Source organism: Microcystis flos-aquae FACHB-1344 (assembly GCF_014698375.1).
GTDB classification, from domain to species: domain Bacteria; phylum Cyanobacteriota; class Cyanobacteriia; order Cyanobacteriales; family Microcystaceae; genus Microcystis; species Microcystis aeruginosa.
Map to the genome: position 1 here is coordinate 1 of NZ_JACJSW010000123.1, position 56794 is coordinate 56794.

Genomic DNA, 56794 nt, shown 5'->3' on the forward strand with positions numbered 1-56794 from the left:
AATCTATCGGCGACTACCTCGGCCGATGGCATCAATTCTTTCACCAAATTTTTATAGGGCAACCAAAGGTCTATGCTCACTTCTTCAATTTGCTCTAACACCTCTTTTCCCCAGCCTGTAAGCGTTTCTCTCAACTCCTCTTGTGTTCGCTTCTCTAGAATAGCTATTAGTTTTCCCGTATCTAAATTTACTAAAACCGCACAGTAATTTTTTTGCCCTTTGACTAGAGCAATTTCATCAATTCCTAGTCTTTTTAATTCCGATAGGTCTGGCTCTGTAATTTCTTCGGCGATGTCCTCTATCATTCTTTGAATCTCTTCTTCCGTTACGTCATTTCTTCGGCTAACATTTAAAATATCTCCTGATTTTAATTGTTCGAGTATATTCTCGGCTAGTCTTTTCGTATAGGTTCGTTTCTTGGCGACAAAATCTAACTCTTCGCTAAAGGGTTTCTGACAATTATCGCACTTAAATTGACGACGATTAACTTGTAGGTACACTGGTTGTCCTGAGATTGGTAAATCTTTGACTAAATGTCGATGATTTTGGTGGAGTTTATCGCTCTCTAACCCACAACGAGGACAGATTGCTTTTTGATTTTTCGATTCGATTCGGAAAACTATACCGATATTTTCTAGGTGTCGATAGCCTTGAATACAGGTTTCTTGTAGGTTCAAAAATTTGTCAAGTATCATAAGTAAAATAATCTCGTTTTTGGCAATTATATCAAATCTTAACTCAATTGTCTATCTTTTGGCATTAACCTGTTTGTGCTTTAAGTCGTTCCCTGTATGGATTTCAGCTACTTTTGAGCTTAGGTACTCTCATCGAATTTTATTTTAAGTTAATTATTTGCATAACAATTCCCGAAGAGCCGAGATTTGGAAATTATTTGAAGCGAAGTAATAGGAATACCAGCTTTATCCATATCCAAAAGTTATACTAAATCCTGTTGAGAAGGTGTAGAATAGGCGTTGGGTTTCATGCTTCAATCCAACCTAAGTTCTATAAAAATTATCCGTAAACCCAAAAAAAGGAAGCTGAATCATGAAAATTACTATCGATATTCCCGATGAATTGCTTCAACATTACAACTACAATAATATTACCCGTGAAATTTTAGAGGCTTTGGTGGTGCAGGCCTACCGAGCGGAAAAAATCACCAGTGCCGAGGTCGGAAGTATTTTAGGTCTATCTTCTCGTTGGGTGGTGGATGCTTTTTTGAAAAACCATGATGCCGATTTACATTACGATGAAGTCGATCTAGACAGCGATCGCAAAACTCTTCAGCAACTTCGCAACAAACACGATCATAGTCTTTTTTGATCGTCGTTTCAATTAAATTGAAGATAGATTTCGCCTTTGATATCCCCTTAATAAGGGGGGCGCTGATCCCCCCTTGATCCCCCCTTAATAAGGGGGGCGCTGATACCCCCTTGATCCTAGGGTTGATTCATAGTAGGGTTGATTCATGAATCAACCCTACTACCCTTAATAAGGGGGGTGCTGATGATTTTTAACACCTACCTACTTAAAACTACATTCCCATAATTTCGTAACCGGAATCTACATAAATAATCTGTCCGGTAATACCACTAGCAAGATCACTGGCTAAAAAAGCGGCCGTATTTCCCACTTCAATTTGTGTCACCGTGCGATGTAAAGGAGCGATTTCTTCCACATGATGGATCATATCAAGAATTCCCCCCACGGCCGAAGATGCCAAGGTGCGAATTGGACCGGCGGAAATACCATTAACTCGGATCTTTTGGCCACCTAATTCGGCGGCTAAATAGCGAACACTCATTTCTAAACCAGCTTTTGCCACCCCCATTAAATTATAGTTAGGAATTACCTTGACACCACCGAGATAGGTAAGAGTGATAATACTTCCCCCTTCCGTCATCAAAGGTTTAGCCGATCGAGCTAGACGGGTTAGGGAAAAAGTGCTAATATCTAGGGATTTAGTGAAAGCTTCCCGAGGGATGGCGGTAAAATCGCCCGTTAAACCCTCTTTATCGGCAAAAGCGAGACAGTGAATCAAAATATCCAGTTTGCCCCATTTTTCCGCCACTGTAGCGAAAGTATCTTCTACCTGTTGGTCATTTTGGACATCGCAGGGGACATAAAAAGCGGGATTAAGTTCATCGGCCAATTCTCGCACCTTTTTCTCAAAGCGGCCTTTTTCGTCGGGGAGATAGGTGACACCGATATTCGCACCAGCTTGATGGAGTTGTTGGGCAATTCCCCAAGCGATCGAGCGATTATTGGCAATTCCTGTCACTAGGGCGTTTTTTCCCGTTAAATCTAACATAGTTCTCGTTTCTCTTACAAAAATCTCCCCAATAGCCGACCCCAGCGAGATTCGGTATAATAGGGATACAGATAACGGGGCAGCAATGATCACCCCTCCCCCATTGTCTGGCAAAAAGCGCCCAAAACTTTTCCCAGTTTAGGGAGCGGTTATGTTTAATAGAGGTGAAACTCGTTGCATAATAAAAACAATTTTCCCCTTTTTTGGATGTGAGATGGACTTATCCCTAATACAAGACAAACCCCTAGCAGATGTGTTCCGTCGAATCGGCAGCGGCAATTTCCCCCCGGTGGTGGAATTGTTCGAGCGTGGCAAAACGATCTTTTTCCCGGGAGATCCCGCCGAAAGAGTCTATTTTTTGCTGAAAGGAGCCGTTAAGTTGTCGCGAGTCTATGAAGCGGGAGAAGAAATTACCGTGGCTCTACTGCGGGAAAATAGCGTCTTTGGTGTGCTATCCTTACTCACCGGCCAGCGATCGGATCGTTTTTATCATGCCGTGGCTTTTACTCCGGTAGAATTACTCTCGGCCCCGATCGATCAGGTAGAAAGGTCCCTCCGCAATAATCCCGATTTATCAATGTTGATGCTGCAGGGGTTGTCCTCGCGCATTCTGCAAACGGAAATGATGATCGAAACCTTGGCTCACCGGGATATGGGTTCCCGTTTGGTCAGTTTTTTATTGATTCTCTGTCGTGATTTTGGGGTTCCCACCACCGATGGTATCCGGGTTGATCTAAAATTGTCTCACCAAGCGATCGCAGAGGCGATCGGTTCTACCCGCGTCACTGTCACCCGTTTATTGGGAGAGCTGCGGGATCAAGAAATGGTCTCAATTTACAAGAAGAAAATTACCGTCCATAATCCCGTCGCTCTCAGTCAACAATTTACTTAAATTCTGGATGACTAGCGCTTATATTTTGGTTTTGGCCATCGTGGTTTTAGGTGGTCTGATAGCGGTGATTGGCGATCGCATAGGGAGCCGTATCGGTAAGAAAAGGATGCGTTTATTTAATCTGCGTCCGAAACAAACCGCAACTTTAATGACGATTGTAACGGGAATTTTTATCGCCGGCTCGACTTTAATTGTCTTGTTTGCTTCTAGTAAATCCCTGCGTCAAGGGGTTTTTGAACTGGATCGTCTTTTAAATGAACGTCGTGCCGCTATTAAGGATTTGGAAAGTCAGGTAAGAAAAACCACCGAACAAAAAAATCAGGTGGAAAAGGCGTTAAAAACGGCTAAAAGTGAACAGATAGCTGTGCAGAAACGTCTAGAGGTTCTTAACAAAAATTATCAAGCTTCTCGTCAACGTTTGCGATTAGTTTCGGGACAGTTAGAAAAGTTTCGGAAGGAAGTGGCTAATTTAAATAATGAACGAGTTATTTTAACTAATCAAAAGGCACAGTTAATCAGTCAACGGGATCAATTGTTCCAACAAAAATCAATTCTTTCTAGTCAAATCAATCAACTACAAACCACCGTTCAAGTTAGAGATAAAGAGTTGGCTAATCAACAAAATTTATTAACAATCAGACAAGCGCAACTTCAACAGTTGGAAACCCAACAAAAAACCCTACAGCTAGAAATTGATCGCCGGGATCAACGCATTGGAGAACTCGATCGCTCGATTGTGGATAAAAATTTGGCTTTGGAACAGCGCGAGGGAAAATTAAAAGATTTAGAAACCCAAATGGCTTTTCTTAAGCGGGAAGTGGAAGTTTTAGAGCAATACTATCAAACCTATCAAGAATTGCGAGAAAAACAAATCGCTATTTTCCGGGGACAGGTGTTATCTTTTGGAGCTTTTCGTATTGTTGATCCCCAAGCTATTGTCACTGTTATTGATAAGTTATTGCGAGAAGCGAATATGAATGCTATCCGTGCCACCCAACCGAATCAGCCTAATTTTGACCAGCGTTTAGTTAAGATCACAAAAGCACAGGTAGAACAGTTAAGTCAACAATTACAGGACGGTAAAGAATATGTGGTGAGAATCCTTTCAGCAGGTAATTATGTCTTAGGAGAAACCGAGATTCGTGTCTTTGCTGATGTGGTTCCCAATCAAAGAGTTTTTGAGGAGAAACAGGTAATCGCTGCCGTTTCCATTGATCCCCAAAATATGACAGAAGAAGACCTACAAAAGCGGTTAGATTTACTCTTAGCTTCGGCTCAATTTCGCGCTAGAAGTGCGGGAGTTTTAGGGTCAATTCAGGTGGAAGATGGTTTATTAACTACGGTAGTTAACTTTATTGGTCAAGTCAAAAAGTCGGGTAATTCTATCGAGACACTTGAGGCGATTGCTGCTAGTAAAACTAATACGGCTGGACCTTTAACTTTGCGTTTGGTAGCGGTAAAAGATGGTAAAATTGTTTTTAGTACGTCCTCTTAAAAGATAGCTAAAGTTAGGAGTTGAGACTAAAATCAATTCCTTCGTAAATATCAGCAAGATTTAAGCTAATTCCTAAAGAATCTAGAGATATAATTCCCCTGGCTGGGGTGTATTCTTGTAATAACCAATTATTTTCTGAGGTTTTGCTATAGGATTCTATTAGTATCTCCCCTTGACTGACGAGAAGATATTGGTTTAATTGGGGTATAGAACGATAATAACGAAATTTATCACCCCGATCATAACCAGAGGTGGAAGGAGATAAAACTTCGATAATTAGGCAGGGATTTAAAATTTCATCGTTGCGATTATCACTAAATAATGGTTCCCCGGCAATAATCATTAAATCTGGGTATAAACCGCGATTATATTGGGGTATCCATAGTCGCAAATCACTGGGAAAGACTTCATAAATAGTTTTCCTTAAAGCATTGTCTAACAAGCGAATTAAATTGCGTACCAGTCGATTATGATTGATGCTTCCCCCTGTCATCTCGATAATTTCTCCGTCGTGATATTCGTGTTTAACCTCGGCTATGGTTTCTAAATTACGATATTCTTCTAAGCTGAGGGTTTTGGTAGGAGATCGAGTTAGCATTTTCTCTGTCACAGAATTTTTAATCCTCCTGATTATAACCTAGATCACATAAAAAAGGTTATGATTCATAAATTATTCCTCAATTAAAATCAATTCCTTCGTAAATATCGGCAAGATTTAAGCTAATTCCTAAAGAATCTAGAGATATAATTCCCCTGGCTGGGGTGTATTCTTGTAATAACCAACTATTTTCTGATGTTTTGCTATAGGATTCTATTAGTATCTCCCCTTGACTGACGAGAAGATATTGGTTTAATTGGGGTATAGAACGATAATAACGAAATTTATCACCCCGATCATAACCAGAGGTGGAAGGAGATAAAACTTCGATAATTAGGCAGGGATTTAAAATTTCATCGTTGCGATTATCACTAAATAATGGTTCCCCGGCAATAATCATTAAATCTGGGTATAAACCGCGATTATACTGGGGTATCCATAGACGTAGATCGCTCGATTGAAGACGATAATTAGTTCCTCTTAAAGCTAATTTTAGCAGGACAATCAGATTAATGAGAATACTATTATGATTGATGCTTCCCCCTGTCATCTCGATAATTTCCCCGTCGTGATATTCGTGTTTAACCTCGGCTATGGTTTCTAAATTACGATATTCTTCTAAGCTGATAGTTTTGGGGGGAGATGAAGTCAACATTTTTCCAGATTAGAGATTCTTTTATTTAATCATAACACAATTAATGCTACCCATTTAATTCTAATTCCCCTTGGAGAAAATCAATAAATTGTCTAGCAGTTCTTCCCGAGCGCCCATTATGTTGGGTTGCCCATTGTTTGGCACGAAATTCTAATTCTTCTAAGCTAATTTTTAATTTAGCTAAACTGGCTAAATGACGCACTATTTCCAAATATTTTTCTTGATTAGCCGGTTCAAAAGTGAGGGTTAAACCAAAGCGATCACTAAAGGATAATTTTTCTTGTACTGTGTCCCAATTATGCACTTCATCACTATCTTTTGGTCGGGGTCGATCCGCAAAAAATTCTCTGACTAAATGTCGGCGATTAGAAGTGGCATAAACTACGACATTTTTCGGTCTAGCGGTGACGCTTCCCTCTAAAACAACTTTTAAAGCTTTAAAAGCTTCATCATCTTCTTCAAAGGATAAATCATCGACAAAGATAATAAATTTTTGGGGCAAATCTCGCAAGATTTCAATAATTAATGGTAGGTCTTTTAACTGCGATTTTGCCACTTCAATTAAGCGCAATCCCTGACTATGATATTTTTGCAATAATCCCTTAACCAGAGAGGATTTTCCTGAACCACGGCAACCATAGAGTAAGACATTTAAAGCGGGATAACCTGCTAATAAAAACTCAGTGTTTTTAATCAAGGTTTTCTTAGCCATTTCATAACCGACTATGTCTTGAATCTGCACGGGATCGGGATGATTAATTCCTTGTAATCTGCCTTCTTGCCACCTTAAAGCTTGATAACGGGCAAAAATTCCTGTACCACACTCACGATAATAATCGGCTAGAGCTTCGACTAATTCCGTCCAATCTAAACTAGAATGGAGGAAACTTTCTAATTTATTGTCCACTTCCCAAGCGGGGAAAATTAGAAATTTAATTTGTTCAAAAACTGTCGAATTACTTAAGCTATAAATGCTAGAGTTATAAAGAGATTGGAGGATAGATAAATCCTGTTTAACGCCATTAATTAAAGATTCGGGTAACTCCCAAACACTTTTTTTCTGTACCTGTTGACTAAAGGGATTATCATCTAATAAAATTTGTTCGATTAGAAAATCATTCCAACTGATATTTCTGGATGCTAAAGCTTGAAACAATTGACCATAAGCTTTGAGAAAATCGGCAACATTATCCGTAGATAATAGGGTAATAAATGCCTGGCCAATAGCATTATCAAAAACCCCTTGATACAAAACTAACAAGCTGACTTTTTTGTAAATTTCAGAGTTCATTTTTAATTCTCCACTAATAACTAAGATTTCATGGCCGCCTTTTTGCAATTTCTAATCCGATTTAATAATTGCCGCCTTGTAGCCGAGGGAATGCCAATCAGTTATTATACTAGCAAGATAGGGCGATATCTGCAACATTAAGGTTAAAAAGGGAGAAATGCCTACCGACTAATTCTTAGGATTTCTTGAATTGATTCTCGATAAAATTGATAACTTATAGCAGTTATCTTCATGGTGAGGTGCAAAGTTTTCGTTTTGGGGAGACGGTCGATGATACCCTGTCAGGTTACACATCATCTTGAGGAGAAACGCTATATTTGATAAAATTTAACCAATCTTGGATTTCCTGTCCTAACCAGAGACATTCATCCTCGCGGAGATTCTGACCGATCAGATAATAATTTTTAGCCGTCCGCAGACGAATCTGATAGTTACCTTCTGTGCCATTGCTATGGAGAAAAATACCCCATAAATCTTGAGTTCTGAAGGCAAATTTTTGGTAGATAAAATTGAAAACTTTATATTTAATTAAAACTTCTTGAGGTGTAAGAATTAATTGCATCTCACGCAAACAAATAAAACCAATTAGAGCTACAATAAAGGTAAGAATCGGGGAGATAAAGACAGTGACAGTAAGGACAATCGCCAAAGACCAGAGGGTAGCTGCATCGGAAGGTAGCTTAATTTTTGGGGGTAAATTAATCTCTAAATTATCCCGGTGTTTAGCGATACGGATGGAACTGTGGGGAGGTTTTGGTAATTTCTTAGGATCGATTAAACTTGATGCTTGGCGATAGTAGGGATGTTGGAGAAATTTCAGAGCTTCTCTGGCACTTTTAAACCGCTTTTCTACCGCTACATCGGTCATAGTTTCTAACCAATCGATTAAATCATCATCAATTGTCACCCGTTGGCGAAATTGAATTTTAGAGTCGCGGTGGGGCAATTCTATCGGGACAATTCCCGTCAATAAATGAATTAAAGTCATACCTAAGGCATATAAATCAGAACTGGGAACCGCCCGGCCCCAAAATTGTTCTAGAGGTGCATAACCACTCGTTCCCACCACAGTAAAAGTAACTCCCGTCACTGCACCGCGGGACTGGACTGCCCCAAAATCTACTAAATAAACGTTATTTTCCGAGTTAATAATTAAATTACTAGGTTTAATATCTCGATGTAATACTGGGGGCGATAATTCGTGCAAATAAATGAGAATTTCGAGAACTTCTTCGGCAATAGTCCGAATTACCGTAGCGGTGAAACGTTGCCCCCTTTCTAAGCGCTCGCTTAGGGATTCTCCCGGTATATAATCTTGTACAAGCACAAACCAAGGAATCCCGTCACCTTGATTTTTATCGAGGGAAAAATAATCGCGATAGCGGGGAATACGGGGATGATGGAGAGAAGCTAAGACGGCTGCCTCCCGTTCAAATAATTTTAATTCTTCCCACTCCATCTGGGGACTAAAAGCGAGGAGTTTAATAATTACCGATTCTTGGGATAATACATCTATAGCTAACCAAGTTTGACGACCGATAGCGGTATTTCCTAGGCGTTGTTGTAGTTGGTAACGTTCAGCTAAAAGAGAATCAGAAGTAAAGGTCATAGTGGCTTTTCCCTTATTTAGGGTCTGCTGAAAAAGTTTTTCCTGGGGACAGGGGTTGGGGGGGCCACACCCCACACCCCACACCCCACCCCTATAACTGATTTAGAAAAACCAACCGTAGGAATGAAGACCTTTACCTAAAAGATTCACCCCTAAATAACATACCCAAACCACAACAAAACCACTCGCCGCTAGAATAGCTGGTTTTCTTCCCTGCCATCCCCGGGTAATGCGGGCATGGAGATAAGCGGCAAACACTAACCAAGTGATTAGCGCCCAAGTTTCTTTCGGATCCCAACTCCAATAGGAACCCCAAGCTTCATTCGCCCAAACCGCCCCGGCGATGATACCGATAGTGAGAAGGGGAAAACCGAGACCAATGACCCGATAACTGATATTATCGAGGGTTTCTGCCAAGCTGAGACGTTGGGGCGAAAGGGTCGTCATCGCTGTTAAGGTGGGAGTTAAAAGGGCGGTTGTGCCACCGTTAGCCGTTTCCATGAAAATTGGGGCGGAAAGAGTGGTAGATAACTTATTTTGCAGACGATAGGCCCCCGTACCCACGGAACTGCCTTTTAACTCGATATTTTGACCTCTAGTGACGATCAGAAAAGCGATCGCCATCAGGGAACCCACCATCAAAGCAGCATAACTTAACATCATGACGCTAACGTGCATCATCAGCCAATTCGATTTTAAAGCTGGAACCAAGGGCGCCGAAGTTTGCATTTCCCCGGGTAAAGACAAAGTGGCAAAAGCAGTAATCCCCATGGCTACAGGAGTCGTCACCACCCCCACCAGGCGACTGCGGCTATTGTACTCAGCAATTAAATGAACCGCAGTTACACCCCAAGCGAGAAAGAATAAAGATTCGTAAAGATTGCTGATGGGGAAATAACCCGCTTCTAACCAGCGCGCCCCCAATAAAGCGGCGATACAGAGGTTAGCGATGGCCACTCCCGTGCTGCCCAGGCCGGGCAACAAAGGTATGCTAGGAAAGGCTGCCCCGGCCCAATAAACCAGCATGGTTAAAAACAGGACTAAAAAAGAAGTGTTATCGAGAAAGTTCTCTAAGCTAACTAAATTCATGGGATTTCTCTCGTTTGTCGCTCGCTCGCTACCAAGTATTCCATCCTCTATCCTATCCCATCGGTAAGGCGATCGAGACAGGGAATTGTTAGTATGAACTTTGCATTTTCACTCTGACCCACCCTAAAAATTATGGCTAATCAAGAAGATAATCAATTTTCCTGGTCGCGTTTGCCTCTGTTAGGCAAAATCCTGATCATTTGTTCTGGTGTTGCCGCTTTAGGCTATTTTCTTATCCCTCGTCCCTCAGAATTATCCAATATTCCCCTCGAACCCTACAGCGAATTTATCAGTAGAGTGGAACGGGGCGACATCAGTAATGTCAAAATTGGCAATCAAGTCATCTATTATCAATTAAAAAATCCTTTAGAATCCCTGCCTATTCCGGGTAATCCCCCCGTTAATCCCCCAGAATCAAGTCATCCCTTTTACGGTGATTCTAGTTCTCTGGACAGCAAACCAAGCAGTAATCTAGTCTCCAGACGAGTCTTGGCCACGATTCCAGTCGATAACCCCCAATTACCCCAACTATTACAGCAAAAAGGCGTAATCTTCGAGGCGATTCCTGTGGCCGAAAACAGTTGGATCACCACTCTCCTCGCTTGGGTGGTTCCTCCCTTAATTTTAGTCGCCGCCATGCAGTTTCTGTTCTATCGCAACGATGACACGCGTAAATCACTGCTTTTTAATAAAAATCTCGCTAAAGTTTACGGAGACGGCGAAAAATATCCGATTACCTTCAGTGATGTGGCCGGGGCCGAGGAAGCAAAAACCGAGTTAAAGGAAATTGTCGAATTTCTCAAGGATGCCGAGCGCTTTAATAAAATTGGGGCGCGTATTCCTAAAGGTGTTCTCTTGGTCGGACCGCCGGGGACGGGAAAAACCCTCTTAGCAAAAGCGGTCGCGGGGGAAGCGGGAGTGACGTTTTTTAGCATTTCGGCCTCGGAATTCGTGGAATTATTTGTCGGGACCGGGGCAGCCCGGGTGCGGGATCTATTTGCCCAAGCGAAGAAAAATGCCCCTAGCATCATTTTTATTGATGAATTGGACGCGATCGGTAAATCGAGAAGTTCGGGATCGGGAACTAGCGGCAGCAATGATGAGCGCGAGCAGACTTTAAACCAACTTTTGACAGAAATGGACGGTTTTAGCCCCAAAGAAGCCGTCGTCATCGTTTTAGCCGCCACCAATCGCCCAGAGACTCTTGATGCCGCTTTATTGCGTCCGGGGCGCTTTGATCGCCAAGTTTTGGTGGATCGTCCCGATTTAGCGGGAAGATTGGCAATTTTGGAAATATACGCCCAACGAGTCCAGATGGGTGAAGATGTTAACCTCAAAGCGATCGCCACCCAAACCCCCGGTTTTGCCGGTGCCGATTTAGCCAACCTCGTCAATGAGGCGGCTCTTTTGGCTGCCCGCAATAATCGGGAAAAAGTCAGTCAAATTGATTTTAAAGAGGCGATAGAAAGAGTTATCGCTGGTTTAGAAAAGAAAAGTCGGGTTCTCTCCGAAAAAGAAAAGAAAATCGTCGCTTATCACGAGGTCGGTCATGCTTTAGTTGGCGCTGTCATGCCGGGAGGTGGTCGGGTGGAGAAAATTTCCATCGTTCCCCGGGGTTTATCCGCTTTGGGTTATACCCTGAAAATTCCCACGGAAGACCGTTTTTTGATGACAGAAACCGAATTTAAGGAACAAATTACTATGTTATTGGGCGGTCGGGCAGCCGAAGAATTAATCTTTGGCAGTGTCACTAATGGCGCTTCCGATGATTTACAAAGGGCGACGGATATTGCTGAAAGAATGGTGACAATGTATGGTATGAGTAAATCCCTGGGACCCCTAGCCTACGATAAAACAGGACAGGCTAATTTTTTAGGTAATAATCAGGGTAGTCCCCGCCGTTCGATCGGGGAAAATACGGCCAAAGCGATCGATGAAGAAGTTAAACAAATTATCGACGCTAGTTACCAAAAAGCCCTAGCAATTCTCAGTCACAACCGCAATTTATTAGAGTCGATTACCGCTAATCTTTTGACCACCGAAGTAATCGAAGGAGAAGAATTGCAAGAATTCTTAAATCAAGCGCAAATGGTCTGATCAATCCCCATAAATAGGGTCTGCTGAAAAAGTTTTTCGTGGGGAAGTGGGGAAGTGGGGAAGTGGGGAGAACAAAGCTGCCTTTTGCCTCTCCTCATAACTAGGGTTTGCTGAATAAATAATCGAGAATATCTAACTTAAGGAGAGGAGAGGATCAAGGCATTGGAAAACTGGTATTTCCCTGCTTTGACGGTTAATTTGCCCTTTTTCCATGGCAAAGAAACGGGAGAGTTATCTCGACTTAAACTGTTATAAAGGGCGAAATTTTTTGACCAATCGTGCTTTTGACCGTTACGAATTAAAATCGGCAGTAGATTGATTTGATTATAGGTCAATTGTAAACTCTGCCCTTGACTGCCTTTAAATAAAACCCTGCCTTGCTTAATTTGAGTTAAATTTACTTGACTTTTTTGCTTAAATATGCTCTTGAAATTCTCATAACTACCCTGGGTTGCCGCTTCCCCCACTTCCAGAGCAAAACCCGCATAATTGTTACCTGTGGGTAAAGCTTGGTAGGTATTATCATCGGGATAAGGGGAATTAGGAATCTCGATCATTTCAGGAGAAGAAAGATTTATTAATCTCAGGGCTAACCAAGTTTTTTCTAATTGAATAAACCAGATATTATCATCTTTTTCTACCTTGGCAGTTTTCGGTAATTGCCAGAAAAAAGCTTGGTCTGCTGGACGTAACCAGATTAAAAGATTACGATATTGTCCGATTTCATCCCCGGGATTTTTGCCCGGTTTTACGCCATTTTTGCCAGTGTTAGCCACAAAAAAATCCACACCTTTGTGTTGATTAAAGGCCATTAATTTAAACGGGGCCACATCGCCATCGGGGAAAGTTCCCACCAGACTACCCATTTGATAACTAGCCCCGATAAATTGAGTTTCCCAATAACCCGGACTTTGATTATTGCCCGGTTTCCAGTTTTCATACAGGGGTTTACTGGCGAGAATTTCTACCGGTTTATTAAAGTTTTTTCGGGCTAATTCCATCACTGCCAAAGGAGGACGATAACCACTGGTAATTAGATAAAGAGAGTCCAATTCCGGGCGATTATTGGGGACAGGGGTATCACCAAAGTATAGCCAAAAAGTGCGGGCTGCGTGCGATCGCATTACGCCATGGCCATCACCATAATCGCGTTTTACAGGGCCACCCCAACCACCGCGATAATATTTAACACTAGCGGCCATGGATAACCAATCTAAGGCCATTTTTGCCCATTGTTTAACTTCCGTATCTTGAGCAAAATCGTAGAGATTGAGATAGGGAGCAAAGGTGTGACCGTGATAAACTTCTGAATCCCATTCTCCCATACCGATGTTATATAAAGCTGAAACGTAACGCTTAATTTTACTTTTATAAATTTGACGAGTTGCTTCATTTCCGGTTTCTTCGGCCATCAGATAAACCGATGTTTCGCGCATCGCTCGCAGGTTATCAGTATTGCGACTATCTACCCATAAACCCCGTCTTGTTATACTCCAATCATTACCCGTTCCTTGGCCCGTACCGTGGACAGGATGGGGCCGTTGTAAAGGGTCGGTTTCTGTCCAAATTTTCGCCGCATTATACATTCTCTGACGATAAACAGGATCGAGATATTTTCCGAGCAGAAAATATTTTCTAATTTGTCCTTTCAGGGTAAAAGAAAAATAATAATCTATATAATCAGTGTGGGCCTGTTCCCGTTTTTGTGGGTCATCCTGCTGCAGGAAATCTAGGGCTTTTTGCCGGTTTCCTGCCAAGAAATCAAACATGGCCATAGGATAGGATCTTTTCTCGTTTTCTCCCCACAAATTGCCATAACTTTCTGCCTTAGCAAAATGGTTAATAACTTGCTTGGCCCTTTGTTGAAATTCTGCCTCTAATTCCGGTGTCCAATCGTTAAGATATTGGGATTTAACTTCGGCAACGGGGAAGGAAGCGATCGAGTTTTGAGAAACAGAATAGAGGGAATTAAAGCCAATAGTAAATAGGGCAATTATTACCGCTAAAATTAGATATTTAATTCTAGATCCAATCGTCATCTTCGGCAAATTCATCGATGTTTCCTTGATTTTCTGGGGACTCAGGTTTATTTTCTTTATCTAATTGTAAAGGAACTGGTTCAGGAGGGATAATTTCTGGTAATAATTCTTCGGGTTTTTGACCATCTACCTCCACCACAATCATTTCTGTGACGGGAAACCAAAGTATGCGGCCTTGATCGTCACAAACCGTCAGCGATCGAGATTTATCTGGAGTCTCGGTTGCGAAGAAATCTCCTAACATTTTGGTGGGTAAAATATTCTTACTTTCACCCCCACTAACTCCTAGGAATATATATTCGTTACCTGTGGTCAAATGTTGGACAATAATCGCCATAGTTAAAAAATTCAGTCAATGAAATGTACTTATTGATAAGCTGTTGACTCTTGAATGATAGCTTTCAGCCATGAGCTTTCCACTGATAACTGATAACTGATTACTGATTACTGATTACTGCTTAACTTGACTGCCGTGACTGCGAGGATCGGTTTGACTAGCGCCCGCAAGGATATTAAAATCAGAAGCCTGTCCCGTAGTGGTGGCATAGGGTAGGGTAGAATTGGTTAAAAGTGCTTCTAAATTAGCAGTTAAAATTGATTTTGGTTGTTCTCCGATCGCTTGGGCAACTGGTTGTCCTTGATTATTTAAAAAGACAAAATGGGGAATACCATCCACGCGATAACGGAGAATTTCCGGCAACCATTTATTATTATCAACGTTGAGCATGACAAAATTAATGGCATTACCGTATTGTTTTTTAATTTCGGCAATTTCAGCGGCCATCGCCTGACAACTGGTACACCAATTAGCATAAAATTCTGTCAGGGTGGGTTTACCATTGCTGAGGGCAAGATCGAAAGGTGTCGCTTTTTCCGCTTGCGCTTCCAAAGATACAGAACTAGCGGTGGTTTGAAACCCCAAGAAAATCGCTACACTAAGGATAACTGCCGTTACTGCCAGCAGCAGATTTCTGGTTTTGTTGGTGGGTGTGGTGGCTGTCATGGATATTTAATCAAAGTTTACTTTGTCCTATTGTAACGACTGCTGCGCTCTTTTAGTATTGGTGTCGATTGAGTTACAATTAAGTTAGAGATGGGTAATAATTATGACCGAAGAAAGACTCGATCGAATAGAGGGACAGCTAAAAAGGCTAGAAGGGTACGTTCATACAATTGAGGGGCGATTAGAAACTTTAGAAAGTAACGTTCAAAACATTGAAAAAAAGCTAGGAGACGTGATCAACCAAATTCGTGAACTTAGTCTTAGCATCGATACCTACCAAAAAGCTGATCAACAGGTAGTTAATTTGGCTGTTGGTCTGATCGTTGCCGCCACTGCTGCTATTGTAATTCCAGCCGTTTTCGGCAAATAAGCAAAAAAAGATTCTTTGATCGGAAAGGCTGCATGAAAAAACGCGTTACTCTCACTTTTCCCAAAAAAGCCGTCCATATGCCCGTTACCTATCGACTGGCGAAGGATTTTAACGTCGCCGCTAATATTATCCGCGCCCAAGTTGCCCCCAATCAAGTGGGAACATTAGTATTAGAATTATCGGGAGATATCGATGAGTTAGAAGCGGCGATCGAATGGTTACAATTACAAAATATTGGCGTTTCCCAAGTTAGTCGCGAAATCGTCATTGATGAAGAAAAATGCGTCGATTGTGGGTTATGTACGGGAGTTTGTCCCACGGAAGCTTTAACCCTTGATCCCGAAAGTTTTCGTCTCAAGTTTTTGCGTTCCCGTTGTGTGGTTTGTGAACAATGTATCCCCACTTGTCCCGTGGCGGCAATTTCCACAAACTTGTAAAGTAGCAGTTATTAAATTAATTTTTTTGCCCATTTAAATAATAGCCATCTCTGGAGATTTTAAGCCTTCATTTGTCTCCAACGCGGTTAATCGTCACAAATATCCCGTTCCCTTTCTGCCTAAAGACCCTTTCTCCGATACCATAGTTAAAAAGAGATTGCTGACTCTGGCCACATCTGTGGGGATTACATACCATTAATCATGGTTTTTTTGCAAAAAATACAAAAAACTTGACATGACTTCTGCCGTTCCTCGCCTTTCCTATCCTGATAGTCCGATTGCTGATCTTCGCGGCCTCTATAACTTTATCCTCAACCCGCAACTGTTAGCCGCAGAAAAGGGAAATCCGTCGATCGTTAGTTTTTGTCAAAAAATTTCCCCCGTTGATCCCCTAGAAATTCTCTCTCGGATTGCCTCTAGCTATGCCACCCATTGTTATTGGGAAAATCCCGAACGAGAAACCGCTTTTCTCGGCTACGGCATCGCCTTTGCTGCCACTTTCCACGGCAAACAACGTTTTTTAAAAGCTCAAAAATTTATTGAAAACTGTCAACAAAGAATTATCAAAATTGATAACTATAGCGAGATTACTCCCCGCATCTTTTGTAGTTTCACTTTTTTCGACTCGGAAAGAGCTACCCCCTTTCCCTCAGCTACCCTAACCCTGCCTAAGTTTCAAATTATCAAAAAACAGTCGGAATATTTTTTCCTTACCAATCTCCTAATCACCGGTGAAAAAGAAATAGAAAACTCCCTCGAAGAAACTATCAACAACCTCAAAATTATCCAAAATAACTCGAGCAATTGCCGACAAAATCCCCATCAGGCTCCCTGTAGTTATTATATTCATCCTACCTATAATTTTCAAGCGGCTGTTGCCGATGCCCTCCAATCTATCCAGGCTCAAAAATTTAGCAAAATTGTCCTCGCTCACGCTCTTGACGTGATTTCTCCCCGTCCTTTTCATCTGGTAAACTGTCTCGATAATTTGCGTCAGCGTCATCCCGATTGCTATACTTTTTCCCTCGGCAATGGACGGGGAGATCATTTTATCGGCGCTAGTCCCGAACGCTTGCTAACTGTCCATCAGGGGCAATTAATCACCGATGCTTTAGCGGGATCCGCTCCCCGGGGAGAAAATGCGATCGAAGATGCTCTTTTAGCCAATAAACTCCTCGCTAGTGAAAAAGAACAACGGGAACATCGGGCTGTTAGTGACTTTATTAACCAAAAACTGCGACAAATTGGCTTAAATCCGCAAAATTCTCCCTCTAGATTGTTAAAACTCTCCAATATTCAACATCTCTGGACTCCTATCCATGCCAAACTAAAACCCTCCATCCATCCCCTCGAAATTGTTGCCCAACTACACCCCACTCCTGCTGTTGCTGGGGTTCCCACGGAGATCGCTTTAGCACAAATTCGTCATTATGAAACCTTCGATCGCTCTCTTTATGCCGCTCCTTTGGGTTGGATCGATTGTCAAAATAATAGTGAGTTTATTGTTGGTATTCGTTCGGCCTTAATTAAAGGCGATCGAGCGCGATTATACGCCGGTGCGGGTATTGTTGCCGGTTCCGATCCGGAAAAAGAACTAGCAGAAATTCAGCTTAAATTTCAAGCTCTCTTAAAAGCTTTAACTTAAACTGTAGCTTGTTACCGAACTAATAACTTAAATAAGTCTAATTTACCCTTAAAAGGCGGATATTTTAAAGCGGGATTGAACCAAAGAGGTGTTTTCATAATCGCTTTTTGGTGACTAAAATTCTCAAAGGAAAAACGACCATGATAGCTACCAATACCGCTATTTCCTCGACCACCAAAGGGTAAACTAGGATTAGTAAAATGAAAACTATTGTTGTTAATACAACCTCCCCCAAACTGGACTGATTCTAGCCATTTCTTTTCGGTCTTTGCCTTGGTAGTAAACAGATAAAAAGCTAGAGGGTTAGGGTTTTTAGCAATAATTGCTAAAGCTTCCTCAAAAGTGCTAAAGGCAATGATCGGTAAAATTGGACCGAATATTTCCCCTTGCATAATAGGAGCATCGAGGGAAACATTAGTTAATAAAGTTGGTTGAATATATAAATTTTCTCGATCGGTTTTGCCTCCAAAAACAATCTCACCATCTTGGAGAAAGTCAATCAGGCGATCAAATTGTTTCTCATTAATTATCTTACCATAATCAGCACTTAATCTCGCATCTTCACCAAAAAAATTAACAATAGTATTGGCTAATTCTCTGATCAAATTCTCCTGCTGGGATTGATGTACCAAAATATAATCAGCTGCGATACACATTTGACCACAATTAGAGAATTTTGTCACGGCAATGCGACGGGTTGCCACGGAAATATTAGCATCAGCTTCGATAACACAGGGACTTTTTCCCCCTAATTCTAGAGTAACGGGAATTAACTTTGCTGCCGCTAGTTGATAAATAATTTTTCCTACCCTTGTACTGCCAGTAAAAAATATCTGATCAAAGGTAAAACTGTCTAACATATTCGGAATTACTTCCGCACCATCTCCTGGGACAATTAACACATATTCTTCGGGGAATATTTCTTCAATTATTTTAACTACTAATTTTTCCGTCGCTGAGGCAAATTCACTCGGTTTTAATACCGCACAGTTACCTGCAGCAATGGCACCGACTAAAGGCACTAATAACAATTGGAGGGGATAATTCCAAGCACCAATAATTAAAACCACTCCTAAAGGTTCCCGAATAATCTGACTGGAGGATGGGAAATTTAAGAGATTAGTTTTAACAGTTTTGGGTTGCATCCATGAGCGCAAATTTTTTAAAGCGGTATTAATTTCCACCAAAAGGAAGCCATTTTCAGTAATCCAACAATCTTCGGGACTTTTCTTTAAATCGCTATATAAAGCTCGATATATCTCTGCTTCATATTTAATGATTGCCTGTTTTAACTTCTCTAACTGCTGACGACGGAATTGATAGGAACGAGTTGCACCACTGGCAAAATACTGACGCAATTTGGCTAATTTTTCTGAGTTTGACAGCATCGAAATAATTCCTAAGTTAATAATGAAATTCTATGGCATCCACTGGGGACGAATTCCCGCTAGAGGTAATTCAATTAAATCAGATTTACTGGCTTTTACTCCATCTTGTAGGGGAGGAATTAACATCCACAAACGACCACCGATAATTGTTTCTCCCGAATCGGTAGTCAAGGGATTAGTAGGATTAGTATCATAACTGGTGCGAAGTTGATCAAAAATAATTGCTAAACTATCGGGAGATAAACTAATGTGAATATCACGATAATCAGCTAATTCCAGTAGGGGAGTCACTTGACCAGTCTTTACATCTATTTTAGCAAAATAGGGTTTTTCTTTGTACTCTTGACTATTAGTCACTAACTCAGTTAACAAACAATACAAATCACTACCAGTGGCATTAAATTGACAATCTATAATCGAACCTTGTAGATTGAGTAAGCGTTTTTGTAATCCTTGATTATTGACATAAAAAAGCGATCGAATATAACGCATTTTGGCATTATCAGTATTAAAATTTACCATTGCCGCAGCCGTACCATCAGCAGAAAAATTCAAAATTCGCCCAAATTTTGGTAAAAAATCCAGGGGTTTTGTCTCGAATTTTAAGGGCAAAAGCGCAATTCCTTCCCCCTGGGTGACAGCCAAAGTTTTACTATCAGGTGCGATCAAAAATTCCCCGCCTTGGATGTTTAATTGTTGGGGTTTTTCCCCTGATTTAACTGCCCATAAATCGAAGTTAATCGGATTGCGGCGCTCAATTCTCTGCACGACAATAGTTTCCCCATCTTTAGCTAAATCAAAGTGATTATTTTGATAATCTTTATTGTCTAGCACTAACTCAATTTTTAGAGGCGATTGACTGCTATCAACTTGGTAAAGCTGCAGTTCACGAATTCCCTCTATCCCCCGATTTTTCGCCACGGCCGAAAAGAGAATTTTTTTACCATCAGGATAGAATTCAAAAGCCATAACGGTCAAATTTGCGGGGGTTAAGAGGGTTTTCTTCTCCTCGGTCAAGTTATAAAAAATTAATCTTCCCTGTTCTTCCCCATTAGTGCCAATATAGGCAAAAGCACGATCGCGACTTTTAAATTCTCTTTCAAAAATTGCCAGGGTTTGTCCTAATCGATTACCGCTGCGAAATTGTTCCCGCGCACCTTCAATTTGCAGATGATATTTTTCTCCGTAGGGAATGGGAGAAGTGAGGGTATAAGCTAATCGTCTTCCGGCCCAACTCAACTTACCCGGCAGCGGAGGATCGATAACTAGATTTTTTTCTACACTAGCATGATCCATGGGGCGATCAAAAGTGATAATAAATGCTTGATCTTCTGAGCCAATTTCTCGATTTTCCCAGCTAAATTCCTTGACCCTTGGACCGGTTTGCAAAAGACATTGATTACCACAGCTATTACCTAACCAAATTAAGCCGCCAATTACTAAGGTTAGCGATACAATTAATGTTATCGCTAATTTATCAATCGGTTGTAGTTGTAAGGTCTTGATCATTATAGTAGATGGTTAGAAACAACTGATAACTGATAACTGATAACTGTTAATATCCGTAGGGATCCACAGGAGTGGGTATAGATTTCACGGATTTAGCCTTAATTACTAATTGTCTTCTGGTGGTTGATTTTCCCACCTCTACGGGTAAAGATTCCGTGGCCATTTCTCCGGTGATTTCTAACCAAGTGTCATTGGGATATTGACCGCGACTTCCTGATAGTTTCACCGGCAAACCCACGGGATAAGCATCCACGGCACAACAGGTAAGAATAAAGCGACTAATTAATAAATAATTATCGGGTAACTGGGGCAATTGTACCACAAAACCTGTGACTTTTACCGGTTGTCCCGTGTAAGCATCAGGTTCGGGGTAAGCATTCAAAGTTCTTACCCATTCAATTAAACTTTTTTCCTCTGGTTTAACGGTAGTGCCAAAGGATTGAGTTTGCAAGCGAGTTAGGGGTAAAGATTCACTAATTCCCCTCTGTAATGCGATTTGACTGCTGAGGGGCTGCGGGGTGATAAATAGGCCTAAAAGGGCAGTTATTACTAATAAACCTGAGCCAAAATGTTGGGGAAGAATGGTAATATGCGATCGATTATCGTTACTATCTAAATTAATCTTTTTTTGCCACTGTTTTAATAATGTCCAAAGCTTGACTATTCCCAGAACAAATAAAGCAATACTGGTGATGAGAACCAGAATAAAATAATTAGGATGTATCAGTAAATTTAAATGTCCAGTTATCCAGTATTTAAATAGTAACGAACCCCAACCGATTAGGGCAATAACATCGATAAATTGGGGGGCGATTATTTTTAGACGTGATGAATTCATGGGAAAAACTATCCGGGTACTGACCTAAAATAAATAACTGTGAGCCAAGGTGAGTAAAAAAGTCATTTGCGCTGCTAAAGCAAAGAGATAAATTAACATTCTCGGTTTAAAAATAGACAACATTAAACCAATCCCTTTCAGGTCAATCATTGGACCGAACACTAAAAAAGCCAGCAGGGAACTACTGGTAAAACTAGAGGCAAAGGAGAGAGCAAAAAAAGAATCAACCGTGGAACAAATCGAAACAATTACCGCTAACAGCATCATGGCCAAGATCGAAGTAATCGGATCCTGACCCAAATTAAGAACAAATTCCCGGGGAACAAACACCTGTAAACCGGCCGCTATAGCACTTCCTAAGATTAACACTCCTCCTAATTCCCGTAATTCCATCACCACGTTTTCCACAAAAGTTAACCAGCGCCTTTTCATCGGGATAGCTTGCACTGCTGGTAGGACAGCAGTAGCGGCAAAACTTTCATCTAAGCGCAAAGTTTGCCCAGAATTACCGATCAGAAAAGAACCGGATTGTAGTAGTAGTGGGATAGATTCTTTTTCCGGTGTTTGCGGTTGCCAATTGAGACTTTTTGCCAAAGAGGTTTGGAGGAGCGGTCGGGGATCTTTTTGGATACTAAAGATAATACCGATAACCGTAGCGATGAACAAAGAAAAGATAACTCGATAGAAAACAATTTCCGGTTGATCGCGAAAAGCTACCCAAGTGGACCAGATAACAATCGGGTTAATTGTCGGCGCTGCTAAGAGAAAACTAACCGCTACTGCATTCGGCATTCCTTGCACAAGTAAACGTCGCGCCACCGGCACATTGCCACACTCGCAGACGGGGAACAAAAACCCAATACATCCCCCCACAAATGCTCCTAAAACAGCATTTCGAGGCATCAGAGCAACTAGGCGACGTTCATCGACAAATATTAAAAGAATACTAGAGAGAATCACCCCTAGCAGTAAAAAAGGCATCGCTTCCACCAACAGGCTCAGGAATAGGGTAAAGGCATTTTGTAGTTGACTCATCTATCCTCGCCTTGGGAATTGGGGGTTTAGGGATAAAGACTTAGGAACCCCAGAAAAAGGTTCATCTATCAGTTATCAGTGACCAGTTATCAGTTATCAGTGACCAGTTATCCGTTATCCGTTATCCGTTACAGCCTTTCTCGTCAAGATGAAGTATAACTCAATTTGGTATTGACGACCAGCGACCGGCTCCCCAAAAGGAAAACTTCGTACCTCACCATTAAGATAACTGTTAGAGCAGATTTGAGTTTTCAGTCCACTGATTACTGTTTACTGATCACTGATCACTGAACTAGAGGACTCGATTAAGTTTGCCGCTTTGATAACCTTCTAGATCGAGGGTGACATAGATAAAGCCTAATTTTTGCAGATCAGCGACTAATTCGCTTAAATTTGTCCGATTAATAAAGTCGGGAATTGCTGCTGCCGGTAATTCAATCCGTGCCGTATCGCCGCTCGATCGCACCCGTAATTGACGATAACCTAATTTTCGCAGATAAATCTCCGCCCGTCCGACTCTTTGCAATTTCTCCAGGCTAATTTCCTCCCCGTAGGGAAAACGGGAACTTAAACAGGGTTGCGCCGGTTTATCCCACCAAGGTAAATTTAAGTAACGAGATAGTTGACGAACTTCGCTTTTTGTGATACCAATTTCCGCCAAAGGTGAACGAGCGCCGCGCTCCCTAGCGGCTTGAATTCCGGGACGATAATCCCTTAAATCATCAGCATTAACGCCATCGATGACGTAGGAATAACCACGAGCGAGAGCAAGGGGTTTAAGGGTGTCGTGTAGCTCACTTTTGCAGAAATAACAGCGATTAACGGGATTACTGGTGTAATTGGGGTTATTCATTTCCTCGGTTTCCACCAATTCGTGCCGAATACCGATATAATCGGCTTGGGCGATCGCTTCTTCTAATTCTTCCGGCAGTAGGGAGGGGGAAACCGCCGTAATTGCCAATGCTTGACCCCCTAGCAGATCATAGGCCACTTTTGCCACTAGGGTACTATCTACGCCCCCAGAATAGGCAATTAGAGCTTTTTCGCTGGTTTTTAAGAGGTTTTGTAATTGTCCGAGTTTATCGAGTAATTGACTGTCCATGGCGGCGATTTTGGCAACTGGTTTAGGGAGACCGTTTTTTATATAGGGTATAGACAAATAGCTTAAGCCACTTGTCCCAAGAATTTGCGGCAATGAGGTAAGTAGTAGTGCAAAATAAATTTCCTAGTCAAGATAGGCACTCATGCAAGAGGCAAGAGGTGGTTAGATATGTGTAATTAATTTTGCCTAGGTACTTAGTATAATTTAAATGTGTCTTAGCTTAACCCTCTCTACATGACAACAAATCTCACAGACTATAAACATATTTCAATTGATCATCGGGGAGTACCAATAATTGCGGGTTCTACCCTAAAAGTGATTGATCTAGTTATGGCACAAATAGCTTACGGTTGGACTCCAGCAGAAATTCACATTAACCATCGTGATTTAAGTATGAGTCAAATTCACTCAGCATTAGCTTACTATTGGGAACATAGAGATGAATTAGATCAAGCTATCCAAGCTGATTTAGAATTTGCCCAAAAAATGCGAGAAAAAGCTGGAGATTCTCCCTTTGTTACCCGACTTAAAGCACAGGGAATAAAGTAAGAATAGGCGTTTAAAATGTATCTTAGCTTATTGCTGATCCCAATTATTTTAGTAAGTATTTAGTCATAAACTTCACTTCTATGACCTACTCTAACAATAATAATTATCCTACTCTCTCGATCAAATTCATAAATAACCCGATAATCTCCTACTCTTAATTTGTAAAACCCTGACCATTCTCTCGTAAGAGGTAGGGGAGTTATCTGTTCAAAGTTGATAGCTAACCATTTAATTTTATTAAGAATCCTCAGTCTGATAAGTAGGTAGGTATTAAAAACTTTCAGATCCCCCCGCCTATCGGCACCCCCCTTATCAAGGGGGGCAGGGGGGATCGAACCTAAAATCCATTTTTAATTTAATTATAACCAGCTACTTAAAATCTGTGATCAAATCTAAATCAGTTATCGACTCTGGTTCAAAAGTAACAGAATAGCTCATTTAAGGTTCTATCCCATATCTTTTATCCACCTCAGCTGCAGGAATAGTCGCTCTTCCTTGTAGTCTTTTTTGTTGGATTTCTAATAACTTTTCTTTAAAAGATTCTTTAACTTGTTTTCCCTCATCCGGATCACCAAAGTATTCATCTAGAGTATCATCTACTGTATTACGGATTAAACTTTGTAACTCTTGGGGAGTCATGTCTTTTATCTGCATATTTTCTCTAATTAAAAAAAGGACTTTGACTCGTTGCAAGGTTTTACCTTGCAACGCAGATAAGCGAGGTTCTACCTCTACTTATTTCTTTGACTCGTTGACTCGTTGCAAAGTTAGCTCGTTGTCGGACTATTCTTCGAGTTGATAGGGACACCATTGACTTTTGGTGGCAAGTTGGGCGTTAATAAGCGTAAAAACGCGCTCTAGTTCAGAAAGTCCAGCATACTCCGCTTCTTCGTCAACAGAGAGACTGTCAGTTTTCTTCTTAGCTAATAACTGCTCAAAACGAGATTGTAGCTCTGAAGTAAACCTGAATAAATAAATGTTACCAAATTCGCGGAGTTCAACCCCTTCTCTCATTAAAGACGAAGGTTGAATCATTAATTGGGGAGTCATTGGCTCTATTGATTGTTATTCCTCTTTCACCTTATCACCTTAACAAATTGCCGAGGAAATGTAAAAGAATATTGATAATATTTAACCAATTTCGGGGCAAACCCTCTGTAGTTGCCCCTGCCAAGGATAATTTATCCCCGACGACGAAGGGAAGCGGCACCCAAGGCACCAACAGCGATTAAACTCACTATACCACTAGGTTCCGGGGTTGATACAGCACCGCCACCAGCAGGAGTGATATCCCCATTAAGAGCCACAAACCCACCCCCGGTAACATTAGTGGAGTTGTCGGCAATTAAATAGACAGACAAGCCATTAGCATTCAGTCCATAGAGACGGAACTGCACCGGTCCGGTTTGGGGTGCTAAACTGCTTAGGTCAAAGCTGTAGGTATTAAAGCTAGTTGTTAAGTTAACTTGTGTCCCTAAATTATTGGTGAACCCATCAACACTAGAGCGCAAGACTAAATCTAGCTGCGTTTCAGTTTGGGCCGCATTGAGTTGTAAGTTAGTAAAATCGACTTGAAAACCTGCACTAGGTTGTACGGCAAATTCCACATATTGGCTGGTATTAACAGTGCTACCTGTATTCCAACCGTTAGTAGTAGAACCACCCAACAGGAAGATAGGATCATTCTCCCGATTTATCCCGGCGGTGTTTAACCCAGTGCTGGTTATATTCGCACCTACAGTATTCGCCGCTTTGGGATAGGTTGCGGTACTGGCATTAAATGAATTCCAACCAGCTACTATTGCCGCTTGAGCAGGAGTAACCCCAGCTAACCCCATCAGAGTCAAGGGGGTTAAAATTGTCAGTAATTTTTTCATGGATTCGATGACAGTAATAGTAGAAAATTATGGTCATATTTAACGCTAGTTTTGCGCCAATATTCTGCAACAAAAAGTATCACAAAAAAGGGGGGGAGTCAAGGGTTATTTAATCATAATTTATTATGGTTTCTATATTTAAGATAGTTGTGGGTTATATAAATATTCTACCTTGCAACGCAGATAAGCGAGGTTCTACCTCTACTTATTTCTTTGACCCAAATTATCAAAATGAACTGCTTTGGTTTTGAAGTTAAATTTTAGGGGGATGCCATCCTGCTAAGATCCATTGTTGTCTAACTGTGGTGGCAATCAAATTATTGAGTTTTAATGCCATAACTGTTGCACGTCCACAAGGCGTTTTTCCTAAAATTTGTGTTCCCTCTTGACTCCATTGAAAATGTTCTGACCATATTTGTTTTCTTGGATTAAAAAGGGGAACAATTTGCTCAGTTTCGGGGTCTTTTGCTTCGGTTTGTCTGCCCTTATAGCCATTGCATAAACGACAAGCTAACCAGAGATTATATTCATCATCACTTCCCCCTTTAGCTTTAGGAATGATATGTTCAATCTCCAGCAATCCTAACACATATTTTTGTAAACTTAAACAATACCCACAGCGATTATTAGCTTGTTGGCGAATTTTATCTTTAATATAGTCGGGAATAGGGCTAGGATTCATGCTTATAAGGGTGAAATTAATCCTCTTTTAACCGCTTCATTTAATCCTTGAGACTTCTTTAACAAGTTTATTTGATAAATTTGCATCAATGACCAAAGTTCCCTATTTTCAAAGGTTGATAAATCTCTCTCTTGTTGTTGATTGAGCAACTCGCTTAATCTTTGATCCTGTTCTGATGCCATTTGTAATTGAGTTAATTTGATAATTTCTTCATCTGATAATGAATTTAGGGATGAGATTTTTTCGCCTTGATAATTGGGACTAATAGAAAAAGCGATCGCTTCTACTAATATATCATTAAGATCACGGTTAATTGAATGGGCTAAGGATTGAGCTAGATTAAAAATCTCATCAGGTAGGGTTAAAGTAATTGAAATAGCCATAAACTTTTTTTATGCTGGTTTATAGAGATATTATAATTATAACTCAAATTTTTGTTACCTATAGGGATAAAATGGTTCAAAAGTAACAAAATAGCTCCTTTAAGCTTCTTTTATCAACCTCAGATTTCCAAGCAAGATTTACCGATAACTTAACTCACAGCAAACCCAGTTAACCTACGAGTTTCCAGATCGTAAAAAGCTAAAACTATATCTTCTTTAGAAATACCCTCCCTTAATAATTCCGTAGCGATCCCTTCCTCAGTCCAATCCTCCTCAATATAAATCTTCTCATTTTTAATCCTAATATGGACTTGAATATTCCTGATTTTTTTCTTGCCTTCCCAACCCATAAAAAGCCAAAAATACTGATCATGTATCTCGTCAAAAACCAGACAACTTTCTTGATCTAAATTAGCAGAACCAGAAACCCATTCGTGATATTCTGTTAATACTTTTTTAATGGCATTGCGATATTTTTCTAGTCTATCCATTGTAAAATTTTCTCCTTTTCCATCTCAACAACCAGCAAAAGTAATTGATTTATTTTCACAATAGCCTGAATTGATTCTCGTTGGAAAAAATTTTCATAAATGCTGTCTTTAATGGCTAGATAAATTTGATATTCTGGTTCGGTAAGACTGATTAAATTTCGATATAAAATATATTGTCCTAAAGCTATTTCAAAATCTCTCATAGGTGAGGGACTTAAAAAGCTTTTGATTTCCACAACAATTTTACGTCCATTTCTTTCAGCAGCCAAAGGTTTTTCTGCTGCTAAATCAGCAAATATTCAACATCTTTATATTTAATTTTATCAGGATCAGCTAAAATACTCCAACCGTCTTTAATTAAGGCATTTTTCACGGCTTCATGGTAAATATCTTTTGCTGGCATGGTTCTAAAAAAGTAATTTTATTAGTTATATTTAATTTTATTAACAATCCTAAGTCTGATAAAATCGGTGATCAAATTTAAATCAGTTATTTGTTGATTCCCCCCTGGTCCAGTCATAGTAGGGTTAATTCATGAATTAACCCTACCTTGGGGGGATCTGAATTAAAACCCACTTACTTAGGGGAGAATTGTTGATTACTTCCCTCTAGTTTTTTCTGCCCAAACTTTGCTGGGTAATCCCCAAACATAGATGAAACCTTCGGCAGCTTTATGATCAAATTGATCCTCGGCTCCGTAGGTAGCTAAATCGGGAGAATAGATAGAATTGACTGACTGACGACCGACCACTTTAGCGTTACCTTTAAACAGTTTCACTCGCACCGATCCCGTTACCTGTTCTTGGGTTTTGAGGATAAAAGCATCGATCGCTTCCTTTAAGGGACTGTACCACAATCCTTTATAAATTAACTGTCCGTAGGTATCTTCAATTCCCCGTTTATATTGGGTAACATCTCCAGTTAAAGTCAAACTTTCTAGGTCCCGGTGAGCGTCAATTAAAACTAATAAAGCCGGGGCCTCGTAAATTTCTCGGGATTTAATTCCCACTACCCGGTTTTCGATCATATCTAACCGACCAACACCGTGTTTACCCACTAGGTCATTTAATTGACTAATTAGCGTGACGGGAGCGAGATTTTCTCCGTTTAAACTGACGGGAATTCCCTGATTAAAACCAATATCGACGTATTCCGGCTCGTTGGGAGTATCGGCGATCGCTTTGGTCATTAAATAGATTTCTTCCGGGGGTTCCGTCATCGGATCTTCCAAGGGACCGGCTTCAATACTGCGCCCCAAGAGGTTGCGATCGATACTAAAGGGTGAGGATTTTTTCACGGGAGACTCAATCCCGAATTTTTCCCCGTAGGCGATGGTTTCTTCCCGGCTCATGCCCCATTCCCTGGCGGGAGCGAGAACTTTTAAACTAGGATTGAGGGCCATAATGCCCACATCAAAACGCACCTGATCGTTACCTTTGCCGGTGCAGCCGTGAGAGACGGCATCGGCCCCGTATTTCTCGGCGGCCTCTACTAATAATTTAGCGATTAAAGGACGAGCCAGGGCGGTAGAAAGGGGATAACGATTTTCGTACAGGGCATTAGCTTGAATTGAGGGAAAAGCGTATTCTTTGACGAATTCTTCCTGAGCATTGACGACTAAGGATTCGATCGCTCCGCAGCGCAGAGCCTTTTCTTGAATTGGTCCCAATTCGTCTCCCTGTCCTAAATCGGCGGCTAGGGTAATCACTTCTTCTACTCCCCATTCCTGTTTGAGATAGGGAATACAGACGGAAGTATCGACTCCTCCGGAATAAGCTAAAACCACTCTCTTGGCGCGTCCCATAATTTTTTCACCTAAAAACGACTAATTGATTACTCTTTTAATTTTATTATATATCTTGGGGATTTGATGCTTCTTTTTTAATGCTTTTTTGTTTAGTTTTTGATGAAGAAAAGGAATAGGAAGTCACGAGCAAAGAGCAAAAACTAAACGGGCAACCGGCCGCTATTTACGTTTACTGGCAGGACGACGGGAGGATTTTTTCGGAGCGGTATTTTTGGGATTATCGTTAGTTTTATCTTTAAATATTGGAATAGTAAAATGAAACTGACTGCCGTTATTTTTGCCCTGGGATTCTGCCCAAATTTCGCCGCCCCAACCATTAACGATCTGACGACAGATAGCCAGTCCTAAACCGGTTCCCCCGGCACTGCGTCGCAGGGCCCCCTCCTCTTGGTAAAAGCGATCAAAAACCTGTTCTAAACGATTGGGTTCGATCCCGCGTCCAGTGTCAGAAATGGTTACTTCTAGAGTTTTTGGCTTTCCCGAAGCGACTTCGATCGAGACATTTCCCTCGCGACCGGTAAACTTACAGGCATTATCGAGAAGTTTGGAGAGTAATTCCACTAACCACTCGCCATCGGCTAAAACAAAGGGCAGATTAGGGGGGACAAGATTGCTAATTTTTGGATTTTCGTTGTCGAGATTGCGGGAGTGAACGTGACTGATGGCTAATTCCACACATTCCGATAAGGATAAAGCTTCGGGATTCCAATTAACCCGGCCACTTTCTAACCTGGAAAGAGTTAAAAAATCTTGGATTAATTTACGCATTCGTTCCGCATCTTTCAGGGCAGTATCAAGCATAATTTGGCGCATTTCTGCCGGCATATCCGGTTCCGAGGCCAAACTTTCTAGACAGACTTGAATGGTGGAGAGGGGGGTGCGTAATTCGTGGCCGGTTATGGCGACTAAATTAGAACGAGTGCGATCAAGAGCGGCTAATTGTTCATTTAAATCCTGTAAATTAGCGTAGGCTTCTGCTTGAATGAGGGCGACTCCGATTTGAGTGGCCACCGCATCCACAAGGGCAACATCCTCGCTTTTCCAAGTGGTGGTATAGGGTCCACAGTGATGCAGTTCCAACATTCCCAAGAGACGACTTTGGTAAAAAATCGGCACTAATAACCAAGAATAGATGGAACATTCCCGCACGAGATTTTGAATGGAATCGCCGGGGAGACGGGGATCGTGAATAGCGTCTTCGATTTTCAGGGATTCTCTCAATTCCAGCACTTCCTGAAAAAGAGGATTATTTTTCAGTGGCCATTTTTGTCCTTTGATGGAACTAATGCCGGAGTTTAAAAATTCGTGTTCGATGGTGGCGTTAATGTCGGCTTCCTTACAACGATAGACCACGCAGCGACAGACTCCCAATCCCTGCCCCAATTTCTGCACTGCCACCTGTAGGATAGCTTCCGGATCGAGGGAACGACGGATCGAGGCTGTCACCGAGTTGATCAGTCTTTCCTTGTGTTCTTTCGATGCCAAGGAACGATTGGCTTTCAGCAGTTTATACTGTCCCGCTTGCAAATAAGTGACCAATCGCTGGACAAAGGGATCTGGTTCCTCTTGATGATCCCTGTCCGTCAGTTCACAGATCAGGTATTCTTCTTGAGCGCGCCTAATTTTCTCCGCTAGTTCGGGACGATAATCGAGAATATGATTTAAAAGAATTTGGGCGGCCTGTTGACTTACATGGCGATCGCTCGTCCAAATCCCCTCAAAACGGCGATTATTATCCATAGCTGCCCCATTTTCCCCCTCTGCTGTCAGATGGGTTCGTTCCCGACAGATTAAACAACTAGCATAATGGCCACCGATAACCACTAGATGCCATTCTTGGGCTAAACTGTCCTCTGGTTGAAAAGCGATCGTCTCGTAAATGTCGGAACTATGCTTAAAATCGGTTTCTGGGGCCGACAAAACATAAACTTGCCCGCTTTTGTGGGCAATGCGTCGATAGCGATGGGCCTCTTGACGATAAAAGCGCTCACGCTGAAAACTGGCAATCACTAACGGTTGATCGTCTTCCGCTAAAACCTGATCCTCCATGGCGTGGGATAGCGCGGTCAGGGATGCTTTGAAGTACATCTGCGATCGCCATTGGGGGAGTAACTGCAACAGTTCTGTTAAAACAGAAGTTGATCTGCTCATCGATGATCTGTTTCGAGTCGGGTGTAACTAGCAAGCGCGATAGAGGGAACTAGCAATTTCTCCCTTGACCCTATCCTACAGGCTCAAGGGGACAAGAGGTGAGATCGTGATGGCAAGAAATTTAAACCGAGTGATGCCAAAAGTGAGCGAAATTATTCTAGCTAACTAGATGTAGGCGACTTTCATTGCCCAAAGGATCAGAGCAATAATACTACCGATAACGATAATGGACGATATCGCCACTACTGCCGGTTTATCGGCCCCCTCGAATTTCATGATGCCACGATTTAAGTCTGACATTGCCCTTAACTCCTTTTCATGAGATGGATGTAGAAAGTATGAGACACTTTAGGATCATAAATTAGCGAACTCTCATCTATCCGTGTTATTAGAAATTGGTATCATTCGGCTGTCTTTAATCATTCTAGGCGTTCTTTTCGCCCTTGCCCTTTTCCTTGAGGCTATTTTAAGAATTGTCTTCGGGTTCGGTAATCCGCTTATTTACAAAGCTGATGCCGAAATTGGCTATCTTTTGGCTCCTAATCAACAAACGCGCCGGTTTTCCAATTTTATCGCCGTTAATCAGTATTCGATGCGGAGCGATCCGATTACAACCCAACGGCCCCCGGAGACGACGAGAATCATGTTAATCGGTGATTCGATCGCTAATGGCTCCTGGTGGACAGATCAAAAAGAGACCATTGCTGCTTTAATCGCCAAAAATTTAGGCCAGAATCTGACGGGTTCAGTGGAAGTTCTCAATGCTTCGGCCAATTCTTGGGGACCGCGCAATCAATCGGCCTATCTGCGACGTTTCGGCACCTTTGAATCCCAGGTGATTGTGTTATTAATGAACACCGATGATCTGTTCGCTTTAGCTCCTAGTTCGGCGGTGGTGGGACGAGAAATTAATTATCCCGCTCGCCGGCAGGCTTTAGCTTTAATCGAGTTGTACGATCGATATTTTAAGCGTTATCCTCCCCTGCCACCGGTGCAAGAAGGAGGCGATCGAGTGGGCAATAATTTAACCGCTCTTGCCCAAATTCAAGCCCTTGCTCAGGCTAATCAAGCCCGTTTAATTATCGCTATTACCCCCCTCATTCGCGAAGCTCAAAAACAGGGGCGAGATTATGAATTAAAAGCCCGTCAAAGACTAGCGGATTTCACCAGCAACCAGCAGATTTTTTATCTAGATTTTCTGCCCATTTTTCAAGCCCATCCCAATCCCGATTCCCTCTATATCGATAATATTCATCTTAGTCGAGACGGTAACGAGTTAATTAGTCAAAAACTGACCGAGGCCATCAAAAATGTCTTTTAATTAGGATTTACTGAAAAAGTTTCTTGCTGGGAGCAGGATTCAGGGTTCAGGAGTCAGGGTGATAGGGATTTAGGGGTTTAGGGGTTTAGGGAAATTTCAGCCAAATGCTCCACTTCCCCACTTCCCCACTTCCCCACTTCCCCACTTCCCCACACCCCCACTTCCCTAACAACCATACCAAAGCTTTTCTATCTGCTTTGCCAGATCCGATAACTTGGAGCGATCGCTTGTATCCCTTAACAGGGTGACATGGCCTAATTTTCGACCGGGACGGGATTTTTTACCGTACCAAAAAACGTGAGCGCCGGGGATTGCCGCTAAAACTGCTCTTTTTTCGGCATAATCACCGTCACTATCCTCAAAACCTAATAAATTAACCATGACTGCCCCAGCAGATTTTAAGTCCGTGGCTCCGAGGGGCAAATTAGCCACTGCTTGCAGTTGTAGGGCAAATTGGGAAGTAAGACAGGCAGAGAGGCTGTAATGACCAGAATTATGGGTACGGGGAGCGATTTCATTAATCAATACCTCTCCCTGGGGAGTGACAAATAACTCCATCCCGAAAACACCCACCGCCGACAAACTACTTAACAGATGATGGGCGATAGGTTCGGTTTGAGCCTGTAATGATTGGTTAAGAGCGGCGGGAGCGATTACCCAGTGACAGACTTGCTCCTCTTGATGGGTTTCCACCACGGGATAGGTGACGATTTCCCCAGTTAATCCCCTAGCGGCAACGATGGCTAATTCCCGCTCGTAGGGAATATAAGCTTCTAACATCAAGTCAAGACGCTCTAATTGCGGCTTTTTGGCCTTTAATTCTTCAGGCGTGCGGATAATAAAGGTTCCTTGACCATCATAACCGTGTCGTCGCGCTTTCAGCACTAGCGGAAAAGGATAATTTTCTAATTGGTACAAATTATCTATCGCCCAAAAATCAGGCACAGGCAACCCTAGGGAGCGTAAATAACATCTTTGCTCGTATTTATCCAATAGGGGGCGCAGATTTGCCAAACTAGGATAGAATTTAACTCCTGTGGCCGCTAATTCTTCTAGGGCATCTAAATTAACAAACTCATTTTCAAAAGTGATCAGATCACAATGTTGAGCTAGTTTTTTTGTGCCTTCCACGTCGGCTATTTCCGCAAAAACAACCCCGTCAGCTAAAGCAACGGCGGGATCGTCGGGGTGTGGTGTTTGTACAATTAGAGAAATGCCTAATTTCTTGGCTTCCTGTGCCATCATCCCAGCTAATTGTCCACCACCAATAACACCAACCCTTCTTTGCATCATTGATCACATCCTAAAGATTCCGGGGTAGAGACGCCGGTTTTTGAGTTGACACCCTCGGCTCTTTCGCAGAGATTTTTGATTTGTTGAGCGTCAAGCACTGCCAAACTAAAATCAGCACCGTTGATGTTTACTCCCTCGAAAATGGTGCGCAGCATAATTGCTTCGGCAAAAATGGCATCGCTTAAATCGGAATTTTTAAAGGTACTCAGATAGGCTAACCCATTGGTTAAGTCCGCTCCATGAAAGTTGCCTTCGATGATAGAGGCTCCGTTAAACACTGCCCCGCGCAAATCGGCAGAGCTAAAGTTAGAATCTTGCAGATTAACGTTAGTAAATTGGGCAGATTGCAAATTTTGTCCCGAAAAATCCTTTCCTGTCAGATTCTGGTTTTCATAACTGGCATTGGCTCCTGTGACAGCAGCAGAACTGGCTGCTAAGGCATTGACAGGAGATAGGATAAATAGTAAGGCAAAAAAAGCGATCGCTAATCGAAAGATAGTCTTCATTGGCGGAAAATTCCATCAGTGGGCATTCTTGATTTTATAGCAGTAAGTCATCGGCCGTCAGCTTTCCGCCAGCCGCTAGAAATTGCTGGCACACAAACCTTTATAATGGCTGTCTAGGCTTATACTGCCATGCAATTTGGTCTAAACAAAAATATTTAAGCCACGGGCCCCCAGTTTTCAGCTAAATAAAGTAAAAGACAAAAGTTAATTCATTTTCTCTCTCCTGACTTCTATTTCTAAGGACAATTTCTGATTTATACAAGAGGTTTGATGGATACACCGCAACTTTTATTCAATGGTTTAGCCGTCGGCAGTATTATTGCTCTGGCTGCTGTTGGGTTAACCCTTACCTGTGGCATTTTGCGTCTGTCTAATTTTGCCCACGGCGATTTTATGACTTTGGGTGCTTACATAACTTGGGTGGTAAATGCTCAAGGGATTAATCTCTGGTTAGCGATGCTGGTGGGGGCAGCAGTGACAGCTATTGCCATGCTCATTGCCGAGAGATTATTATGGAAACCTATGCGCGATCGACGGGCTGATTCTACCACTTTAATTATTATTTCGATCGGTTTGGCTTTATTTCTTCGCAATGGTATTTTAATGATCTGGGGCGGTAGTAATCAACGCTACGATCTCCCTGTGATGACCGCTACAGAAATTTTTGGGATTAAAGTAGCTTTCGATCGATTGTTAGTCATTGGTTTGGCAATTATAGTTATTATTGCCCTCCATTTGTTATTGCAAAAAACTAAGATCGGTAAGGCGATGCGCGCCGTAGCTGACAGCACCGATTTAGCTAGAGTAACCGGAATTAACGTCGAATGGGTTGTTTTCTGGACATGGATAATCACGGGAGTTTTAACTGCTTTCGCCGGAGCGATGTTCGGGTTAATTACTGGAGGAGTACGTCCCAATATGGGCTGGTTTTTAATCTTACCAATGTTTGCCGCCGTGATTTTAGGTGGTATCGGTAATCCCTACGGAGCGATTGCCGGTGCTTTAATTATTGGTGTTGCCCAAGAAATTAGTGTTCCCTTAATTGGTTCTGATTATAAATTAGCCGTGGCTTTATTAATTATGATCTTGCTGTTATTATTCCGTCCCCAAGGTTTATTTAAAGGCACGGTTTAACAGTTAACAGTTATCAGTTATCAGTTATCAGATGTAAGTTTTAAGTTTGAAGTTTTAAGTTATTTATAGGGCTTTTCACGTTACTGAGGTATCGACAAGTTTTGCCAACAAAGGACTTAAGCCCCTTGCCCATGCCTCATTCTGATGAAAACTGCTATATTTACTGATTACTATTTACTGTTTACTGATTACTGTTTACTGATTACTGAAAAGCCCAATCTTTAATCCTGAATATATTCTTCCCCGGTGATTAAAGCGTATTCAGCGCGGGTGAATTCTCGACCTAAATAAGCAGCATGATCGAACATAGTAATCGGACAAGGGTGGGTTTCTTCGATCACTTTTACGGCTAATTCTTTGGCGGTTCTTGCGGTGTAAATAGTCTCAGGATTGCGATCAAGTTTTTGCCTAACACCGATAACTTTTCCCGTTTCTGGATCGACGGCTAAACCTTTTTCATTGATAATATTGCTGTAATGTTTGGCACAGATTAACCCGGCTTCTCGGTCTAGATAAATAATAAAATATCCTGCGGGATCGAGAGTGATCGGACGTTTGGAAAGTTGATGATCAATAGCCGTGATTTGGGATTTTAATTCGCTCATTTTCTTGACAAAATTACTTAAATATGTAGTTGAAAGCAAGAGCAAATTATATCACATACCATCATCCTTTTTCTAGAGTATTTTGTCGAGATAACCCCTATTTTCTGTGAGCAAATCTGACCTACTGAGCAATAATACTAAATCCTGTTTAAAAAGTATAGGAAAGTGGGGAGCGGGGGCAAGAGGAAAGAGGCAAAAGGGGCAATAGATAATCAGTTTTTAATAACCAGATTTAGTATCACACCAGCTGCCATCTGGGGGCGCGAGCTTTGCGCCCCTAATCTAAGGTCGAAAAATAACAGGCTGATGGCTGAGAGCTTAATGCTATAAATCTTCTTCTACCAAAGCCTCAACCCGTCCTGTTTTGACCGCTTCCACCAAAGCGGCGTGATCTTGTTCTGTCTGCTCGGCATAAGCGATCGCAAATTCACCCATCGCTAGATCGAACTGATCTCCTTTCCCCAAATAACCGCTAATGGTGGCCGCATCTCCAGATTTAGCGTGGGCGCGGGCTAAGGTCCAGCCACAGAACTCGGCGTAGCGTTGCAGTTGGGCGGCCGACACTCCCTCAATGGGTAGGGAAAACTTCATATCCCGCAGTTGCCGTAAATAGAAGTTATTGCCCCGTCTTCCCTGGGTCCAGCCTAAAAATATGTCGCTAGAGGATTGCATCAATCTCTGGCCTGTAACCACCCGTTGTCCCTGATTTTCGTACTGGCTCTTGGCGGTATAGGGTTCAAGAACTGAAGGGCAAGCCTCCTTAACTTGTAGGATGAGGGGATGGTTATCTTCCGAGAAAAATAGGGCGATATAACATCTGGTGCCGACACTGCCAATGCCTACCACTTTCAGGGCAAAGTCCTCTAACCGGTAGCGATCAAACAGGACCCGGCGTTCCTCTGGCAGGGATTGGCGATAGTCTTCCAGACCCTCACGCACGAGAGTCTCCCAATCCGGTTCGTTGACATGGTAGAGAATGGGCGGCTGATCGACAAAGCGATTGCGTCCCGCGGTTTGGGTGACGATCTTGGGGTAGAGATGTTCGATGATGCGCTCGCGGGCTTTTGTCATCATCTGTTCCCGCAACTTCCGCGTCTTTTCGTCGGGAGCCATCTCGATCACCTGTTCTACTCCTATGCGCGTGTACCATACCTCTAAGGGACTGAGGCGAGAATATTCCCGCAGGTGTTCCCGATAGGAACGAGCGCAATCGATCGCCGCTGCCTTCGATTCTCGATCGGATAGATCGCTATCCCTGCCGGCGATGACAAAGCTGACCACTAGACGCTTGAGATCCCATTCCCAAGGTGCGGGTAGGGTTTCGTCGAAATCGTTAATATCGAAGACTAAATTGCGTTCGGGGGTGGCAAAAAATCCGAAGTTCAAGAGGTGGCAATCCCCGCAGGCCTGCACGATAATGTCGGTTTTGGGAGTGGTGGCCAGATCGTAGGCCATCAAAGCAGCGGAACCGCGCAGGAAGGTAAAGGGACTCCGCAACATCCGTCCGTAGCGGATAGGAATCAATTCCTGTAATCGCCCTCGATTTGATGCTTCGATGATCTCGATCGGCTCTCGACCAGCTGCGGGGGGTTGCCAGATAGCGTGGCGAGAACGCGGCAATCGCTCCCGCAGGGATTTACCGATCTGGATGCGTTCCTCCCGTGAACGGAATCGAGCTTGAGAGGGTGACCGGATCGGGGTTTCTATTTGGTGGTTCATAGCGACTTTTTCCCCTGAATGAGATTACATCCCTTGCTGTTAGTTGACATCCTCGCCGCCCTAAAAGTGCGGCGATTCCTAAACCTCACGATTTAAGTTTCTGCTTCCACCACCGTCGCATACCACAGTTAAAAAACCATGTACTGTCTTACACAGAGTCCACAGACTTTCGCCCCATTTCAGAAGCCCGATTCCGTGTGTCCCACGGTACGTTGACCGCCTATAGCTTCTTGTACTTGTTGCGCGCGACTTTTTACCCGGCCAAGCTTTTCTGGTCGGAACCCCCTAAGCCGAGTTTTCAAGGTGCTGCGCCGTCCACTTGGTTTTCGAGACTGGCCTTTTAATTCTAACGTAAAGCCAACCTAGAACGGCGGGGTTTCAGACCCAAAATTTCCGATGATGAAACGCCTCGATCGCTTCCTCTAGGGTTGGATAAATACGTTCGGTCGAGATCGTCTCGGATAGGTCTCCTTTTTTTAATTGCTGATATAAATCTTGCTTCACCCGCGCCATGGCGAAAGTAATACCACTACCGATTAATTCTCGATGTAATTCTTTCAACATATCGACCGCCGTAATATCGATATCTAGAATCGCTTCGGCGTTGAGAACGAACCACTCGACGGGGACTTCCTCCGCCTCGATCGCCGCTATTGCCCGTTTGCGAAAATTCTCGGCGTTGGCGAAACAGAGGGGTGCGTCGTAACGGTAGAGAACCAATCCGGGGATCGTCGTCGCGCCCTGCCAATCCTCGATGTCGTGCAGGCCCGCCAGATTCGGCACTTCCCCCAAAACCGCATCGTGTGGTCGCATCAGCCGTGCGAACAGATCGACCACCGATAACCCCACGGCAACGCCCACCCCGACGAGGATATCGGTGGCCAGGACACCGAACATGGTGACGAGCGCCAATCGGAACTCGCTGGTTTTGAAACAACGCAGACGGTTGAACTCCGAGATCTCGATCAGACGGAGCGCGGCGTAAATCACGATCGCCCCCAGGGCCGCTTTCGGAAACAGGGATAGCAGCGGGCGCAAGAACAAGAGTACCAAAATCACGATCAGAAAAGCCACGAGGGAAAACAGTTGCGATCGACTGCCCAGAGAATCGCCGATCGCCGTGCGACTGCCGCTACTGCTGACGGGAAAGCCTTGCATGATGCCGTTACCGATATTCACCGCTCCCAGGGCGAGTAATTCCTGATTGCCATCGATGCGATAGTTGTTTTTCGCCCCGAAGGCGCGGGCGGTCAAGACGTTATCGGAATAGCCAACGAGGGCGATACCGATGGCCGAGGAGAGTAAATAGACGAGCTGCTGGGAAGAAAAACCTCTCGGTACTTTCAAACTCGGTAAACCGGCGGGAATTTCCCCGATCACGGCGATGCCTCGCTCGTTCAGATCGAACAAATATACTGCCGATGTGGCCAGTAGAACTGCGAGTAAAGGACCGGGGGCATTGGGAAAGCGACGTTGTACCACTAGCAGGAAAATTAGAACAGCGGCGGCGAGAATCAGAGTTGGTGGGTGAATCTCGGATAAATGTCCCGAAAATTCCCCGATCTGTCCGAAAAGCGATTCCGCTTTCAGTGACATCCCGCTAATTTTTCCCAACTGACCGACGATCATGATCACCGCTACTCCGGCCATGTAGCCGACGAGGATCGGTTTGGAGAGGAGATCGGCGAGAAACCCCAACCGGGCGAAAGCGGCGACGCAGCAGACGCTCCCCACGAGTAGGGCCAATAGACTGCACAGACTGGCGTAGTTGCTCCTATCCCCGGCGACGAGGGGCATGATAGCGGCGGCGGTCATTACTGCCGTCGTCGATTCCGGCCCGACGGAGAGTTGTGGTGAGGAACCGAGCAGGGCATAGATGAGCAGCGGCGGTAGGATCGCCCATAATCCGGCGATCGGTTGTACTCCGGCCAGTTCCGCATAGGCCAGACATTGGGGAACGAGATAGGCTGCCACGGTGATCCCCGCGATGACATCTCCCCGCAACCAGGCCGAGCGATAGGATCGCAGGCGCTTTAACCCGGGTAGGGAAAACCGCTCCCTAGAAAAATTTAATCGAGTAGGCATCCTCATCTCTTCTCCTGTCATCGAAGTTCGGCGTTGTGGGAATATTGGTGGCAAGAAAGCGTTAAATATCCGTGAGTGGGAATGTCTTTTTTGCGGGACTTTCCCTTCAAAAGCGACCTCGACCTTTAGCCCTGGCGGAAAACTTTCCTGTCGGCGAGCGATCGCGTTTTTCCTCGCCTCTCCAGAGGGTTATCAATAAAAGCGATCGCTATTTACAGGCCATTACCGCGATCGTGTAGGCGTTATTATTCATGCCGTTAATATTAAAATTAATCTGATAGGGCTGTCTACCCGTGGGTGATTGGAAGGGTAAAGAATAGGTTTCGCCCCGTTTCATTTCGACATTTTTCTGGAAGGCGCTATTGACTGAATTATCGGGATATTTGAGATTGATCGTCACTCCGTATTTGCCATCGTTTTCGGGAACCATTACCCCCTTAAAAGAGGCGAATTTCACCCCGGAGGGAACGGCGAAATCGGTGTTAAAGTTATTCTTTCCTATGGCATCGATCTGTTTGCGGATATGGGTCTGATTAGTGGCTACTTCCTTGAGGTACTGACAGTTTTTCGGAAGTTCGGTAGCCTGATCTTTGGTACTGGCGACAACGGCCATCGAGGTCAGTCCGAGGATTAAACCAGCCCAGAGAAAGCTGAAAGTTTTTGTCAACATGATAGTTTTTCCCGTTAAGTTTTTCTAAAATTGGCTCTTCGGGGACGATTAAAGATAATTAAGCCTTAATTGTCCCGCCTTGACTTTTTCCGTGACCAAAGTTCTCACTAATTCTAATTTTTGGCGCGGGACTTGGTCATTATCGCTCGCAGTGGAGCGAGTTCTCCTGTTTCTTCTGGGGTTAATTTTTGTGCGTCAACCCGTGAGATGTTCAGAGAATTGCTCCTCGTTTTTACTCTCCGAACCAAGCACAAACCCCGCTCACATACCCAAGAAAGCTAGGATTCAATATTTACCTTAAATGTCGGTTTGAAGGAACTCTCGGTTTCACCGACGAGATGAAAAACCGACCAGTTTGACATACTCACCGCCGTAAACGAGCGGTGATTCCTCACCACGCCACCTTTTTAGGATGGTCGTTGAATGGGGTTGACGCTTCACAGGATACTGCTACCTTAGCGGTAGTCTTATGCCTTCCGACCCGTCCATTTAAAGTCGAACGTATGTCCTCCGGCGACCAATACTTTTTTGGGTTTGTACATACCGACCTAGGTTACGTTTTGCCTCTAGCATGGGGTTTCCAGCGGCCGTCAGCTTCCCCTTACTCATCCTCAACCCGTTGCAGGACTTTCAACCTAGTATGTTTATTGGAGGAGTATCTATGATAGGGCGGGTTTTTTAGACCACTAGAATCCTAACACAAAGCCGTCCTAAAAGGACGGGGTTTTCAACCCAAATTTTCGATAAAACAGCACTTCGACACATTTCGACACATTTCGACAGGCTCAATGTAAAGGCTCAATGTAAAGGCTCAGTGAGACGAAGCACAGCTAATATTCAGGGGAATCCTGATTCTCTACATATTTCTTAAGTTGGTCTATTGTGACACCGCCACAACTAGCCACAAAATATGCCCCCGTCCACAAAATTCTCTTATCTTGACCATATATCTCTTTCAAGTGGTCTGAAAAGTTATCCCACATCAGCTGGCAAGAAGTTGATTTTAAGTTGGCTATTAATCCACTTAACAGCTTATGGGGTGGGTAAGTCAGAAGGATATGGATATGGTCTGATTCTCCGTTAATCTCTATTACCTTCGCCTCCCATTTCTCAGCTATGTTTTGAAAAACTATTCTCAAAAACTCTAAATGCTTTTTCTGGAATACTTTCCGATGATATTTTGTCACAAGAACTATATGTACGGTGAGTTTAAAAGTGGCTCTACGAGTCTTAAAATAATTAGCCTTCATGCTATTGACACTTTTTACAATGAATTACTATACTCATAATATAAGTGGGTGGGTGGAATTAAATATAAGATGAACGTAGGTTGGGTTGAAGCATGAAACCCAACGCCTGCTCATGTTACGCTACCGCTAACCCATCCTACAAATAATTGTGCCTCCCTACTTAACACATTGAGAGGTCGAATCGATGCGAGTCATAGAGTTTAAGTTAAAAACCAATTCACACCAGAAAATAGCCATTCAAGAGGCGATCAGGGTGGGACAGTTTATTCGGAATAAGTGTCTAAGATTTTGGATGGACTCTACCAAAGAAGACAAAGTTAACTATGGTACTTTGTGTAGGCTAACTACCGAATTATCTAATAGTCCTGAGTTCTCTTTTGTTGGTAAACTCAACTCTATGGCTCGTCAAGCAAGTGCCGAAAGAGCTTGGTTTTCTATATCCCGTTTCTACGACAATTGTCAAAGGGGTTTGGCAAAAAAAGGCTATCCTAAATTCAAAAAGTTTTCAAGGTCTGTCGAGTACAAAACTTCTGGTTGGAAACTAACAGAAGACAAAAAGTTTATCCACATCACGGATAAAACAGGGATAGGAAAATTAAAGTTAATCGGCACTTTTAACCGTGAGATTCTCGATAAATCTACTATCAAAAGAGTCAGGCTTATTAAACGAGCCGATGGCTTTTATTGTCAATTTGTCTTAGACATTGAGAGAGTAGAAACCTTTGACTCTACAGGAAAAGAAGTAGGGATTGATTTAGGTTTAAACCATTTCTTAACTGACTCTCATGGGGATAAAATTGATAACCCACGATTTCTTCGTCAAGCGGAGAAACGCTTAAAAAAAGCACAGCGTAAACTCTCAAAAAAGAAAAAGGGAAGTCAAAAAAGGTTAAAACAGAAATCTAAAGTAGCTCGCCTTCATCTAAAAGTTTCTAGACAACGCCCAGATTTTGCCGTTAAGACAGCAAAAGCGTTAATCCAATCTAACGATTTGGTAGTCTATGAGGACTTGAAGGTATCTAATATGGTGAAAAATCCCAAGCTTGCTAAATCTATTTCAGATGCGAGTTGGTCAATGTTCACCGATTGGTTAGACTATTTTGGGAAAATACACGGGAAGTTTGTGGTAGCGGTGAACCCACAATACACTAGCCAACAATGTTCTAGTTGTGGTAATATCGTCAAGAAAACATTATCTGTAAGAACTCATGTTTGTTCTTGTGGGTGTGTCTTGGATAGAGACGAAAACGCCGCTATAAACATTCTCGCACGGGCAAATACTGTCGGGCGGACAGAAATTCAAGCCCTCAGACAGACTACCCACTGTCTATTAAGTGAAAGCTTAGTAGATAAGGTAACTGGATGAACAGGGAATCCCCAAGCGCTTGAGTGCGATGGGAGCGTCAATTAGGCAAGAAAATTTAGAAAGAAGATAGGAGATAAATAGCCTTAAAATTAATTAGCAGGAGGAAATATTACCAATTAAAGGTTCGCTGCTATGAAATTCCGTCAATTGATGCGGGCAACAGAAAATAAATACAATCGGCTGCTGGCAAATCTAGTCTTGCTCTACATTATTTACCCATTTTTAGTATATCTACCCCTCGGAGATTTGCTAGTTTTCTTTTTCTTCTCCCTCTCTGTGATCATCGCCGTCTATCAGATCGATCGCAGTAAATTGGCTTTAAGATGTAATATCGGTCTGTTTCTAATTGCCCTCATCCTGCGAGTATTCGGCACGATTATCCCTATTTATAGGGATTTAACCGGTTGGTTCGATCTGTCTAGTACATTAATTTCTCTAGCTTTTATTAGTTTATGCGTGTACTCGATTTTACAAGAATTAATTCTCGCCGAACAGGTAACATCCGATATCATCAAAGGGGGAATTTGTGTCTATTTTCTCCTAGGATTTTTCTGGGCATCCGCTTATAGTATCGTCCAGATTTTTGAACCCGATTCCTTTAGCTCCGCCGCTAAAACCGTCAACCAGGCGGATCTACTTCATTTCAGCTTTACTACCCTGGCCACGGTTGGTTACGGTGATATAGTTCCTACCAGTAAAGTCGCTAGAGTTCTAGCCAATTTAGAAGGAATGACTGGAGTTCTCTATCCCGCCGTTTTTATCGCTCGTTTAGTCAGTTTACACAATGGTCGTTAACCAAAACAATCCAGCGCCTTGGAGAATATTAGATGATTATGCGTCGCTTTATGCCGATTCTTTCTTTACTTTTGCCTTGGGTCACTGCCGCAGGAGTCTTGGCGGAAATACCGACTCTATCCCAGGAAATCCGCCCAAAAACGGCGGAACAGGTGATCGAGCAACTCTGTGCTAATTTAACCAAACAGCGATCGTTCACCGTCAATATGGATGTCACCTATGACGATGTACTCGAATCCGGGGCGAAAGTTCAGTACAGTGCCTATCAAAACATCTGGGTAGAGAAACCCGATCGCCTGCGCTCGGACTACACTGGGGATGAACGAGTTACCCGCTTTTTTTACGACGGTAAAACCTTCACCCTCGCGGATCTGGAACGGGATCTATACGTCACCAAACCAGCACCAAATACTCTAGATGAAGCCTTAGACCAAGTAGAGCAAAGGTACGGGATCAGCATTCCCATGTCAAATCTGGCAGCGAACGATCCCTGTGCAGAGCTAATGGCCGATGTCAAGCAAATTATTTTTATCGGCAACGACATGGTCAACCGCGAACCGATGTATCATCTGCTGCTGATCGGTAGCGATCGCGATTATCAAATCTGGGTCACGCAGGATGCCACCCCCCTACTGAGGAAAGCGATTATCACCTATAAAACTCTACCCGGTTCACCCCAGTACACGGCAATATTATCCGACTGGAATTTTAATCCCAGTACCTCCGCCGATACTTTCACTTTCCAACCGGGATCAGAGTCGATCCCTATCGAACTTTTACCCCCTAGGGATAATCAATCCCAGCAGTAAACCCTGTTCATAAAATGCGATCGCTTGTCGGTATTCCCCTAAATCAGCGTTTTGATATACTTTGAATATCTAACGAATTCGAGGTGGGATAATGAAGTCGCAGATTGGACGCTGGGGTAATTCTTTAGCGATTCGGATTCCCAAGTATGCGGTGGAAGCACTAAACCTCAATCCCAATGACGTTGTTGAATGTTCTGTGGAAAACGGAAAGCTAGTAATTGAGCTAATTCAAGCCTTGCCTGAGTTAAGCCTAGAAGAACTACTGGCTGAGGTTGTTGAATCACCGGAGCCGGAAGTGGATTGGGGACGGCCAATGGGAGAGGAGGTTTGGTGACATACATTCTAAGGCGTTGCTGATTTGAGATATGAATCTTCTTTTCTGGTATTTTTAAAACCTAGAGCCAAACTAACTTTTGCATCTGATGCAAAGTTGGCATTCATACCTTGATTCAGCAACGCCCGTTTTTTTGCACCAGAAACCGTCGAACGCTTGCAGAAAATAATCTGGGAAGATAAAAAAATCAAGGAGTCCGGGCCATGAAAAGATCTTTACGTCAAAACTTATGTGTTCTTGCCGCCCTCCTCTTGGGTACAAGTTTACTGGTAACGGATTATGTGGACGCTCGCGGTGGCGGTGGTGGTGGTAGTCGTGGGGGTGGTGGAGCTTCCCCACGGGTCAACCGCAGTAGTGATCTGCAAAACCGAGGGAATTTTAGTAATCGTTCCCAACCCTCTAGAGATTTTTCTGGAAGACAGGGGGAAAGACAAACTAATCAACAAAACCGTCAAGGGGAACGCACGGAAAGACAGGGTGAACGGCAAACCGGTCAACAAAACCGGCAGGGTGAACGCAGCGAAAGAACCGATACCCGTCAAGGGGAACGCAGCGAAAGACAGGGTGAACGGCAAACCGGTCAACAAAACCGGCAGGGTGAACGCAGCGAAAGAACCGATACCCGTCAAGGGGAACGCAGCGAAAGACAGGGGGAACGGCAGCAGCAGGTTAGCGATCGCCAACAGAACCGTCAGAACTTTATTGACGATAATCGCAACGGTTACTGGCGTGGTGGCGGTTGGTACGGTGGCGGTTATTACGTCCCCCCGGGTTGGGGTTGGGTGGGTTTGACCACCGGCTTAGTCATCGGTTCAGCGATCGCCACTCTCCCCCCCTACTACAATACCGTCTATGTGGGTTCCACTTCCTACATTTACTCGGACGGCATCTATCTTCAGCCTAGCGGTAGTTCCTACACGGTGGTGGCCCCGCCAATCGGCGCAATTGTCACCTATATCCCAGACGGCTGCACCACAATTACGGCTGACAATACGCTTTATTACAATTGTAGCGGTATCTATTATCAGCCTCTGTTTGAGAATGGTTCCACGGTTTATCAGGTGGTTCGCTTCTAATCGGTTTCTTCTTCATCAATAATTGCCGATCGATCTAATAATAATAAATCTCGCAGGCGATCGGTATCTAATTCGGTTAACCAATTTTCCCCGGCATCTACGGTTTGTTCCGCTAATTGTTTTTTGCTTTCGATCATCTCATTAATGCGTTCCTCTAGGGTTCCCGTACAGATGAATTTATGTACCTGAACATTGCGTTTTTGTCCGATGCGGAAAGCGCGATCAGTGGCCTGGTTTTCTACGGCTGGATTCCACCAACGATCGATATGAAAAACGTGATTAGCGCGGGTTAAATTTAATCCTGTTCCCCCCGCTTTCAGGGAGAGAATAAAAATCTTTGGTCCTTGGGGATCATTTTGAAAGCGCTCGATCATTTCTACCCGATCTTTTGCTTTGGTAGAACCGGAGAGAAATAATATTTCCTCGGCTAATTTTTTCTGGAGATGGGTTTGTAGGAGTTTTCCCCACTCGGCAAATTGTGTAAAAATTAAAGCTCGATCGCCTTCTGCTATCACTTCCTCTACCATGGCTTCTAAACGTAATAATTTCCCCGATCTTTGACTGGTTTCTAAACTATTTTCTTTCAAAAAATGGGCGGGATGATTACAAATTTGTTTTAGTTGCATTAGCAAGGTTAAAATTAATCCATGTTTCTGAATTCCTTGAATTTCTTCAATTTTCTGGAGCGTTGTCTCGACTAATTGTTGATAAAGTTGTCCCTGTTCTTTCGATAAACCACAAAAAATATTCATTTCCTGTTTTTCTGGTAAATCTTCAATAATATTTTTATCGGTTTTTAATCTCCGTAAAATAAAGGGACGGACAAGGGAACGTAAATTATGCAGGGATTCTTGATCGCCGTATTTTTCAATGGGAAGGGCAAAACGGCGCTGAAAAAAGGCTTGAGTTCCTAAAAAATTGGGATTGAGAAAATCCAAAATTGACCACAATTCCGTCAGGCGATTTTCTACGGGAGTTCCCGTTAAGGCAATCCGAAATCCTGCGGGTATTTTTCGCACTGCTTGGGATTGTTTAGCCGTAGAGTTTTTAATATTTTGAGCTTCATCTAAAACTAAACCTTGCCATTGTACTGCTTCTAAAGTGGAGAGATCGCGATAGATTAAAGGATAACTGGTAATAACAACCGATTGATTTTTTACCGCTTGAGCAAAAGCTTTACCTTTTAATCTTTTTTCGCCATGATGCACAAAAACAGCTAGGGTGGGAGCGAATTTTCTTAATTCATGTTCCCAGTTATTGACCACAGAAGTGGGAGCCACCACTAACACGGGATTAACTAACATATCCTGTTCTTTTAATGCTAGTAAAAAAGCGATTAATTGCGGGGTTTTTCCTAAACCCATATCATCGGCTAAACAAGCACCTAAACCCCACTTTTCTAGGAAAGCTAACCAACTAACTCCCTTGATTTGATAGGGACGTAATTCCCCCCGAAATTCCCGCGGTGGGTTGATTAATTGAATCCCTTGATTGTTATTTAAATTATCAATTAATTCCTTTAATGCTCCCTCCGCTTGGAAATTAACTACCGGCAGTTTAGCAATTAGATTATTATCTCCTGAACTCAAGCGCAGAGCATCTTCCACCGAGAGATTCAGGGGAGCGATGGTATTATTTAAAATTGCCTGAGCTGCTTTGACATCCGTAGGTTGTAGGATTAACCATTTGCCTCCCACTTCCACCACTGGCGATTTTTTCTCTAATAACTTATCAAAATCTTTTTTCGATATTTCCTGTTCCCCTACCACTAATTTAAGCTGAAAGTTTAATAAACTGGTTAAACTTAATCTTTCTCCTTTTTTGGGAGTTACACTGGCAGCAATCTTAATTCCTAATCTTTGTTCATTACTACCGGCAGTTAAACCCGTTGGCAAAATTACCCCTAATCCCTGCTCTTGCAATTGCCAAGCGATCGAGCGAATAAACTGATAAACTTCGATCGAATCAAGAGAACATTCCTCCGGGTGTCTCTGCTCTAAACTAATTCTAATCGGTTCGTACAATCGCGCCGCTAATCCCAATCCTTTTAAGAGAATTTCCTGGGGATTATTGACAACTCTTTGATAACTATGATAACTTTCTTTGCCCTCTAACCAAATCAACTTGGCACTAATGAGAAATTCGGGATCATCTAACGCTTGTAAATAATAGGTGAGTTTCCACGCTGTCCCTAGACTGGGAGGTTGTAAAGATAAACAGACACGGTATTGATTCTCGATTAATTGGCGATTATTGCCATTAACTAAACTTTCTTGGATAGGAAACACCCAGTTATTATAAGCATTTTCTAGACGCTGTAAATTCTTGGCTTCTAAGGCAATGTCATGATGATCACCGCTTAAAGATTGTAGCCAGGGTTTCACCATCAATGAGGGGGAAATATTAACACTACTATCTATCTTTTGTCGCAAACGAGCATCGACAATATTTTTTAAGCAATCGAGAATAATTGTTTGTGGTTCGCTATTTTCTTGATAGGCAAGACAAACCGGGGGGATGGTTTGGATAAACTTAGCTAAACGAGTGCGATCGATGGTACTATCTAGCAGGGGATACCAGCAACTTTTACCTTGATTTATTCCTGCTAAAAATTTCCCCCTTGCTAATAAATCTAAACTCCAACGGTGCAAATACAGCCAAAATCGTAGATCATTGCCGATAAATTCGGCCTTAGCTAGGGGTAATTTCTCCCATAACCGCACTATCATCCCCGCAGAAAAAGTTAATCCCGATACCTGCCATGGTTGCCAAGACAAGGATTTAGCTGTGGGTTCGAGAATTTGCCCCGACAGCAGCGGTAAAAAATATTTTTTCCTTGGGGGAGAATAACTAGGTAAACTGAGCTTGATTGATTCTGGAGAATAGCGGTCAAGCTGAGGAGAAAATTTCTCGATAAATTGGGCTAATGCCCCAGATTCTAGACAAAAAGGATGATTTTCCTTTGTTTCACTTAATTCCTTCCCTTGCCACTGTTCACCCCAAAGAAAAAAAACACTATCTTGCGAACGAATCAGCCAATTACCGTGTAGAGTAGTCATTATGAAATAGGGAAATTCCTCTAAAAAACCTGCTGTTGAAAAGGCAAAAAATCTCGATTTTGTCGCTTCTTCTGACCTTAAGAGCCTCTAATCTTCTATTTTAGTGGACAAGGGCTGATTTCTCAAGCAGAATCTAGTTAAGCGATTAGCCCCGATCGCATGGTTATTATCAATAAGAATAAATAGAGTTCTTTTTAAACTATGTACAAATCGATCGCCCTCACCCTCGTCCTCAGTCTTCCCCTTAACTTCTCCCTAGTTGGTCAGACGGAAGATCTAAACCACCTACAGCAATTATTATCCACCCGAAAATGTCCCCAATGCGATCTGAGCGGTTCGGGGTTAGTGCAATCGAATCTAGTCGGGGCAAAATTAAATGGGGCCAATCTCGTCGGGGCCAATCTTAGTCAAGCTAATTTAAGTGGGGCGGATCTGAGTGGCGCAAATTTAACTGGAGCCTCTCTTTTTGGTGCTAATCTGACTGGAGCGAACTTAACCGGGGCAATCTTGACGGGTGCGGATTTAAGAGGCACTTATCTCAATAATGCTAACCTCGACAACACCAAACTAGACACTGCATACGTGCAGGGTGCGGTGGGAATTCCCAGTAGTGCCGGTACTCCTGAACTATTCTATGGTCTAGGGATGGTGGAAGGAAAACAGGGACGCACCAGCACCGCTATAGAAAATTTTAATAAGGCCTTGACAATTAACTCAGAATATGCTCCAGCTTATCTGGCCCGGGCCATGGCTCACTATCGTCTGGGACAAAATGCTCTAGCGGCCCAGGACGCTCAAATGGCTTCGACTCTCTTTGAACGACAAGGTAATACCCCCGGTTACGAAGCGGCAGAGAATTTTATTAAAGGCATGGAAATCGCCCTAAAACCGCGAGAACAAGGTGGTGGCAACGCTCAATTAGACCAAATGGTGCAGGGGATTGGTTCTCTGCTCTTACAGTTTGTTTTACCCGCTTTGGGACTGTTTTAATCCTCGTCCGCTGGCTCTTCTAAATGTTCCGAGACCGCGTAATAAAGGTCAAGAACATGATGATCGGCAAGACGATAAAAGACTCTCCGTCCCTGTTTTTGGTATTTAACTAATCTTAAGGCTCTTAGGGTTCTTAACTGGTGGGATACGGCCGATTCACTCATCCCTAAGTCGTCGGCTAAGTCACAAACACATAATTCTTGTTTGGCTAAAAGCGATAAAATTCTGAGACGGTTGGCATCCCCCAAAAGGCTGAAAAATTCGGCCATTTTTTGGGCTTTTTCTAGTTCTAATCCCTGCAAGTTCTGGAATTTCGCCCCTTGGTGATGGGATTCCCCACAAACCGGTGCTATTTTTTCTATGGCCATGTTTTTTCCTGATCGGTTATTAAGGGAAAGTTGAGAAAGGGAGGTATCGATCGAATCTTCAATCCCGATACTTGTCCCCTTCTCCCCAATAACTAAATTTAAACGCAACCACAGCCCTGGTGTCCACAGCCTTTCTCGTTCTCGTTAACGTGACCATTGGCACAAGCTTGGGAACAGTAGTATTGATCGTTTTCTTTGATGGCATCGGCGATCGATACTACACACAAACAGGATTTACAAGCACATTTCATCATGGTGACAGCGATCATGGTTACTACCTCGGAACTTCTTTACTGACTTTAGTATAACATCTGAACAGATGTTCATGGATTGAATAAAGTTAAATTTTTCTAAAACTCAGACGGGTGGGAAGTTCTCCTTGATCAGTGATCAGATTTGAGTTTTCAGTTTGCATATAGAGCTTTTCACGTTACTGAGGTATCGACAAGTTTTGCCAACAAAGAGTTTAAGCCCCTTGCCCATGCCTCATTCTGATGAAAACGGCTATATAATATAATCTAAGGTAGAAAAAAGTTAAATACTGACTAAACCGCCCAATTATAACAACTGAGCCGACAAATTCTGATGTTATTAGCATTAAAACAACTAACTGTTACTCCAGGCGACCACCTGTTGTTAACTTCACTCACTTGGCAAGATTATGAAACAATTCTTGACGAATTGGGAGATCGACGGTCAATTCGTCTATCTTATAGTCAGGGAACTTTAGAAGCAATGACTCCTCTTTTTATTCATGAAAATACCAAAGTTTTAATCGGGGATTTGGTTAAAGTTCTCCTAGATGAATTAGGGTTAGACTATGAACCCGCCGGATCAACAACCTTTAAAAATCAACAAATGGATCAAGGAATAGAACCAGATGAGTCTTTTTATATCGAAAATTGTGCTGCTGTCAGGGGAAAAAAGCGCCTTGATTTGGCTATTGATCCCCCTCCCGATTTAGCAATTGAAATTGATATTACTAAGCGAACCCGATTTAATAATTATGAGCGATTGGGTGTTCCTGAATTGTGGCGATATAATGGAGAGAGACTGGAAATCAGTGTTTTGCAAGGATCAGAATATGTTGAATCTTCCCAAAGCCGAATATTTTCTCAATTTAATCTAATAGAAAAAATTCCAGAAACGCTACAAAATAGTCAAAAAATCGGTAGTGCCATGGCATTAAAACAATTCCGAATTTGGGTCAAGCAAACGCTTAATCCTTGACCTCAAATCAAGAACGAAGTCAGGGAACTGAGGTTTCCTACTGTCTTTTTACTGCTCACTGATTACTGCTCACTGATTGCTGTTTTTAGATGCAGAACGGCCTACCAGCGATCGCCAGCATCGTAAATTGTTAAACGTCCGACTCCTAGAGCTAATCCGGGAGAATTGTCCCCGGGGGGATAAGCAGTGATTCCAAACTGATAGATACCACCATAATCGGGATTGTGTACTGGTTTCAGACCGATGGAAACGGTATTACCGGGGGGGACAGGAGGATCAAAAATGACCGTAATCGTCTGAGTATTGGGGTCAAAAGTAGTGGATTTTAGGGTTAATTTTTCGCCTCGCTGATTGCGATCGCCAAGAAAAGCAAAGGTTTGATCGAGAAGAAAAGCAATAGTTTGAATATTAGGCTGCTGTTGTATGGTTACTTTACCCAAGGACGCCCCGAGAGACGGCGGTAGAGCGATGGTAAGATAGTATTTTGCCCCCCAAGTACGCACGGATTGGAAAGTAGCGGAGAAATTAACCAGAGTGGGAGAACTCTCAAAAAATACTCTGCCATCGGGAAATTGTCCTGCGAGAGACACAGAAGCATCAAAAGCGAGTATAGCAATCAAAGCGAGTTTAGATAGACTTTCAGTCTGTTTTAAAGGCAAAAAAGGAATTTTCAAGGTAAAAGCTACTATAAAATATTGATTGTCAAGGGCAATTATACCAAATTCACTTAACCCTAAACCGCTGCCATTATCAGTGATCAGTTATCAGTTGTTTTCTCCCCACTCCCCCACACCCCACACCCCACTTCTCACTTCCCCAACCCCCAACAGCTAACCCCCAACTTGCAATGTATCTCGAACACCTACATCTTCACAGTTTTAGAAATTATGCCGAACAGTTGCTAAAATTCGAGTCCAAAAAAACAATATTATTGGGCAATAATGCTCAGGGAAAATCCAATTTACTAGAAGCGATCGAACTTTTGTCCACTCTCAAGAGCCATCGAGTCAGCAAGGATCGGGATCTGGTGCTAGAATCGGACTCGGAGGCGAGAATTTTTGCTAGGGTTAATCGTCTTTATGGAGCATCAGAATTAAGTTTAATTCTCCGTTCTTCCGGTCGTCGCACCGTGATCCGCGACCGTCAACCCCTGCGCCGTCATCTCGATTTTTTGGGCGTGATTAATGCGGTACAATTTTCTAGTCTCGATCTGGATTTAGTGCGCGGTGGTCCGGAAGCTCGCCGAGATTGGTTAGATACTTTATTAATTCAATTAGAACCCCTATACGTTCATATTTTACAGCAATATAATCAGGTTTTACGACAAAGAAATGCTCTCTTAAAAGAGATTCGTAAACAGGAATTAGAGGGAAAAGTTTATGGGGATTTATCCCAGCTAAAACTCTGGGATTTACAACTAGCAGAAACCGGTTCAAGAGTAACGAGAAGAAGGGCGCGAGTCCTGCAAAGATTAATTCCTTTAGCCCAAAAATGGCACGAAAGTATTAGCGGAAAAACCGAACTTTTAGAATTACAATATATTCCCAATGTGCCTTGGGTAGAAGATGATGTCAATGGGGTACAAAGGGCTTTTTTAGATAAGATTGAAACCCGTCGTTTGGCAGAGAAACAACTAGGGACATCGGTAGTCGGTCCCCACCGGGATGAAGTGGATTTTTTAATTAACCAAAACCCCGCTAAATCCTACGGTTCCCAAGGACAACAAAGAACCTTAGTTTTAGCCTTAAAATTAGCGGAATTACAGTTATTAGAGCAGATTATCGGGGAACCTCCCCTACTACTCCTCGATGATGTTTTAGCGGAATTAGATATCGAACGACAAAATCAATTATTAGATGCGATCGAAGACCGTTTTCAAACTTTAATTACCACCACTCATCTCAGTTCTTTTGAGTCCCGTTGGTTGCAATCTTCCCAAGTATTTTCTGTCAAAAAGGGACATATTTTTTATTAGCCTATAGCCACCAGCCTTCAGCCATATTCAGTTATCAGTTATCAGGTTTTTCTCCCTATCTTTCCACTCTCTAGTCACCTCAGCAGTTTAACCCTAAACTAAAGCTACTCATTCAGTAAATAGCTGCGATATCTCGGTAGTTTGCTCTAGAAAATTTCTCATATATTCTGGTTTAATTGTTTGGTTTAATTGATAAATTACTAACCATTCACCACCAGCTTCCAAGTACCAACCATGGTTCTGCCCAAAAAATTGTAAGGTGTCAAAATTCAAGATTTCTCGGATAGTAGATTCTTACCATAATACGATCTCAAGCTTATGAACCTTTATTTACAGACCATTGCTGTCAATCGCGGTCATCCTGATTGCTGGCTAAATTGTTGCTGTTAGAAAGTCCGTATAGCTCCTTAACCGATTGGCGGGAAAGGACGATAATTGTGAAGACTCCGAGAATTGTACCCAACGGGGTGAACAAGCAGAGGATGCAAGCTATCACAAAAGAAAACCAGTATTTCTTGTGACGGCTGAGAAATCGACCCGAAAAAATCGCAGAAATCGCTAAAGCTTCTCCTAGCAGTACTGTTGTTGCACCTAGAGCGGCGAATAGATATCCAAATGCTTTGGGGGGTAACTCTCCCGACGGCTCCATCGGGAATGATTCAGGGGAGGTAATCATGCTTATTCCTATAAAAAAATGACCCAAGAAAATAAGAGAGAAAAAAGCAATTACTCCTCCCACAATGTAATGAAATATTGACAATAATCTTAGGTGTTTTCGGTCGTTATTTGTGTTCATATAGGTAACTCATAATAGAAATCTACATAATACTATATCGGGGAGCATCTCATTTATGCAAGTGAGTAATTATACTTATACCTAAAACTGTTTTCTAGCAAGGCTTTCAAAATAGCTTGACATAAAAACCTGATTTAAGGGTTACAAAGGTGAGATGCTCCCTTATATCATTATATCGAAGCTGAAAACTTTTCTAGTCAAGGGATTTACTCGAATAGAAATGATTCTAATTCTCCCATAGTTTTTCGATGAAATTGAATTAGTAACGAAAGACATACAGTTCAGCTATAGAACTATTTTTGTTAGTACAGATGGGAAAAGCAGTCCGTGATCGGGTTGTCGCTTTTGGGGATATCTCGTGTAATCATCTCGACATCACCTCCCTTGCCTAGCTTCAGGTAATTCCGATTCTGAGGGTTAACTCTCGAAGGTATTGACTTCTGGCAATAGCTAGAGATTTGTTATTAGCTAAAAGCAAATATTATTTGAGCCAAAATTGCTCGATTCCCCCTAACGATGGGTCTGGTAAAACGTCCTTGACTTTTTTCTTTGTCTGTATATACCCATAATAACAAAACAGGCCGCAGGCCTGTTTCACTATTAGATTAAGAATAATTAATCCTACCTAATCTCGCGGACTACCGGCTTACCGTCGATAATTTCACCGACGAGAATCAGATCAGCAACCCCGACAAATAAACCATTTTCTAAAACCCCCGGCATATTATTAATAGTTCTTTCCAAATCAGCCGGATCATCGATACTATCAAATTTAACATCGATAACTAAATTGCCTTGATCTGTCACCACGGGGCCAGCTTTTTTCACTCCCATGCGCAGAGAAGGTTTACCACCGAGGGCCTCTAATTTCAGCATCACCGGAGTCATGGCCATGGGTAACACTTCCACCGGCAAAAGAAAAGTCGATCCCAACTTATCCACCAGCTTATTGCCATCCACTACCACGACAAAAATATCGGCGAGACTATCGACAATTTTCTCCTGAGTATGGGCAGCACCGCCGCCTTTAATCAGGTTTTTCTGGGGATCCACCTCATCGGCCCCATCGATAGCGATATCCATCTTTGCGATGACATCGAGGGTAGTGAGGGGAATTCCGTACTTCCTAGCCAAAACTTGCGCTTGAAAAGAAGTAGGAACCCCGACAATATTGCTGATTTCCCCGCTTTGCAGTCTAGCGCCCAGATACTCGATCGCGTAGGCCGTTGTTGAACCAGTTCCCAATCCCACGACCGAATGAGATTGAACTAGATTAGCGGCGGCTTTACCGACCTCCTGTTTCATGAGAATGACCGGATCGATTGCTGTCATGATGCACATTCCTAAAAGCGATGTTTTGAACCTCTTAGTTATCGGCTATCCGTTGCCCTCTTGTCAATGCAATTAGGGATTAGTGGCCTGAGCTGCTAACATTTCCTTGAGTTTAGCCAATTCATTAGCCCAACGGGGATCTGGCTGTAAAGCGTCACCATCGCCGGTAACTTTCGGGGTACTACTGCCACCCCGTTCAGCCTTGCGTTTTTTGCCGCCGCCGCCACCACTACTGGATTTGCGCGGTGCTGCCGTCGTCGGTTTCGGAGTCGGTCTTTCGACTTTTTCCGGGGTTTCTACGCTGGCCTCCGGCCCTTCTGCTTCTTCTCCTTCTTCTTTACCTCCCTTGCTCCGGGGGAGAGCTTTCTCGATTTTGATCGGGTTTTCCATGAAGGATTGACCGTTGTATTTTTCGATAAACTGGTCAGCTAGTTCATCGCTAGGGACGGTAACGAAGGCAAAACCGCGACATTTGCCAGTTTTGCGATCTTTGATGACTTTAGTGGTAATCGTATCCCCTTCATCGGCAAAAAGCGCCTGTAATTTTTCGCGCTCGACGGATTCTTTGGGCAAATTACCAACGTATAGACGAACGGACATGATGGATTCCTCCAAGTATAGGTTGATTTGACATACTCCCACCGTCAAGCTACGCTGTGACGGGGGATTCTTTCCACATTGCTGTTAGAAATTCCTTGTTCAACGAGACAGCTTAGATTCTCAATGTCTCCATTA

Annotated in this window: 60 protein-coding genes and 1 pseudogene (1 of these 61 cut by a window edge); 19 read left to right on the forward strand and 42 right to left on the reverse strand. The window is 42.8% G+C overall.

All coding sequences use genetic code 11. The annotated features are described in order from the left end of the window. A partial coding sequence (locus H6G48_RS10255; protein ID WP_190721475.1) for an ISL3 family transposase occupies positions 1-695 on the reverse strand: 695 nt, incomplete at its 3' end. A gap of 352 nt (positions 696-1047) precedes the next feature. Here H6G48_RS10255 and H6G48_RS10260 point away from each other — a divergent pair. After that, positions 1048-1326 (forward strand): UPF0175 family protein, encoded by a 279-nt coding sequence (locus tag H6G48_RS10260; protein ID WP_190721477.1) that lies wholly within the window; start codon positions 1048-1050, stop codon positions 1324-1326. Positions 1327-1537: 211 nt separating this feature from the next. Here H6G48_RS10260 and fabI read toward each other — a convergent pair whose 3' ends face one another. Beyond that, complete coding sequence (fabI, locus tag H6G48_RS10265; RefSeq protein ID WP_002760333.1) at positions 1538-2314, reverse strand: enoyl-ACP reductase FabI; 777 nt, start codon at positions 2312-2314, stop codon at positions 1538-1540. 214 nt (positions 2315-2528) lie between these two features. On the opposite strand from fabI, the gene ntcA reads away from it, so the two are divergent. Next, positions 2529-3206 carry a global nitrogen regulator NtcA gene (ntcA, locus tag H6G48_RS10270; protein ID WP_002793163.1) on the forward strand — a complete coding sequence of 226 codons (678 nt, stop codon included), beginning with the start codon at positions 2529-2531 and terminating at the stop codon, positions 3204-3206. Positions 3207-3213: 7 nt separating this feature from the next. Beyond that, a complete protein-coding gene (locus H6G48_RS10275) occupies positions 3214-4701 on the forward strand; it encodes a DUF3084 domain-containing protein (RefSeq protein ID WP_190721479.1) in 1488 nt (495 codons plus the stop codon). A 13-nt stretch (positions 4702-4714) separates the two neighbouring features. Here H6G48_RS10275 and H6G48_RS10280 read toward each other — a convergent pair whose 3' ends face one another. The 5 genes from H6G48_RS10280 to ccsB form a co-directional block, all read right to left on the reverse strand. Then, positions 4715-5299, reverse strand: a complete 585-nt coding sequence (locus H6G48_RS10280) for a Uma2 family endonuclease (RefSeq protein ID WP_190721480.1) — start codon at positions 5297-5299, stop codon at positions 4715-4717. Between the two features lie 79 nt (positions 5300-5378). Next, entirely contained in the window at positions 5379-5954 is a 576-nt protein-coding gene (locus H6G48_RS10285; RefSeq protein WP_190721483.1) for a Uma2 family endonuclease, read from the reverse strand. A 46-nt stretch (positions 5955-6000) separates the two neighbouring features. Continuing rightward, the gene (locus H6G48_RS10290; protein WP_190721485.1) at positions 6001-7245 is read right to left on the reverse strand and encodes an ATP-binding protein; all 1245 of its coding nucleotides are present in this window, start codon (positions 7243-7245) and stop codon (positions 6001-6003) included. A 286-nt stretch (positions 7246-7531) separates the two neighbouring features. Next, positions 7532-8854: a serine/threonine protein kinase gene (locus H6G48_RS10295; RefSeq protein WP_190721486.1), complete on the reverse strand. Its 1323-nt coding sequence runs from the start codon at positions 8852-8854 to the stop codon at positions 7532-7534. A 102-nt stretch (positions 8855-8956) separates the two neighbouring features. After that, the gene (gene ccsB, locus H6G48_RS10300) at positions 8957-9943 is read right to left on the reverse strand and encodes a c-type cytochrome biogenesis protein CcsB (RefSeq protein ID WP_190721488.1); all 987 of its coding nucleotides are present in this window, start codon (positions 9941-9943) and stop codon (positions 8957-8959) included. A 132-nt stretch (positions 9944-10075) separates the two neighbouring features. Here ccsB and ftsH point away from each other — a divergent pair, with 132 nt between their 5' ends. Continuing rightward, positions 10076-12040, forward strand: coding sequence for an ATP-dependent zinc metalloprotease FtsH (gene ftsH, locus H6G48_RS10305; protein WP_190721490.1), 1965 nt, complete (start codon positions 10076-10078; stop codon positions 12038-12040). A gap of 137 nt (positions 12041-12177) precedes the next feature. On the opposite strand, the gene H6G48_RS10310 is transcribed toward ftsH, so the two are convergent. The 3 genes from H6G48_RS10310 to H6G48_RS10320 all read right to left on the reverse strand — a co-directional run bounded on the left by H6G48_RS10310 (position 12178) and on the right by H6G48_RS10320 (position 15082). Further along, on the reverse strand, positions 12178-14094 hold the full coding sequence (locus H6G48_RS10310; RefSeq protein ID WP_190721492.1) for a hypothetical protein: 1917 nt from the start codon (positions 14092-14094) through the stop codon (positions 12178-12180). Beyond that, a complete protein-coding gene (locus H6G48_RS10315) occupies positions 14063-14416 on the reverse strand; it encodes a hypothetical protein (protein WP_190721494.1) in 354 nt (117 codons plus the stop codon). Before H6G48_RS10315 ends, H6G48_RS10310 begins: the two co-directional genes overlap by 32 nt. A gap of 114 nt (positions 14417-14530) precedes the next feature. Continuing rightward, the gene (locus H6G48_RS10320) at positions 14531-15082 is read right to left on the reverse strand and encodes a thioredoxin family protein (RefSeq protein WP_079205497.1); all 552 of its coding nucleotides are present in this window, start codon (positions 15080-15082) and stop codon (positions 14531-14533) included. A gap of 103 nt (positions 15083-15185) precedes the next feature. Between H6G48_RS10320 and H6G48_RS10325 the strand changes: the two genes are divergently transcribed. The 3 genes from H6G48_RS10325 (at position 15186) to H6G48_RS10335 (ending at position 17534) form a co-directional block, all read left to right on the forward strand. Continuing rightward, entirely contained in the window at positions 15186-15452 is a 267-nt protein-coding gene (locus H6G48_RS10325; RefSeq protein WP_190721496.1) for a ssr2422 family thylakoid membrane protein, read from the forward strand. Positions 15453-15484: 32 nt separating this feature from the next. Continuing rightward, complete coding sequence (locus tag H6G48_RS10330) at positions 15485-15889, forward strand: NIL domain-containing protein (RefSeq protein ID WP_004163818.1); 405 nt, start codon at positions 15485-15487, stop codon at positions 15887-15889. A 235-nt stretch (positions 15890-16124) separates the two neighbouring features. Further along, a complete protein-coding gene (locus H6G48_RS10335) occupies positions 16125-17534 on the forward strand; it encodes an isochorismate synthase (RefSeq protein ID WP_190721497.1) in 1410 nt (469 codons plus the stop codon). Positions 17535-17545: 11 nt separating this feature from the next. Here H6G48_RS10335 and H6G48_RS10340 read toward each other — a convergent pair whose 3' ends face one another. The 5 genes from H6G48_RS10340 to larE all read right to left on the reverse strand — a co-directional run bounded on the left by H6G48_RS10340 (position 17546) and on the right by larE (position 23406). After that, complete coding sequence (locus H6G48_RS10340) at positions 17546-18922, reverse strand: aldehyde dehydrogenase (RefSeq protein WP_190721499.1); 1377 nt, start codon at positions 18920-18922, stop codon at positions 17546-17548. A gap of 30 nt (positions 18923-18952) precedes the next feature. Continuing rightward, on the reverse strand, positions 18953-20431 hold the full coding sequence (locus H6G48_RS10345; RefSeq protein ID WP_190721501.1) for an Ig-like domain-containing domain: 1479 nt from the start codon (positions 20429-20431) through the stop codon (positions 18953-18955). A gap of 46 nt (positions 20432-20477) precedes the next feature. Then, positions 20478-21269: a TIGR03943 family putative permease subunit gene (locus H6G48_RS10350; protein ID WP_190721503.1), complete on the reverse strand. Its 792-nt coding sequence runs from the start codon at positions 21267-21269 to the stop codon at positions 20478-20480. 24 nt (positions 21270-21293) lie between these two features. Further along, a complete protein-coding gene (locus H6G48_RS10355; RefSeq protein ID WP_002760364.1) occupies positions 21294-22304 on the reverse strand; it encodes a permease in 1011 nt (336 codons plus the stop codon). A 292-nt stretch (positions 22305-22596) separates the two neighbouring features. Beyond that, positions 22597-23406, reverse strand: a complete 810-nt coding sequence (larE, locus tag H6G48_RS10360) for an ATP-dependent sacrificial sulfur transferase LarE (protein WP_190721582.1) — start codon at positions 23404-23406, stop codon at positions 22597-22599. A gap of 234 nt (positions 23407-23640) precedes the next feature. Here larE and H6G48_RS10365 point away from each other — a divergent pair, with 234 nt between their 5' ends. After that, entirely contained in the window at positions 23641-23955 is a 315-nt protein-coding gene (locus H6G48_RS10365; RefSeq protein ID WP_190721506.1) for a DUF433 domain-containing protein, read from the forward strand. 59 nt (positions 23956-24014) lie between these two features. Here H6G48_RS10365 and H6G48_RS10370 read toward each other — a convergent pair whose 3' ends face one another. The 11 genes and pseudogenes from H6G48_RS10370 to H6G48_RS26830 form a co-directional block, all read right to left on the reverse strand. Continuing rightward, on the reverse strand, positions 24015-24299 hold the full coding sequence (locus H6G48_RS10370) for a type II toxin-antitoxin system RelE family toxin (protein WP_371515164.1): 285 nt from the start codon (positions 24297-24299) through the stop codon (positions 24015-24017). Between the two features lie 94 nt (positions 24300-24393). Further along, a complete protein-coding gene (locus tag H6G48_RS10375) occupies positions 24394-24663 on the reverse strand; it encodes a hypothetical protein (RefSeq protein WP_242034614.1) in 270 nt (89 codons plus the stop codon). 75 nt (positions 24664-24738) lie between these two features. Further along, positions 24739-25005 carry a hypothetical protein gene (locus H6G48_RS10380; RefSeq protein ID WP_052278253.1) on the reverse strand — a complete coding sequence of 89 codons (267 nt, stop codon included), beginning with the start codon at positions 25003-25005 and terminating at the stop codon, positions 24739-24741. Between the two features lie 131 nt (positions 25006-25136). After that, the gene (locus tag H6G48_RS10385; protein WP_190721508.1) at positions 25137-25832 is read right to left on the reverse strand and encodes a PEP-CTERM sorting domain-containing protein; all 696 of its coding nucleotides are present in this window, start codon (positions 25830-25832) and stop codon (positions 25137-25139) included. 253 nt (positions 25833-26085) lie between these two features. Further along, positions 26086-26514 (reverse strand): HNH endonuclease, encoded by a 429-nt coding sequence (locus H6G48_RS10390; protein ID WP_158200901.1) that lies wholly within the window; start codon positions 26512-26514, stop codon positions 26086-26088. A 2-nt stretch (positions 26515-26516) separates the two neighbouring features. Next, positions 26517-26897, reverse strand: coding sequence for a hypothetical protein (locus tag H6G48_RS10395; protein ID WP_190721511.1), 381 nt, complete (start codon positions 26895-26897; stop codon positions 26517-26519). Between the two features lie 149 nt (positions 26898-27046). Then, entirely contained in the window at positions 27047-27388 is a 342-nt protein-coding gene (locus H6G48_RS10400; RefSeq protein WP_190721513.1) for a XisI protein, read from the reverse strand. Then, positions 27376-27791 (reverse strand): annotated as a pseudogene (locus H6G48_RS10405) (XisH family protein). The gene H6G48_RS10400 and the pseudogene H6G48_RS10405 overlap by 13 nt, the downstream one beginning before the upstream one ends. A 195-nt stretch (positions 27792-27986) precedes the next feature. Beyond that, the gene (locus H6G48_RS10410; protein WP_002797600.1) at positions 27987-29192 is read right to left on the reverse strand and encodes an argininosuccinate synthase; all 1206 of its coding nucleotides are present in this window, start codon (positions 29190-29192) and stop codon (positions 27987-27989) included. A 162-nt stretch (positions 29193-29354) separates the two neighbouring features. Beyond that, on the reverse strand, positions 29355-31346 hold the full coding sequence (locus H6G48_RS10415; RefSeq protein WP_190721515.1) for a DICT sensory domain-containing protein: 1992 nt from the start codon (positions 31344-31346) through the stop codon (positions 29355-29357). Positions 31347-31511: 165 nt separating this feature from the next. Next, a complete protein-coding gene (locus H6G48_RS26830; protein WP_002736350.1) occupies positions 31512-31646 on the reverse strand; it encodes a hypothetical protein in 135 nt (44 codons plus the stop codon). A gap of 82 nt (positions 31647-31728) precedes the next feature. Here H6G48_RS26830 and H6G48_RS10420 point away from each other — a divergent pair, with 82 nt between their 5' ends. Beyond that, positions 31729-32667 (forward strand): SGNH/GDSL hydrolase family protein, encoded by a 939-nt coding sequence (locus H6G48_RS10420; RefSeq protein WP_190721518.1) that lies wholly within the window; start codon positions 31729-31731, stop codon positions 32665-32667. Positions 32668-32832: 165 nt separating this feature from the next. Here H6G48_RS10420 and H6G48_RS10425 read toward each other — a convergent pair whose 3' ends face one another. Beyond that, positions 32833-33960, reverse strand: a complete 1128-nt coding sequence (locus H6G48_RS10425; protein WP_190721520.1) for a 5-(carboxyamino)imidazole ribonucleotide synthase — start codon at positions 33958-33960, stop codon at positions 32833-32835. Next, positions 33957-34466, reverse strand: a complete 510-nt coding sequence (locus H6G48_RS10430; protein ID WP_190721522.1) for a pentapeptide repeat-containing protein — start codon at positions 34464-34466, stop codon at positions 33957-33959. Before H6G48_RS10430 ends, H6G48_RS10425 begins: the two co-directional genes overlap by 4 nt. A gap of 270 nt (positions 34467-34736) precedes the next feature. Between H6G48_RS10430 and H6G48_RS10435 the strand changes: the two genes are divergently transcribed. After that, the gene (locus H6G48_RS10435) at positions 34737-35600 is read left to right on the forward strand and encodes a branched-chain amino acid ABC transporter permease (RefSeq protein WP_190721523.1); all 864 of its coding nucleotides are present in this window, start codon (positions 34737-34739) and stop codon (positions 35598-35600) included. Positions 35601-35821: 221 nt separating this feature from the next. Here H6G48_RS10435 and H6G48_RS10440 read toward each other — a convergent pair whose 3' ends face one another. From H6G48_RS10440 to H6G48_RS10450, 3 genes are all read right to left on the reverse strand, one after another. After that, a complete protein-coding gene (locus H6G48_RS10440) occupies positions 35822-36205 on the reverse strand; it encodes a DUF4346 domain-containing protein (RefSeq protein ID WP_190721525.1) in 384 nt (127 codons plus the stop codon). Between the two features lie 324 nt (positions 36206-36529). After that, positions 36530-37924 (reverse strand): DUF2252 domain-containing protein, encoded by a 1395-nt coding sequence (locus tag H6G48_RS10445; protein ID WP_190721527.1) that lies wholly within the window; start codon positions 37922-37924, stop codon positions 36530-36532. Positions 37925-38302: 378 nt separating this feature from the next. After that, entirely contained in the window at positions 38303-40009 is a 1707-nt protein-coding gene (locus H6G48_RS10450; RefSeq protein WP_190721529.1) for an SLC26/SulP family anion transporter, read from the reverse strand. Between the two features lie 71 nt (positions 40010-40080). Between H6G48_RS10450 and H6G48_RS10455 the strand changes: the two genes are divergently transcribed. Beyond that, positions 40081-40248 (forward strand): hypothetical protein, encoded by a 168-nt coding sequence (locus tag H6G48_RS10455; RefSeq protein WP_190721531.1) that lies wholly within the window; start codon positions 40081-40083, stop codon positions 40246-40248. Here H6G48_RS10455 and H6G48_RS10460 read toward each other — a convergent pair. Both H6G48_RS10460 and tnpA read right to left on the reverse strand, forming a co-directional pair. After that, positions 40218-40679 (reverse strand): hypothetical protein, encoded by a 462-nt coding sequence (locus H6G48_RS10460; protein WP_002780536.1) that lies wholly within the window; start codon positions 40677-40679, stop codon positions 40218-40220. The genes H6G48_RS10455 and H6G48_RS10460 overlap by 31 nt on opposite strands. 830 nt (positions 40680-41509) lie before the next feature. Beyond that, the gene (tnpA, locus tag H6G48_RS10465) at positions 41510-41929 is read right to left on the reverse strand and encodes an IS200/IS605 family transposase (RefSeq protein WP_190721533.1); all 420 of its coding nucleotides are present in this window, start codon (positions 41927-41929) and stop codon (positions 41510-41512) included. 184 nt (positions 41930-42113) lie between these two features. Between tnpA and H6G48_RS10470 the strand changes: the two genes are divergently transcribed. The 5 genes from H6G48_RS10470 (at position 42114) to H6G48_RS10490 (ending at position 46309) form a co-directional block, all read left to right on the forward strand. Beyond that, positions 42114-43295 carry an RNA-guided endonuclease InsQ/TnpB family protein gene (locus tag H6G48_RS10470; protein ID WP_190721535.1) on the forward strand — a complete coding sequence of 394 codons (1182 nt, stop codon included), beginning with the start codon at positions 42114-42116 and terminating at the stop codon, positions 43293-43295. Between the two features lie 132 nt (positions 43296-43427). After that, the gene (locus H6G48_RS10475; protein WP_190721537.1) at positions 43428-44090 is read left to right on the forward strand and encodes a potassium channel family protein; all 663 of its coding nucleotides are present in this window, start codon (positions 43428-43430) and stop codon (positions 44088-44090) included. 32 nt (positions 44091-44122) lie between these two features. Continuing rightward, positions 44123-44899: a DUF2092 domain-containing protein gene (locus tag H6G48_RS10480; RefSeq protein ID WP_190721540.1), complete on the forward strand. Its 777-nt coding sequence runs from the start codon at positions 44123-44125 to the stop codon at positions 44897-44899. 91 nt (positions 44900-44990) lie between these two features. Then, entirely contained in the window at positions 44991-45233 is a 243-nt protein-coding gene (locus H6G48_RS10485) for an AbrB/MazE/SpoVT family DNA-binding domain-containing protein (protein ID WP_002772118.1), read from the forward strand. Between the two features lie 203 nt (positions 45234-45436). Next, positions 45437-46309: a DUF6515 family protein gene (locus H6G48_RS10490; RefSeq protein ID WP_190721542.1), complete on the forward strand. Its 873-nt coding sequence runs from the start codon at positions 45437-45439 to the stop codon at positions 46307-46309. Here the strand turns inward: H6G48_RS10490 and H6G48_RS10495 are convergent. Beyond that, entirely contained in the window at positions 46306-49368 is a 3063-nt protein-coding gene (locus H6G48_RS10495; protein WP_190721545.1) for a DEAD/DEAH box helicase, read from the reverse strand. The two genes, H6G48_RS10490 and H6G48_RS10495, sit on opposite strands and share 4 nt — an antisense overlap. A gap of 201 nt (positions 49369-49569) precedes the next feature. On the opposite strand from H6G48_RS10495, the gene H6G48_RS10500 reads away from it, so the two are divergent. Then, positions 49570-50358: a pentapeptide repeat-containing protein gene (locus tag H6G48_RS10500; RefSeq protein ID WP_190721546.1), complete on the forward strand. Its 789-nt coding sequence runs from the start codon at positions 49570-49572 to the stop codon at positions 50356-50358. On the opposite strand, the gene H6G48_RS10505 is transcribed toward H6G48_RS10500, so the two are convergent. Together H6G48_RS10505 and H6G48_RS10510 are read right to left on the reverse strand one after the other, a co-directional pair. Continuing rightward, positions 50355-50726 (reverse strand): ArsR/SmtB family transcription factor, encoded by a 372-nt coding sequence (locus H6G48_RS10505; RefSeq protein WP_199328787.1) that lies wholly within the window; start codon positions 50724-50726, stop codon positions 50355-50357. The genes H6G48_RS10500 and H6G48_RS10505 overlap by 4 nt on opposite strands. A gap of 98 nt (positions 50727-50824) precedes the next feature. Beyond that, the gene (locus tag H6G48_RS10510; RefSeq protein ID WP_002754961.1) at positions 50825-50995 is read right to left on the reverse strand and encodes a metallothionein; all 171 of its coding nucleotides are present in this window, start codon (positions 50993-50995) and stop codon (positions 50825-50827) included. A gap of 316 nt (positions 50996-51311) precedes the next feature. Here H6G48_RS10510 and H6G48_RS10515 point away from each other — a divergent pair, with 316 nt between their 5' ends. Continuing rightward, positions 51312-51956, forward strand: a complete 645-nt coding sequence (locus H6G48_RS10515) for a Uma2 family endonuclease (protein ID WP_190721548.1) — start codon at positions 51312-51314, stop codon at positions 51954-51956. A 101-nt stretch (positions 51957-52057) separates the two neighbouring features. Here the strand turns inward: H6G48_RS10515 and H6G48_RS10520 are convergent, their stop codons facing one another. Continuing rightward, positions 52058-52630, reverse strand: coding sequence for a DUF2808 domain-containing protein (locus tag H6G48_RS10520; RefSeq protein WP_190721550.1), 573 nt, complete (start codon positions 52628-52630; stop codon positions 52058-52060). A gap of 173 nt (positions 52631-52803) precedes the next feature. On the opposite strand from H6G48_RS10520, the gene recF reads away from it, so the two are divergent. Continuing rightward, positions 52804-53931: a DNA replication/repair protein RecF gene (recF, locus tag H6G48_RS10525; protein WP_190721552.1), complete on the forward strand. Its 1128-nt coding sequence runs from the start codon at positions 52804-52806 to the stop codon at positions 53929-53931. A gap of 108 nt (positions 53932-54039) precedes the next feature. Here recF and H6G48_RS10530 read toward each other — a convergent pair whose 3' ends face one another. The 5 genes from H6G48_RS10530 to H6G48_RS10550 form a co-directional block, all read right to left on the reverse strand. Continuing rightward, entirely contained in the window at positions 54040-54204 is a 165-nt protein-coding gene (locus tag H6G48_RS10530) for a hypothetical protein (RefSeq protein ID WP_190721554.1), read from the reverse strand. A 73-nt stretch (positions 54205-54277) separates the two neighbouring features. Beyond that, on the reverse strand, positions 54278-54607 hold the full coding sequence (locus tag H6G48_RS10535; protein WP_197533163.1) for a hypothetical protein: 330 nt from the start codon (positions 54605-54607) through the stop codon (positions 54278-54280). A gap of 741 nt (positions 54608-55348) precedes the next feature. Then, positions 55349-56059 (reverse strand): ribose-5-phosphate isomerase RpiA, encoded by a 711-nt coding sequence (gene rpiA, locus H6G48_RS10540; protein ID WP_061431129.1) that lies wholly within the window; start codon positions 56057-56059, stop codon positions 55349-55351. Between the two features lie 72 nt (positions 56060-56131). Next, positions 56132-56659 carry an RNA recognition motif domain-containing protein gene (locus tag H6G48_RS10545; protein WP_147073274.1) on the reverse strand — a complete coding sequence of 176 codons (528 nt, stop codon included), beginning with the start codon at positions 56657-56659 and terminating at the stop codon, positions 56132-56134. A gap of 44 nt (positions 56660-56703) precedes the next feature. Beyond that, on the reverse strand, positions 56704-56794 hold the end of the coding sequence (locus H6G48_RS10550; RefSeq protein WP_190721557.1) for an RNA-guided endonuclease InsQ/TnpB family protein. The gene runs 1196 nt beyond the window's last position; 91 of the gene's 1287 nt are visible here — the last part of the coding sequence; the start codon falls outside the window, past its right edge; it ends in the stop codon at positions 56704-56706.

Excerpts from the sequence above, each read along its gene's own strand:
- H6G48_RS10285 (WP_190721483.1), bottom strand. The coding sequence starts at position 5,954 with ATGTTGACTTCATCTCCCCCCAAAACTATCAGCTTAGAAGAATATCGT.
- H6G48_RS10515 (WP_190721548.1), top strand. The coding sequence starts at position 51,312 with ATGTTATTAGCATTAAAACAACTAACTGTTACTCCAGGCGACCACCTG.
- H6G48_RS10320 (WP_079205497.1), bottom strand. The coding sequence starts at position 15,082 with ATGACAGCCACCACACCCACCAACAAAACCAGAAATCTGCTGCTGGCA.
- H6G48_RS10290 (WP_190721485.1), bottom strand. The coding sequence starts at position 7,245 with ATGAACTCTGAAATTTACAAAAAAGTCAGCTTGTTAGTTTTGTATCAA.
- H6G48_RS10280 (WP_190721480.1), bottom strand. The coding sequence starts at position 5,299 with ATGCTAACTCGATCTCCTACCAAAACCCTCAGCTTAGAAGAATATCGT.
- H6G48_RS10425 (WP_190721520.1), bottom strand. The coding sequence starts at position 33,960 with ATGATGCAAAGAAGGGTTGGTGTTATTGGTGGTGGACAATTAGCTGGG.
- H6G48_RS10295 (WP_190721486.1), bottom strand. The coding sequence starts at position 8,854 with ATGACCTTTACTTCTGATTCTCTTTTAGCTGAACGTTACCAACTACAA.
- H6G48_RS10440 (WP_190721525.1), bottom strand. The coding sequence starts at position 36,205 with ATGAGCGAATTAAAATCCCAAATCACGGCTATTGATCATCAACTTTCC.
- ftsH (WP_190721490.1), top strand. The coding sequence starts at position 10,076 with ATGGCTAATCAAGAAGATAATCAATTTTCCTGGTCGCGTTTGCCTCTG.
- H6G48_RS10500 (WP_190721546.1), top strand. The coding sequence starts at position 49,570 with ATGTACAAATCGATCGCCCTCACCCTCGTCCTCAGTCTTCCCCTTAAC.
- H6G48_RS10535 (WP_197533163.1), bottom strand. The coding sequence starts at position 54,607 with ATGATTACCTCCCCTGAATCATTCCCGATGGAGCCGTCGGGAGAGTTA.
- H6G48_RS10415 (WP_190721515.1), bottom strand. The coding sequence starts at position 31,346 with ATGAGCAGATCAACTTCTGTTTTAACAGAACTGTTGCAGTTACTCCCC.
- rpiA (WP_061431129.1), bottom strand. The coding sequence starts at position 56,059 with ATGACAGCAATCGATCCGGTCATTCTCATGAAACAGGAGGTCGGTAAA.
- H6G48_RS10385 (WP_190721508.1), bottom strand. The coding sequence starts at position 25,832 with ATGAAAAAATTACTGACAATTTTAACCCCCTTGACTCTGATGGGGTTA.
- H6G48_RS10325 (WP_190721496.1), top strand. The coding sequence starts at position 15,186 with ATGACCGAAGAAAGACTCGATCGAATAGAGGGACAGCTAAAAAGGCTA.
- H6G48_RS10390 (WP_158200901.1), bottom strand. The coding sequence starts at position 26,514 with ATGAATCCTAGCCCTATTCCCGACTATATTAAAGATAAAATTCGCCAA.
- H6G48_RS10260 (WP_190721477.1), top strand. The coding sequence starts at position 1,048 with ATGAAAATTACTATCGATATTCCCGATGAATTGCTTCAACATTACAAC.
- ccsB (WP_190721488.1), bottom strand. The coding sequence starts at position 9,943 with ATGAATTTAGTTAGCTTAGAGAACTTTCTCGATAACACTTCTTTTTTA.
- H6G48_RS26830 (WP_002736350.1), bottom strand. The coding sequence starts at position 31,646 with ATGTCAGACTTAAATCGTGGCATCATGAAATTCGAGGGGGCCGATAAA.
- recF (WP_190721552.1), top strand. The coding sequence starts at position 52,804 with ATGTATCTCGAACACCTACATCTTCACAGTTTTAGAAATTATGCCGAA.
- H6G48_RS10400 (WP_190721513.1), bottom strand. The coding sequence starts at position 27,388 with ATGGATAGACTAGAAAAATATCGCAATGCCATTAAAAAAGTATTAACA.
- H6G48_RS10495 (WP_190721545.1), bottom strand. The coding sequence starts at position 49,368 with ATGACTACTCTACACGGTAATTGGCTGATTCGTTCGCAAGATAGTGTT.
- H6G48_RS10355 (WP_002760364.1), bottom strand. The coding sequence starts at position 22,304 with ATGAGTCAACTACAAAATGCCTTTACCCTATTCCTGAGCCTGTTGGTG.
- H6G48_RS10460 (WP_002780536.1), bottom strand. The coding sequence starts at position 40,679 with ATGTTGACAAAAACTTTCAGCTTTCTCTGGGCTGGTTTAATCCTCGGA.
- ntcA (WP_002793163.1), top strand. The coding sequence starts at position 2,529 with ATGGACTTATCCCTAATACAAGACAAACCCCTAGCAGATGTGTTCCGT.
- fabI (WP_002760333.1), bottom strand. The coding sequence starts at position 2,314 with ATGTTAGATTTAACGGGAAAAAACGCCCTAGTGACAGGAATTGCCAAT.
- H6G48_RS10510 (WP_002754961.1), bottom strand. The coding sequence starts at position 50,995 with ATGATCGCTGTCACCATGATGAAATGTGCTTGTAAATCCTGTTTGTGT.
- H6G48_RS10475 (WP_190721537.1), top strand. The coding sequence starts at position 43,428 with ATGAAATTCCGTCAATTGATGCGGGCAACAGAAAATAAATACAATCGG.
- H6G48_RS10480 (WP_190721540.1), top strand. The coding sequence starts at position 44,123 with ATGATTATGCGTCGCTTTATGCCGATTCTTTCTTTACTTTTGCCTTGG.
- H6G48_RS10310 (WP_190721492.1), bottom strand. The coding sequence starts at position 14,094 with ATGAATTTGCCGAAGATGACGATTGGATCTAGAATTAAATATCTAATT.
- H6G48_RS10330 (WP_004163818.1), top strand. The coding sequence starts at position 15,485 with ATGAAAAAACGCGTTACTCTCACTTTTCCCAAAAAAGCCGTCCATATG.
- H6G48_RS10395 (WP_190721511.1), bottom strand. The coding sequence starts at position 26,897 with ATGGCTATTTCAATTACTTTAACCCTACCTGATGAGATTTTTAATCTA.
- H6G48_RS10445 (WP_190721527.1), bottom strand. The coding sequence starts at position 37,924 with ATGAACCACCAAATAGAAACCCCGATCCGGTCACCCTCTCAAGCTCGA.
- H6G48_RS10450 (WP_190721529.1), bottom strand. The coding sequence starts at position 40,009 with ATGCCTACTCGATTAAATTTTTCTAGGGAGCGGTTTTCCCTACCCGGG.
- larE (WP_190721582.1), bottom strand. The coding sequence starts at position 23,406 with ATGGACAGTCAATTACTCGATAAACTCGGACAATTACAAAACCTCTTA.
- H6G48_RS10430 (WP_190721522.1), bottom strand. The coding sequence starts at position 34,466 with ATGAAGACTATCTTTCGATTAGCGATCGCTTTTTTTGCCTTACTATTT.
- H6G48_RS10345 (WP_190721501.1), bottom strand. The coding sequence starts at position 20,431 with ATGATCAAGACCTTACAACTACAACCGATTGATAAATTAGCGATAACA.
- H6G48_RS10380 (WP_052278253.1), bottom strand. The coding sequence starts at position 25,005 with ATGACTCCCCAATTAATGATTCAACCTTCGTCTTTAATGAGAGAAGGG.
- H6G48_RS10435 (WP_190721523.1), top strand. The coding sequence starts at position 34,737 with ATGGATACACCGCAACTTTTATTCAATGGTTTAGCCGTCGGCAGTATT.
- H6G48_RS10470 (WP_190721535.1), top strand. The coding sequence starts at position 42,114 with ATGCGAGTCATAGAGTTTAAGTTAAAAACCAATTCACACCAGAAAATA.
- H6G48_RS10335 (WP_190721497.1), top strand. The coding sequence starts at position 16,125 with ATGACTTCTGCCGTTCCTCGCCTTTCCTATCCTGATAGTCCGATTGCT.
- H6G48_RS10490 (WP_190721542.1), top strand. The coding sequence starts at position 45,437 with ATGAAAAGATCTTTACGTCAAAACTTATGTGTTCTTGCCGCCCTCCTC.
- H6G48_RS10350 (WP_190721503.1), bottom strand. The coding sequence starts at position 21,269 with ATGAATTCATCACGTCTAAAAATAATCGCCCCCCAATTTATCGATGTT.
- H6G48_RS10275 (WP_190721479.1), top strand. The coding sequence starts at position 3,214 with ATGACTAGCGCTTATATTTTGGTTTTGGCCATCGTGGTTTTAGGTGGT.
- H6G48_RS10315 (WP_190721494.1), bottom strand. The coding sequence starts at position 14,416 with ATGGCGATTATTGTCCAACATTTGACCACAGGTAACGAATATATATTC.
- H6G48_RS10545 (WP_147073274.1), bottom strand. The coding sequence starts at position 56,659 with ATGTCCGTTCGTCTATACGTTGGTAATTTGCCCAAAGAATCCGTCGAG.
- H6G48_RS10365 (WP_190721506.1), top strand. The coding sequence starts at position 23,641 with ATGACAACAAATCTCACAGACTATAAACATATTTCAATTGATCATCGG.
- tnpA (WP_190721533.1), bottom strand. The coding sequence starts at position 41,929 with ATGAAGGCTAATTATTTTAAGACTCGTAGAGCCACTTTTAAACTCACC.
- H6G48_RS10340 (WP_190721499.1), bottom strand. The coding sequence starts at position 18,922 with ATGCTGTCAAACTCAGAAAAATTAGCCAAATTGCGTCAGTATTTTGCC.
- H6G48_RS10410 (WP_002797600.1), bottom strand. The coding sequence starts at position 29,192 with ATGGGACGCGCCAAGAGAGTGGTTTTAGCTTATTCCGGAGGAGTCGAT.
- H6G48_RS10485 (WP_002772118.1), top strand. The coding sequence starts at position 44,991 with ATGAAGTCGCAGATTGGACGCTGGGGTAATTCTTTAGCGATTCGGATT.
- H6G48_RS10505 (WP_199328787.1), bottom strand. The coding sequence starts at position 50,726 with ATGGCCATAGAAAAAATAGCACCGGTTTGTGGGGAATCCCATCACCAA.